The following is a 57,671-nucleotide window of genomic DNA, read 5'->3' on the forward strand; positions in this document are numbered from 1 at the left end:
CCGTGTTTTATTTCAACGATTTGCTGTGATAATCAGCATTAATGCTACTTTTCGTACTGTAATGCAGAGAAATCCTGAGCAAAACCGCTTACCTGCTGCCAATCCGTATATTCAACTTCTTTACTGGTATCTGTTTCTCCGCCGGTCATGCGCATAATAAGCTGAATCATGACTCTATCTATCCAACAATAGCGAGGATAACGCAGAGCTCCCGCAAATACCGTGCATAACGTGGGTTGCCACGGCGTGCTGAGTAAGAACTTGCGAACATAGGCATTCGTTTGTGGGGAACGTTTTTCTGGCTTACGCGCTGTCAGATTCACTGCAAAGAATGCACTCGGCATCTGATTTAGCTGTTCAACGTGTTTATTGACGAATTTACTCAATACCGAATTGAAGTGGCCATAACGCACAGAGGCACCAATCATGACTTGTTGGTATTGGCTTAAATCGATTTGCCCCACCTGCGATAGATCCTGTATTTTGCAGGTGGCCACCGCCGATAATTGTTTAGCTATATAAGAAGCAATGGCTTGCGTTTGGCCATCTCGGCTGGAGTAAAGAATAAGGGCTTTCATTGCAATGTTCCTTATGCAGAGTTATTCACGCCAGAATGTTGGGGTGAAAAGAACCAGCAAGGTGAAAACTTCTAACCGGCCAAATAGCATTGTTATCACCAATATCCACTTGGCGGCCGGGTTCATTGAGGTGAAGTTGTCCGCGACGACACCCAAACCTGGGCCAAGGTTGTTCAGTGTCGCGGTCACCGCCGCAAAAGCAGAAAATTCATCAACACCAGTCGCGACAATCGCCAACATGCTGATAATGAATACCAGAGCGTACGCGGAGAAGAACCCCCACACGGCTTCCAGTATCCGTTCCGGCAATGCTCGCCGCCCTAGTTTGATGGTATAGACCGCGTTCGGGTGTACCAATCGTTTTAACTCGCGCGAACCTTGCAGGTAGAGCAACAGAATACGAATGACTTTCAGGCCGCCACCGGTAGAACCCGCGCAGCCGCCTATAAAAGCAGAGCATAATAAGAGTATCGGCAGGAACAACGGCCATTTGGAAATACTGTCAGTAGTGAAGCCCGCCGTCGTCGCCATTGATACTACTTGGAAAAACGCCTGATTCACCGTTTCTAAACCGGATTTATAGACATTATGGTACCAAAGCACCAAGGTACAAACGATAACCAGCGTCAATTGCACAACAATGAACATGCGGAATTCGGGGTCACGCCAATAGACTTTTAAACTGCGCCCACTCAATACCGCAAAGTGCAAACCAAAGTTACAACCAGAAATCAGTAAGAAGACAGCAATAATGGTGTTGATGGTCGGGCTGTTAAAGTAGCCGATACTGGCATCATGGGTAGAAAAACCGCCAATCGCGATTGTTGAGAAACTGTGAGAAATAGCATCAAATACTGACATCCCAGCTCCCCACAAAGAAAGCGCACAGGCAATGGTCAGCAAGACATAGATGAGCCACAGCGTTTTAGCGGTTTCAGCAATGCGAGGCCGCATTTTATTGTCTTTCAGCGGGCCGGGCATTTCCGCCCGATAGAGCTGCATTCCCCCAACGCCCAAAATAGGCAGGATTGCCACCGCCAGCACAATGATCCCCATGCCACCGAGCCATTGCAGCATTTGTCGATAGAATAGTATTGCTTTAGGCAGTGAATCCAGCCCCACCAGCGTGGTCGCTCCGGTAGTGGTCAGCCCGGAGAATGATTCAAAGAAGGCATCAGTTAGCGAAAGGTTCGGGCGCTCTGAGAATAAAAAAGGTAATGCTCCGACGCTGCCCAGCACCGTCCAGAATAGCACGACGATTAAAAAGCCCTCACGGGGTTTTAGCTCATGCTTCTGCTTTCGATTCGGTAGCCAAAGAAAGAGGCCAATCGCCAGAGCAACAAAAAAGGTTTCGCTGAAGGCACGTCCAGCGCCATCACGATAGATCAATGCCACCAGTCCGGGAATAAACATTGTTCCGGAGAATAGGATGACCAGCAGACCAACAATACGGGTTATGGCACGAAAATGCATTCCGGCACGTTCCTTAGCAATTCACTTGGATGGGGATTATTGCGAAATGGGCGCTAATTGCAACGTGCCACGGCTGAGATCACGCAATTTATCACCGACCTGACTGGCCTGCCTTGCTGGTAAAGAGAGATGAAGCGTCACGAATTCCGCATATTCACTCTGTAAAACCTGGCCGTCAACCTGCTGTAATAACATCTCTACCATCGCAAGCTGCGCATAGTCACACTGCAAAGTATATTCTAACTGTGGGACTTTATACTTTACTTCAATCTGCGTTAACGCCTGCTGTACACCGCTACCGTATGCCCTAACCAACCCACCGGTACCCAGCTTGATACCCCCATAGTAACGCACCACAACAGCGGTAACTTCACCGATATGACTGCCCATTAATTGGGCCAGAATGGGTTTGCCCGCCGTCCCGGATGGCTCACCATCATCGGAAAAACCGAGCTGTTGTGAATCTGTCGGTGCTCCGGCAACAAAAGCCCAGCAATGATGCCGGGCTGTGGGATGCTGCTGCTTTACCTGCTGAATAAAACTTTTCGCATCATTCACCCCACAGGTATGAGCCAGTAAGGTGATGAAACGACTTTTTTTAATCTCTTCGCTGCTCGTCACCGGTATCGCAGGTATCAAATAAGGCTGCATCAGGCCAGTTTCAGATCACGCGTCATATTCTCAACCCGATGATCATGAATAACGATATTGTCCTCTATACGAATACCACCATAAGGCTTCAGCGCGTCAATACGATCCCAATTGAAATGCTTACTGAACTCGCCACTACGCCACGGCGCAAGTAGAGACTCGATGAAGTAGAGACCCGGCTCAATGGTCAGCACCATACGCGGTTGCAGAATGCGGGTACAACGTAGATAAGGATATTTGGCTGGTGCAGCTAAATGGGTTCCTCTGTCGTCTTGCATAAAACCTGCACTATCATGCACTTGCAACCCAAGCGGATGACCCAAGCCGTGTGGCAGGAACGGACAGGTGATGCCTTGTTCAACCATCGCCTCTTCGCTGATACCGGTGACCAGATTATGAGTGCGCAGTAACTTCGCAATACGTTGATGCATCTGAACATGATAATCGGTGTAGCGCTCACCACTTTTAATGGTTTTGATCAGCTCAATCTGCTCAGTATTCAGGTCTTTGATCAATGCAGCAAAGTCGTTTTCACTATCTGCGGCATAGGTACGGGTCAAGTCAGCAGCATAGCCGTTATATTCAGTACCCGCATCAATCAGGAAGCTGCGTAGTTCGGCTGGAGGCTGATGCTGCAAGGTGGTGTAGTGGAGTACCGCCGAGTGTTCATTCAGCGCAACAATATTATCGTAAGGGACATCAGTATCACGATGACCGGTAGCCATCAGATAGGCCAAATTGATATCGAACTCACTCATCCCAGATTGGAATGCTTCATGCGCAGCACGATGGCCGACAACCGCAGTCTTTTGTGCTTCGCGCATACACGCCAGCTCATAATCAGTTTTATAGGAGCGGTAATAGTGAAGGTAATCCAGCACAGGCTGCGGGTTAATGTTTTCAGCACTGAAACCTAGAGCCTGCGCACGATGCTGCACATAGCCAATGTAGGCCACACGGTCACGCTGTGTCGGTAACAGTTGTGCAATATCATTAGCGTTTGCCAATGGTTGAATATCAATCGCTTGAGTCCAGAAACTGTCTGGTAGCGGCTCAACACAGTGCCAATAATCAGCGGGAGAGTAGAACCATAACTTTGGTGTATTTACACCATCTACCCATAACCAACAGTTTGGTACTTGAGTGACCGGCACCCAAGCTTTGAACTGCGCATTGGCTTTAAAAGGATAGTCACGGTCATCGAGAAAAATACGTTGTAACTCACCGGAATGAATCAGTAAAGCGTCTAACTGATGGCGTTCCAGCACATCACGGGTGCGCTGTTGTAGGGTGGATAAATGTTCGTTATATAAAGAAGCCAGCGTTTCCATCACAGTACCCTTTGCTATTAGAACTGAATTTTTTTCATCTTATCATAGTCGCTGAAAGCATGTTTCGACGACCATATATCGATCAATCAAATACGTTGCGGCCGGTGGTGAACCTCATATTCATCTACTCAAATTGCCACGAATAAATATGATAATAATCAATTAGCACTCGCTTTTGACTGTGATCTTCGCTGCAAAAAAACAATCTCTTATTTGCAATTCATTAACAAAATAATCACACTTCCTGAATATCTGGTCATACCAGATCACATGCGCTTATTCAGGAGATAGATATGCTCTACCAAAGCGAAACACTACAGCTTCACTGGTTGGAAGATGGTATTGCCGAGTTGGTGTTTGATGCGCCGGGTTCAGTTAATAAGCTGGATACCAAAACCGTAGCCAACTTGGGTGAAGCCCTTTCTGTATTAGAAAAACAAAGTGAACTCAAAGGGTTGTTACTGCGCTCCGCCAAAGCAGCCTTTATTGTCGGTGCCGATATTACCGAGTTTCTGTCCCTGTTTAATGCCCCGCCAGAAAAGCTGCATCAGTGGCTGGTTTTCGCCAATGATATTTTCAATCGACTGGAAGACCTGCCGGTTCCAACTATTGCCGCGATCAATGGTTACGCGCTAGGTGGCGGATGTGAATGTATTTTAGCAACAGATTTTCGCGTGGCCTCACCAGAGGCACGTATTGGCCTGCCAGAAACCAAACTCGGTATCATGCCGGGCTTTGGCGGTTCAGTTCGCTTACCGCGATTGTTAGGCGCTGACAGTGCGTTGGAAATTATCGCTGCGGGCAAAGATATTATTGCCAAAGAGGCGTTAAAAGTTGGGTTGGTTGATGCCATCGTAGCACCAGAGAAACTGGCCGATGCCGCTCTAGTCATGTTGAAACAGGCTATTGACGGTAAACTTGACTGGCAGGCAGCCCGTCAACCGAAACTTGACCCACTGAAACTCAATTCAACAGAAGCCGCGATGTGCTTTACCATTGCCAAAAGCATGGTCATGCAAGTGGCAGGAAAACACTATCCTGCACCGATGACGGCGGTTAAAACCATTGAAGCCGCTGCGAAACTTGGCCGCACTGAGGCATTGAAGCTGGAGACTAACAGTTTTGTGCCATTGGCAGGTTCAAATGAAGCTCGCGCATTGGTGGGAATTTTCCTCAATGACCAGTTTGTTAAAGCGCAGGCTAAAAAACTGTCCAAAGGGGTCAGCGCACCTAAGCAGGCTGCGGTGCTGGGTGCCGGAATTATGGGCGGAGGGATTGCCTATCAATCGGCGCTGAAAGGTGTGCCGATCATTATGAAGGATATTAATGACAAATCCCTGACTCTGGGAATGAATGAAGCCGCCAAATTACTGAATAAGCAGTTAGAACGAGGCAAAGTGGATGGCATGAAGATGGCTAACATTCTGGCAACCATCCGACCAACGCTTGATTACACGGGTATTGAACGCGCTCAAATCATCGTGGAAGCAGTGGTAGAAAATCCAAAAGTAAAAGCGACTGTCCTGGCTGAAGTTGAAGCACTAATCGGTGAAGATACCGTTTTAGCCTCCAACACCTCTACAATCCCGATCGGCCAACTCGCAAAATCACTTAAACGGCCAGAAAACTTCTGCGGAATGCATTTCTTCAATCCGGTACACCGGATGCCGTTGGTTGAGATTATTCGGGGCGCAAAAACCTCAGATAAGACTATAGCTTCTGTAGTGGCATACGCTACACAAATGGGTAAAACGCCGATTGTGGTGAATGATTGCCCAGGCTTCTTTGTTAACCGCGTCTTATTCCCGTATCTGGCGGGGTTTGGCATGTTGGTCAGAGACGGTGCGGACTTCCGCCAAATTGATAAAGTGATGGAAAAACAGTTTGGTTGGCCGATGGGCCCTGCTTATCTGCTGGATGTGGTGGGGATTGATACCGCACACCATGCACAAGCGGTCATGGCCATCGGTTTCCCGGAACGCATGAATAAAGATTATCGCGATGCGGTCGACGTGATGTTCGATAACCAGCGATTTGGTCAGAAAAGCGGCCAGGGCTTCTATCGTTATACGCAGGATGCAAAAGGTAAACCGCGCAAAGAGAACGACGAGCAGGTTGATACCTTACTGGCAACCGTCAGCCAACCCACACAGAAATTTAGCGACGACGATATCATTGCCCGCACCATGATCCCGATGATCAATGAAGTGGTGCGCTGCCTGGAAGAAGGCATTATTGCCAGCCCGGCTGAAGGCGATATGGCGCTGGTGTATGGCCTTGGTTTTCCGCCGTTCCACGGCGGTATCTTCCGTTATCTCGATACTATCGGCAGTACAAACTATGTCGAAATGGCCCAGCGTTATGCTCACCTTGGCGCGTTGTACCACGTCCCCGCAGGGCTGAGAGCCAAAGCTGAACATAACGAAACCTATTATCCTGTGGCAGCAGCGCTGCTTGATGTTTCTACCCGTCAACCGGCATGAGGCCTGAAAACATGGAAAATGTAGTCATTATTGATGCCGTCCGTACACCAATGGGCCGCTCCAAAGGGGGCGCATTCCGTCAGGTTCGGGCTGAAGATCTCTCCGCTCACTTAATGCGTGAAGTCTTAAGCCGTAACCCTAAGCTGAATGCCGCCGAAATCGACGATATCTATTGGGGTTGTGTGCAGCAGACTCTGGAGCAGGGCTTTAACATTGCCCGAAATGCCTCTTTACTGGCAGAAATTCCCCATAACGTGCCCGCGGTTACGGTTAACCGCCTGTGCGGTTCCTCAATGCAGGCGTTGCATGATGGTGCCAGAGCTATCATGGTGGGTGATGCGCAAATCAGTTTGATTGGTGGCGTGGAACATATGGGCCATGTGCCGATGAACCACGGCGTGGATTTCCATCCGGGCATGGGCCGAACGGTGGCTAAAGCTGCTGGAATGATGGGATTGACCGCTGAAATGTTGGCAAAAATCCACAATATCAGCCGCCAGTCGCAAGATGAATTTGCGGTGCGCTCCCATCAGCGCGCTTATGCTGCGACTCAGGCGGGCCATTTTTCCAAAGAGATTGTCGCCACCAATGGCCATGACGCTGATGGCATACTGAAACGTTTTGATTTTGATGAAGTTATTCGCCCTGAAACCAATATTGCTGGTTTGGCCGCTCTGCGCCCAGCCTTTGATCCGGTGAATGGTACTGTGACGGCAGGAACCTCATCAGCACTTTCCGATGGTGCCTCTGCGATGCTTATCATGAGCGAATCCCGCGCAAAATCATTGGGTTTAACCCCGCGAGCCAGAATTCGCTCAATGGCAGTCGTTGGTTGTGACCCATCGATTATGGGTTATGGCCCAGTACCGGCCAGCCAACTGGCATTAAAACGTGCCGGTCTTAAGCTCGAAAATATTGGTTTATTCGAATTAAACGAAGCGTTTGCCGCTCAATCACTGGCTTGCCTGAAAGGTTTGGGTTTGCTGGAGAGCATGGATGACAAAGTGAACCTGAACGGGGGAGCCATTGCACTCGGCCATCCCTTAGGCTGTTCAGGAGCGCGAATCTCAACCACGTTGCTCAATCTGATGGAGCGCCGCGACGTGCAATTCGGCCTGGCAACCATGTGCATTGGTTTAGGTCAGGGCATCGCTACTGTTTTTGAACGTGTATAACGAATCTGCAAAATATTAAGGGCCTGAATACAGGCCCTGTTACCGGAGTTTAGTTGCCGTTTTCCCGCCTGTCAGGGGCGGGCTTTTTTATCTGCCGTTTTACTTAGATAAAAGCGAAAGCATCACCATAGATATGCGCTTCCAGCGCACCGCGCTCGGCACAAAAACGCTCTCGGGCAATCTTCGCCATTTCAAAACGACCGGCAATATAGATATCCTGCTCAGCAAGCGAGCCATAATCTTGTAACACCGCACTCAATACGGTGCCGATTCGGCCACGCCAACCGTCTTCCGGTTGCTCCACCACAGGAATGACTTTTAGCTGCGGATACTGAATCGACAGCGCTTCAAGCTCGCTTAAATCGTATAAGTGTACCGCTTCACGCCCCCCCCAATAGATGGAGACTTCGCGATCGGCTTGCTCTGCCAATGCAGCCAGCAAGATAGAGCGCGCGTAGGAAAAACCCGTACCGCCTGCTATCAAAACCAATGGCCGGGTGCTGTTTTCACGGAACCACGCCTCACCATGAGGGATGTCCACATCCAGCGTTTTTTCTTTCAAAATCCTGTCCATCACCGCCATTGCGTAGAGATTTAGCTCTGAGGCTCCAATATGTAGCTCAATAAAATCTTGCTGCAACGGCGTGGAGGCCATAGAGAATGGGCGCTTATCACGCTCATCCATAACTACCATCAAATACTGCCCGGCACGGAAAGAAAAAGCAGATGCAGGGACTAATTGCACCCGGTACACCGTATCGGTAATGGCCTCTACGGAGGTTACTTTACAGCTTAAAGTTGTCATGCCTTCCCTCTGTCGGGTCATCAAATGCAAAACTAAGGACAAAGCCGACGCCGGTTAGCGTTTCGTCTCTTTGTCACTGAAAATGGCGAGTTCATCCCAAATAGCATCAATGCGGGTGCGAACGGCTTCATCCATTTTAATGGGACGCCCCCACTCACGCTGAGTCTCAGCGGGCCATTTATTGGTGGCATCCAGCCCCATTTTCGATCCTAAACCGGAAACCGGTGAGGCGAAATCCAAATAATCTATCGGGGTATTCTCAATTAATACCGTATCGCGGGATGGATCCATGCGGGTAGTAATCGCCCAAATAACGTCATTCCAATCACGAGCATTAATATCATCATCACAAACAATAACAAATTTGGTATACATAAACTGGCGTAAAAACGACCAAACGCCCATCATCACGCGTTTGGCATGGCCCGCATACTGCTTCTTGATGGTCACAACAGCCAGCCGATACGAGCACCCTTCTGGCGGCAGGTAAAAATCAACAATTTCCGGAAATTGCTTTTGCAGGATGGGCACGAACACTTCATTAAGTGCAACCCCGAGCACAGCAGGCTCATCCGGCGGGCGACCAGTATAAGTAGAATGATAAATTGCGTCTTTACGCTGTGTAATATGTGTGACGGTAAACACGGGGAAACTATCAATCTCATTGTAATAGCCTGTATGGTCACCATAAGGGCCTTCCGGTGCCATATCACCCTGCTCAATATATCCTTCCAATACAATTTCTGCACTCGCGGGAACTTCAAGTGAGTTGGAAAGACACTTCACCACTTCAGTCTTATGCCCACGCAACAAACCAGCAAAGGCATATTCAGACAGTGTATCGGGTACCGGAGTGACCGCCGCTAAAATGGTGGCAGGATCAGCTCCCAGCGCTACCGCTACCGGGAAACGTTCACCGGGGTGAGTTTCACACCATTCCTGATAATCCAGGGCACCACCACGGTGGGATAACCAGCGCATAATGAGTTTGTTTTTGCCTAACACCTGTTGGCGATAAATACCCAGGTTCTGCCGCTCTTTGTGCGGGCCTCGGGTAATAGTCAACCCCCAGGATACCAATGGAGCAGCATCCTCAGGCCAGCAATGCATGACCGGAATGCGGCTTAGATCGACATCATCACCTTGCCAGACTTGCTCCTGGCAGGGGGCCGAGCTAACGCATTTGGTCGGCATATTCAATACTTGCTTAAATTTCGGTAACTTATCGTATAAATCACGGAAACCTTTTGGAGGCTCAGGCTCTTTTAGGAAAGCCAACAATTTACCAACATCACGCAGCGCGCTGACATCTTCTTGCCCCATTCCCATAGCAACGCGTTTGGCAGTACCAAACAGATTGCACAGCACAGGCATACTGTAGCCCTTTGGATTCTCAAAAAGTAACGCAGGCCCACCGGCACGCAAGGTACGGTCGGCAATTTCTGTCATTTCCAGGTAAGGATCAATGGGTTGGCTAATACGTTTAAGCTCGCCCCTCTGTTCCAGCAACGAGAGGAAGTCGCGTAAGTCACGGTATTTCATGCTGATCATTTCGTCGGCTAAGGGATGCGCCATTATAGGCTGTCTTTATAGCAGTTGCTGTCTTTTTGTTAAAATTGACGCAGGTTCACTCTAAAAAAATATCATGCGGCTATTTATCATCAGCTTAAATCTGGTTTTTTTGCGAAAGAATGAACTAACCTTTTGTATAAAAAACTATATATACCAAATGATACATTTCGGCTCACTATATATATCCCCCTGCTTTTGATATGCTGCCGGGTAGCACTTAAAGGTATGTGAGATTATGAAACATTGGCATTTATTATATTGTAAACGCGGTCAGCTTCTGCGCGCTAAAGAGCACTTGGAACGACAAGCAGTGAACTGCTGGACACCAATTGCCACTATCGAAAAGATAGTGCGTGGAAAACGAATTAAGACGACTGAGGCTTTATTCCCAAATTATCTGTTTGTGGAATTTGATTCAGAACATATCCATACCACAACCATCAGTGCTACCCGTGGCGTAAGCCATTTCGTCCGTTTTGGTGCACAACCTGCCGTGATCCCAGCCATCGTCATTACAGATATGCAGTCTCATGCTGCGGATAAAATAATTGCCCCAGAAGTCCCTGTAACCGGCGATATCGTTACTATTACAGAGGGGGTTTTTGCCGGACTGCAGGCAATATATACAGAACCCGACGGCGAAGCGCGCTCAATGCTGCTGCTAAATATGCTAAATAGCCAGATTATGCAAAGTCTGGATAATCGTCAGTTTGAAAAACAATAATATATTAGCTGCAAGAAACTGAAGAGCAATAAACAATTAAATAGCCCGAGGTACCTGTTGCACTTAGCTCGGGGCTATTTACTTTGCTGACTTAACGCTGCATTTTATCGTCATGCAACCATTGCGCAACTTGTTTGGCGAAATAGGTTAACACCCCGTCCGCACCTGCCCGCTTAAAGCACAATAATGACTCCATCACCGTCGGTTTCTCTTGCAACCAACCATTCTGGAAAGCTGCCATGTGCATGGCATATTCCCCAGACACCTGATAGGCAAAAGTAGGAACACCAAAGGTATCTTTCACGCGGCGGATCACATCCAGATAAGGCATACCCGGCTTGACCATTACCATGTCTGCCCCTTCCTGCAAGTCCTGAGCGATTTCTTGCAACGCTTCATCACTATTGGCCGGGTCCATTTGATAGGTTTTTTTATTACCTCCTTTCAAATTGCTGCTGGAACCAATCGCATCGCGGAATGGACCGTAGTAGCAAGAGGCATATTTCGCTGAATACGCCATAATTTGCGTGTTAACCAGCCCTTGCAGTTCGAACTGATCGCGAATAGCCCCGATACGGCCATCCATCATGTCGCTAGGAGCAACAATCTCTGCCCCGGCCTCAGCATGAGATAACGCCTGGCGGACTAAAATCTCTTTAGTAATGTCATTAATGACATAACCGTCAGCATCAATGACGCCGTCTTGTCCATGCGTTGTGTAAGGGTCGAGAGCAACATCGGTCAAAATGCCTAGCTCCGGCACTGCATCTTTTAAGGCACGAACGGTTCGCTGCACCAGACCATTTGGGTTGTAAGCTTCTTCCGCATGTAATGACTTCAAGCCAGACTCAATAACCGGAAATAACGAGATAACCGGCACACCAAGTTTGGCAATGGCCTCTGCCTCTTTCACTAGCAGGTCAATTGTCATGCGTGAGACGCCCGGCATGGAAGAAACAGCTTGCTGCTGATTAACACCCTCCATGACAAAAACCGGATAAATCAGGTCGTTTACGGTCAGTTGATTTTCAGCAACCAGACGACGGCTGAAATCATGACGACGCACACGGCGCATACGGCGACCAGGAAAGGTGCCCGGAAATGCATAACTCATCTTGTTCTCCTAACTCAAACCAACCGGAAGATCCGGCGGGCGTTTTCATCACTCTTCTGCCCCAGCCATGTAGGGTCTTCTTCTCGCCAGACAGCCACCTGCTGGACAATATGGGGCAAAAAGCAGGGTTCATTGCGACGAGATGCAGGTTTAGGGTGCAAATCCCTTGGCAACAAATAGGGTGCGTCAGTTTCCAGCAACAATTGCTGGACAGGAATTCGGGGCAGCAATGCTCTCAGTTCAAGGCCACGGCGCTCATCGCAAACCCAACCGGTGATACCAATAGATAAACCTAATGCCAAGCAAGCATCTAATTCATCACCTGAACCGGTAAAACAATGCACGACAGCAGCAGGGATTTTATCTAGCCAAGGCGAAAGTAGAGTGATGAAGCGTTCGTGAGCCTCCCGGCAATGCAAAAATACCGGCAAGGAAAGCTCAGCAGCCAAGGCTAGCTGTGCAGTAAAAGCTATTTCCTGTTCTGCGGGAGTAGAGAAATTGCGGTTAAAATCCAGCCCACACTCACCAATAGCCACCACCGAGGGGTTGGCGGCTAGAGCGCGAACCTGCTGCTCAACACTGGTTTGCCAACTGCTCGCCTGATGGGGATGAACACCGGCAGTCGACCAACAGTAACCTGGATATTTAACAGCCAAGGCAAGAGCGGCCTGACTTTCTTCAGCATCAGTGCCGGTAATAAGCATACCGGTAACTCCTGCATCTCTTGCCCGATCAACCACCAACTGGTTATCTTTTGCAAACTGTGAGCTGGTTAAATTCACACCAATATCAAACATATGCGTTCCAAAACAGAAGCCGCCCTACCAGGTGGCTAAAACATCCAAGCATATACCTGCCATCGTTCAGGTTGCTGATTTGCTGACGGTTTGCAGTACTCGACCCATCAATAGATTTTGCCTCTATGAGGCTGCGGCAAACAGTGTTTAAGTCGCGCTAATCACATACTGTCGTATGCTTATTCCCTACATTTTGTAGATCTAGCAAGGTCTCTATTTATGGCACTTTCGGATAGTTGTTTGCTTCTTCATCCTCTTCCTCAATATCTGCGCGGCGCTGTTTACCGGTATAGAAACGAGCAAAGAACACCCCTATCTCAAATAGCAGATACATTGGGATAGCCAAAAGTGTTTGCGACAAGACATCAGGAGGCGTAAGAAGCATCCCGACCACAAAAGCCCCCACAAACACATAAGGACGCTTCTTCTTTAATGCCTCTGGCGTTGTTACACCCGCCCAACACAATAGGATTATCGCGATTGGCACTTCAAAAGAGATACCAAAAGCCATAAAGAGCGCCATGACGAAATCAAGATACTTGGTGATATCCGTTGCGATAAGCACGCTTTCCGGCGCGGTTTTGGCGAAAAAACCAAATGCCAGCGGGAAAACAATAAAGTAGGCAAAGGCCATTCCCAGGTAAAACAACAAACTACTGGATATCAACAACGGAACCATCAGGCGACGTTCATGTTTATACAACGCAGGGGCAATAAATGCCCAAACCTGATAGAGGATCATCGGCGCAGAGACAAACACCGAGACCATCATGGTTAACTTAATCGGAGTAAAGAAAGGTGATGCAACATCAGTTGCGATCATACTGGAGCCAGCAGGCAGCTGTTTGATTAACGGTGCTGATACCAGGTGATAAATATCATTGGCAAAAAACACCAATACCAGAAAAACCACCAAAATGGTGATTATGCAGTTCAATAACCGCTTACGCAGTTCTATCAGATGAGTGATAAGAGGTTGGGTATCATCAACAGCCATGTTTACCGATCGCCGCCAGTTGGGTGAATACGAGGTTTGTCAGCACTGAGAGACTCGGTGCCACGGGCATCAGTTGCAGCCGATTGCGGCTTGATGACAGAGATATCCACAATATGCACAGGCTCCCTTTTGGCGGTAGGAGTAGGTTTAATCAACTCACCAGCCTCAACCACAGGTTGCTCGACATGAACAGAAACTGCCTCCGCAATTGGTTGAACAGCTTCGACATAATGAGTACCGGGAACCTGTGGCGCAGCAGAAACCTGAGTGGCAGACTCGGCTGGCGTAACCCCATCATGAATCGCTTCAGGTTCAGTCACTAATGGATTATGGATAGTATGGGGGTCTTTCGAGCCAATATCTGCACTGTAAGAGCGTTTAAGTGCTTCAGCGGCTTCTTTAAGCTCATCCATTGACGCCTTTAATTCCGGCGTTAGATTTTGTAAACCTGCCTGCTCTGCTTTCTTCAAGCTGTCTTGCAATTCTTGCAGCTTTAATTCTTGCGCCAACTCATTCTGCACGGTTGCGGCAAGTGAACGCAATGTACGAATCCAGCCTGCGACAGTTCTTACCGCTACGGGCAACCGTTCCGGCCCAAGGACGACCAGACCGATCACAAGAATCAGTAGCAGTTCACTAAACCCGATGTCGAACACAGCTTATCCCTGCTCTTTGTCGTGACTCTTAGACTTAGACTCTTCAGCTTTCACGACCGGCTGCTGTACTTCAGTAATCGATTTCGCAAAATCAGCATCATTACTGGTTTTATCGACATTGGTTGGAGGCGTTTGTGTGTCATCACCAATCGCTTTTTTAAAGCCTTTGATGGATGCACCCAAATCTGACCCTAATGTCCGCAGTTTGTTAGTGCCAAACAACAGAACAACGATCACGGCAATGATTAATAACTGCCAAATGCTTATACCGCCCATTACATTCACCTCTATATAAAAGGGTTATTCCACAGAGAAGCGCATTATACGGCATACTGGCTCTATGGATACTGATCTAACTTACCGCATTATGAACTAACGCATAGCTCTTCATGAAAATTATCTCTTCCTGAAGAATTGTTACATCACACCTAAGTCATGTAATAACTCAAAACTCGGAATTACGAACAATAAATAAGTTAGCCTGTTCGCCGCCAACCGAGAAACCAAGCCAATACACCCGCGATGACAAGCCCTGTAGAGGCTTCCATAGCACCAGCCAGAAAGAAAATAGTACCACTGACTAATAGTGTAGCGCCAACGCCGAACAAATACCGTGATTGGCCTTGGCGTTGCTGCTGGCATTGCATTTGCGTTGTGAGTTTATCGACACTTTGTTGTAATAATTTGTGCTGCTGCAAACTGTCATACACAAGCTCTGGCAGCTCAGGAAATTTTTCAGCCCAGAATGGTGCTTTTTCTTTCAATGCACGAATAACCGCAGGCAACCCGACTTGGTCTCGCAGCCAGCTTTCCAGGAAAGGCTTGGCTGTCGTCCAAAGGTCAAGCTGAGGATAAAGTTGACGCCCTAAGCCTTCGACATACAACAAAGTTTTTTGCAGCAAAACTAACTGCGGCTGCACTTCCATATTAAAGCGGCGGGCAGTGTTAAAGAGATTCAATAACACATGGCCAAAGGATATTTCGGCTAGCGGCTTTTCAAAAATAGGTTCACAGACGGTACGGATAGCGAATTCAAAATCTTCAACATTGGTATCACGAGGAACCCAGCCAGAATCAACATGCAGCTCTGCAACCCGCCGATAATCCCGATTAAAGAAAGCAATAAAGTTTTCCGCAAGATAACGTTTATCGGCTTTATTCAGTGAACCGACAATACCACAATCAATACCGATATAGAGTGGATCATGGGGATGCTCATAGCTGACGAAAATATTCCCAGGGTGCATATCTGCGTGGAAAAAACTGTCACGGAAAACTTGAGTGAAGAAGACTTGAACCCCGCGTTCAGCCAGCAGCTTCATATTGGTGCCTTGATCTTCAAGAGCTGCAATGTCAGATACCGGAATACCGTAAATCCGCTCCATCACCAATACGCTTTCTCGACAATAATCGGAATAAACCTCGGGAATGTAGAGCATTGGGCTATCTTCAAAATTACGGCGCAATTGAATGGCGTTCGCCGCTTCTCGCAGTAAATTTAGCTCATCCAATAGCGTTTTTTCATATTCACGCACCACTTCCCGCGGCCGCAATCTGCGGCCATCAGGTAATAGTTTCGGCACCCATCCCGCCAGGCGATACATCAACCGCACATCAGCTTTAATAATTGGCAGAATATCAGGACGAATCACTTTGAGCACAACTTCCTGACCATTCTCTTTTAAACGCGCCGTATGTACCTGGGCAATAGAGGCGGAGGCCAAAGCCTCTTGTTCAAAATCGTCAAACCATGTTTCTAATGGCCCACCCATTGCTATCTCAATGTGTTTTCGCGCGAGTGCGCCATCAAATGGGGCAACTCTATCCTGTAATAAAGCCAGTTGATCAGCAATAGTTGGCGGAAATAGGTCACGTCGGGTTGACATCATTTGGCCAAATTTGATCCAGACAGGCCCTAACTCCTGCAAGGCGAGGCGCAAACGCTCACCCAAAGGCATATCTTTATGGCGATTGGGCAACCAGAAAAATAGATGACGACCAATACGTAAAGGTAACGTCAAACGTATATTCGGAATTAATTCATCCAGTCCGTAGCTTAAGAAAACCCGAATGATTAGATACAGGCGCCGAAGTTCTCCTGGCGTCATTGTTTTGTCTCCATAGTTGCCAATCTGGTGCTCAAAACTTCTATTGCGCGGGAAGTGGCATCAACTTCTTCGTTAAACCACACTACCTCAAGCGGGGCTGGGGCCATTTTCCATTCTTCAGTGATAGCTTCGGCCAGATAATGCTGCTGCTGGCATACCTGTTTCCTTAAAAAACGGGCACTGTTATGAATTGCCTGACCGACGGTTTCTGCTGCTATATCGCCAATATACGGCGCTAACCACTCCGCAGGCTCCCACTCGGCAAGCTCCAAGAGCGCAACGAGTTGCTGAACGACCTGGATATCACCCTCGACAATCAACTCGCCAGAACGCATCAAAGGTGAAAGCTGTTGGCGATCTCGCAGTTTTGCTAACACCGCAACATTCGTTTTAACGATACAGTCTGCTTCACCATCCCATTGGGTCAAAATATCGATCTGCCGTTCACTGAATACTAATAGCAAGGGAAAATTCATCTCATTCAATTCGATGCGTAGAACTTTCCCTACCAGACGCAACCGCGCGGCTTTCATACTGTTATCGCGAAATAGCACACTATTTAGCGACGTTTCTAATACAGCCGTTATGAGTGGTGCCAGCAGCATTGGCTTCAATAAAAAAGGTTTTAATATCAGTGATTTTAACGGCATAGCCATATTCCTGTCAGAACTTAAAGCCCCGATGTAACGCAACAATGCCACCGGTTAAATTGGAATAGGTTACGTTTTCAAACCCGGCATCCATCATCATGCCCTTCAGTGTTTCTTGGTCGGGGTGCATCCGAATAGACTCAGCTAAATAGCGGTAACTTTCAGAGTCCTGTGCCACAAGCTCACCAATCTTAGGCAAAATATGGAAGGAGTAAGCATCATAGGCTTTACTTAAAGGTTCCAGAAGTGGCTTAGAGAACTCAAGAACCAGTAAACGGCCTCCGGGCTTTAATACCCGAAACATTGAGCGCAGTGCCTTTTCTTTTTCAGTAACGTTTCTTAAACCAAATGAAATGGTAATGCAGTCAAAGTAATTTTCAGGAAAAGGTAAAGATTCGGCATTGGCCTGAACATAACTAACATTACCAACGATACCTTTGTCACGTAGCTTTCCACGCCCCATACGCAACATAGATTCGTTGATGTCCGCCAGAACCACCTCACCCTGCTCACCTACCAAACGGGAGAACTTGGCAGTCAAATCGCCTGTACCACCAGCAAGATCCAAGACCCGTTGACCGCGACGCACGCCGCTACAATCAATGGTAAAACGCTTCCAAATACGATGGACGCCGAACGACATCAGGTCATTCATCAGATCGTATTTAGCTGCTACGGAATGAAAAACTTCTGCCACCATGCCTTCTTTTTGTTCTTTGGCTACGGTGCGGAAACCAAAATGAGTGGTTTCCTTCTCCTGATCTACCATTTTCTATGCCTGCTTTTCAGTCAATCTTTCGAGGAAGTGTACCAGAACTCCGATGAAAGCCCCACCTCACCTGGTATTAAGCAAACTGCTTAATCGCAGCTTTCCCAACATCATGCAGAAGAGGAACGTGCAACTAACTCTGATACTTCAGCGGTGCAGGATCATCTGATTCTGCATCATCGGATAGAGTCAAATCACCCTCTGGTTGATGCTCCGCACTGGCTTTTTCTGCCAGCAAAGGGCTGATAGGCCGTTTTACCTCGACCCCCAAAGTGCGAAAACCTTCTACTTGCCCAATCAGGTTACCACGGCCTTGCGACAGTTTGTTCATTGCCTGACGATAACTTAGTTGTGCTTTATCGAGGCTTTGCCCCAATGACTCCATATCGTCAACAAATAAGCGCAGTTTGTCATAAAGTTTTGCTGCTTTATCAGCGATTCGCTGTGCATTCTGGCTTTGATGTTCGTATCGCCATAAATTGGTAATAGTGCGTAGAGCCACCAGCAATGTTGTCGGGCTAACCAACATAATATTGTGTTGTAGCGCTTCACTTATCAATTCCGGTTGGCGATCAATTGCCACCAAAAAGGCAGGCTCAACAGGAATAAACATCAATACGTAATCGAGAGAACGTAAACCGGGAAGCTGCTGATAATCTTTGCGACCTAGCATTTTTATATGACTGCGCAACGAGGATAAATGCTCATTCAATGCCATTTCCCGCGCTACATCATCCTCGCTATTGAAATAGCGTTCGTAAGCCACTAGCGACATTTTAGCGTCAATAACAACATCTTTACCCTGCGGTAAACGCACAATGACATCTGGCTGCATACGGCTATTGCTATCGATTTTGACGCTAACCTGGGTTTGATACTCATAACCCTCACGTAAGCCTGACGCTTCAAGTACCTTCGCTAAAACGACCTCACCCCAGTTTCCCTGGGTTTTGTTATCCCCTTTGAGGGCTTTGGTCAGGTTAAGTGCTTCCCGCGCCATTTGAGCATTAAGTTGTTGCAGGCTGCGAATTTCGTGGGTCAACGTATGCCGTTCACGGGCTTCTTGCCCAAAACTATCCTGAACCTGCTTGCGAAAACCATCTAGTTGTTCCCGTAAAGGTAACAACAGACGATCCAGACTCTGCTTATTTTGTTCATCTGCCCGGCGACCAGTTTGTTCAAAAATGCGGTTCGCCAGATTTTCAAATTGAGCGGTCAGACGCTGTTCACTGTTAAGCAACAGACGCTGTTTTTCCTCTGCGGCCAGTCGCGTTTCTTCCAAGCGAATAGTCACTTCGCGCAATTCAGCCTCTTGAGCACTATTCACTTCCCGTTGCGCACGTAATTCCTGATTAAGCTGGTCGCATTCATTGCGCCAATGCGCTAGCTGTTGGAGTTTCTCGGCATTTCCCGCTAGCTGGCTGTGCAAATTGCGCTGCTCTAATTCATTTTGCCGTAATTGCTGTTCATTGCGCTGCTGAACTGCCTGTAACTCTGCGACATTCTGTTGAGCCTGCTGCATAGCCTGCTCCAGTAAACGCCGCTCGATATCTTGTTGTGCTCTAGCCCGCTGTTGATACAGACTGGCAATTAGCCAACCTATAAGCCCACCAACCAGGCAGCCTCCAAGGCCATAAAATAAACTGATATCCACGGTTATCTCCCCATTAACCTACTGCCAGTCAAGGTAAGGGGATACTGTATGGATGTCCAGAGTGTTTTTCCGTTACATGCCACATTGCGAAGCTGTTCGCATAAATAATACGCAGTTCAAAATTCACTCACTTTCCTATCGGAAAATAGGTTAAAACAGGCATCTGTTGGCAACCAGCGTGGCGCTCATGTGTTTAATCCATCCAGTGAGAAAGCCATTGAATACCAAATGCCCCCGGAGCCAAAATACCAAATGCCCAAATTAAGGCGGAGGTGATATTAGCTAGTTGGAAATAACGCTTAGGCATTGCACAAATGCCGGCAACTAAAGGGACAACCGCACGTAAAGGGCCAAAGAAACGACCAATAAATGCGCCAAAGAACCCCCAGCGCTCAAAGAAAGCATGTCCGCGCACGAGTAATTGCGGGTTGCGAGAAAGTGGCCATAGGGTACCGACACGATCTTTGTAGTGGACACCAATCCAGTAAGAGAGCCAATCACCAAAGAAAGCGCCAGCGGCAGCAGCGCCCCAGATTGGCCAGAAAGGAATACCACTTTCGCCAATTAATGCTCCCAGACCAAGCAAAATTACCGTTGCGGGCAATAACAGTGAAAGAAAGGCGAGTGATTCGCCAAAAGCCAGAAAAAACACAATTGGCATGGCCCACACTTCATGGTTGCGCACAAAATCGGTAATGGTAGTAATGACGTCATTCAAAGTCACACGCGTTTTCCTGTTTTTGATAAAAGTGGCTACCAGCATACTCAATGTGTCGCGGTCTTGGCTCAACAAAAAATAAACGGCCAGAAGATTCTGGCCGTTTGAAAGGGTTAATGCTCTGAATTTGGAATGTCAGAGATATCAGGCGTTGGCAGTGACTGCCTTATTGCCTGCCATCTCGGCTGATCTGCGAATCCACAGCTCACGCCATTTCTTCAGTGCTGATATCAGGATAATGACACCCAGTGTCATCATGATGATAGAGATGATGCCATTAAACAGGTTGTAACCTTTCGCTGCTGAATTGAAGTACACATGGGTGATCATCCAGTAACCAGCATAGTTTACGGTGACAAACAGGTAAGCCAATGGAATCACGCAAGTCAGCATGTAAATCCGTTTGGTTGCCAGACGCAGAATAATAGTGGCACCGATAATCAAACCAACAGAAGCCATTAGCTGATTTGATACACCGAACAGCGCCCAGACTGAGTTGATATCACCGGAGTTAAGGAGGTAACCCCACAGAGCACAAGCAATAACACTACATGCTAATGTACCCGGTAACCAATCAGTACGTTTTAGTGGAGCCCAGATATCGCCCAGGAAATCTTGCAGCAGGTAGCGAGCAACACGAGTACCCGAGTCAACTGCTGTCAGGATAAACACCGCTTCAAACATCACGACAAACTGGAAGAAGTAGGCGGCCATGCTGCTAAACCACGGAACACGAATGAAAATATCTGTCATACCGACGGCAAGAGTCACGGCACCACCGGTACGTCCATACAAGTCCAAACCAATTTCTTCGCTCAGTTTTGGCAGATTAACCACATCCATACCGAGTGCGCTCCAGGCTTCGGCAGATGAGTTAATAGCAAAGTAGTCAGCAGGATGTAGCGAGGTTGCAGCGATCAGAGCCATAACCCCAACCATACATTCGGCCAGCATCGCACCAAAACCAACGGGTAAGATATCACTCCATTTATCGATCTGTTTTGGTGTAGTACCTGAACCAATAAAGGCGTGGAAACCAGAAATAGCGCCACAAGCAATAGTAATAGAAATAAACGGCCAAACGGGGCCAGCCAGAACCGGGCCACCGCCGTGGATAAACTGTGTTACTGCTGGGAATTGAATTTCAGGGTTAATAAATACAACGCCAACAATCAGTGCACCGAATACGCCAATTTTCATAAAGCTGGAGAGATAACCGCGAGGGGTCAATAACATCCAGACAGGTAGAGCCGTAGCGAAGAAAGCATACATTGGAAGAATGATACTGACGGTATCGGCTTTCAACATGAGCCATTCGCCAAGCCAGGTGTGTTCGATATATGGGCCGACAAACACGCACACCATAATAGCGGCGATACCGACATAAGAAGCCCCTTTCATGCTGCCGGTCATGCGCTCCCATAAACCAACACAAATCGCGATAGGGATTGTCATGAACACCGCGAAAGTACCCCAAGGGTTACGTTCCAGCGCATGTACTACAACCATTGATAACCCGGCCATAGTAATCGTAATGATAAATAGCATTGCCAGACCGGTACACCAGCCCGCGACTGGCCCGAGTTCTGATTTAGCCACTTCAGATAGAGATTTACCCTGATGTTTCATCGAAGCGAACAGAACAACGGTATCGTGAACGGCACCGCCGATAACACAACCAATCAATAACCACAGGAAGCCGGGTAAATAACCATACTGGGCCGCCAACACAGGGCCAACCAAGGGGCCAGCCGCAGCAATGGCTGCAAAGTGGCTACCAAAGTTCACCCATTTTTTAGTTGGAACGTAATCTTTACCATCTTCAAAGGTGTGGGAAGGTGTTACTTCACTGTCATCGACGCGCAGAACCTTACGAACAAAAAAGATACCGTATAAACGGTAGCAGATCGTAAGGATACAGGCGGAGGCGATAACAAAGGTAATCGCATGTTGCATGAGCATTCTCTCCAGGGAATTTGTCAGGCGTTAACATACGCCTGCTCCCTAAGAGAAATATCAGCGAACTGGTTAAGTGGTAGTTTGCATCATTAAGCGGTTAAAAAGAGCCACTTAGTGGTGGCTCAATACAGAAGAAATGAGAAGATTACTCTCTTGGGAAATAATTATTCCAGGAAATATGACTGCAACTTTTCGCGCTCAATGCTGCCAAGACCAAATTCCTGCTGTAGCCATTGCTCGCGGCTACCATAGCGCTCTTGAATACTGCGCAGTGCGGTTTGGATGAATTCTTCACGGGCCGATAAAACAAATGCAAACTGCCCTAGCGCCTGGGCGTTTAATTTTAGTGCCAGTTCCGCCAGCATATGTTCACGGAAAGGTGCCAGTGTTGTTTCAGTCAACAGGTAATCTTCCAATACCGTCGATTCATCAGCGCCTAAAGCAAACAACACCAAAGCCGAACCCACTCCAGTACGGTCTTTCCCGACGGCACAATGCTGTACCACGCCAGCAGCGGCATGCTCTGGTGAAGCACTATTTTGTAGCAAACTGACTAACTGTTTATAAGCTTGATTATTAAATGGCAGGCGACGGTACAGCTCTAACATGAATGCTCTGGCATCAAATGTTGCTAACGTCTCGTTAGTCAGTTTTTCCAGATTGGCGTTAACTTCACTGCTGAGGGGGTTGGCTGGAATATTGTGATAACTGGCACCTTGCCACACAATATCGGGCTTAGCCTGAACTTCATCCGCATCGCGGTAATCAAGGATTTGAGCGACAGAGCCGCTGCTAAGAACAGCACAATCTTTGGTGCTCAAACGGTCAAGTGATCCTGAACGAAACAATAACCCGCGCTTAATACGCCGGCCATCTGCAACGACGTTACCACCGAGATCACGAAAGTTAATACCACCATCCAGTGGCAATAGGGAAGGATGAGATAGAGCAGGTGTCGTCATATTTTCCTCTTATTATTGCTCGTTATAAGAGTGATGACCTTACCAGATAAAGCGCTGAAATAAAAAACGAGCCAGTAAACTGACCCGCTTATTTGGTATTCATTGATTCGCTTATTGCGGGTTACTTACCCATCAGCCGTATGTATTACAGCAGGTGGCGAGCCGCTTCAACGACAATTTTTACTGCATGGCTTTCAGTTGCTTTCATGGTTTCTTCGTTCGGGATCTCTTGTTGAGTGCGGTTAACAATCACCCCTGCGACCATACCGGCACGCAATCCTTGGCTGGCACACATTGTCAGCAGAGTGGCAGATTCCATTTCATAATTCATCACGCCCATAGATTGCCATTCTTCCATAGAACCTTTAAAACGGCTAACTACGCGGCCAGAGTAGGTATCGTAACGTTCCTGCCCTGGATAGAAAGTATCTGAAGACGCGGTAACGCCAATATGAGTCGTCGCACCGACTGACTTAGCCGCGTTAACTAATGCCGTGGTGCAATCAAAATCAGCCACCGCCGGGAATTCCATTGGTGCAAAGTGCAAGCTGGCACCGTCTAAACGCACCGCTGCGGTGGTGACCAAAACATCACCGACATTAATATGTGGCTGAATAGCGCCAGTAGTACCAATACGCAGAAACGTCCGCACACCAAGTTGTGCCAACTCTTCAACTGCAATAGAAGTTGACGGGCCACCGATACCGGTTGAGCAGACAATCACAGCTTTGCCATCGAGTTCGGCACGCCATGAGGTAAATTCACGATGTGAAGCCAGATGCACTGGGTTATCCATCAATTTAGCGATTTTCTCAACACGCTGTGGATCACCCGGAACGATCGCCAGAGTCGCCCCTTGCAGATCATTTTTAGTCAGGCCCAAGTGAAAAACGTCGGATTTAGCCATGTGTGAGACTCCTCTGTCATGAGAGATGTTATGTCCGTCATACTTCGAGCTGCATGTGCGCTGGCTACTTTTAACCCTACCGAATCAATTACTTATGTAAATTCATCGGGATTAATGAGCCTCAAAGAGACTCATCCTACGGGCTAGCATAAATGCGGTTCAAATCGGTTTTCACCGAGTTGTCATTCACTTACCGCCTTCCTGCAACTCGAATTATTTAGGAATATAGGGAGGTATAAAGGAATACTTTACTCAAAATCATCACATAATTTCGTGACGACAATCACTTTGATAAAAGAAATGATAAATACAAATACATTAAAAATGTGACTTAAATCACAATCCAAGGCTATATAGCCTGAACTTCATACAAACACCGCCCACCACAGTAGTGATTTATATATGAATATCAATAGTAGGACTCATTGAGCAATGTTGGATGAATATCCTCTTATCAGCAACTGACTTATCTACCGTACTCATGCCGCAATAAAATGCTTAATTACTGTAAACCTCATCTCATTAATCCCAAAGATTACCTATAGTTAAAGTCGTCAACAGTAAATATCAAGGGCAATGGATAGCTCAACCCAATACGATTTACCGAGTCATACTTTCCTCATTTCATAAGGAGACCACCGTGAAAACTGATCAATCTATGACTCTCAGGCAGGCGACAAGCGGATTCACACCCGCAGTAGATCCTCTGGCCTCGACGATACGTCATACCGACCAACAAGGTATTCACTGCATAGAAACCACCATCCCTTCTCAAGGCGATGAGTTGCCGGCTTACATTGCCAAGCCAGCGCAACACTCGGGGCCATATCCGGTGGTGATTGTGGTGCAAGAAATCTTTGGTGTGCATGAGCACATTCAAGATATCTGCCGCAGATTGGCAAAGCAGGGTTATCTGGCCATTGCTCCTGAGCTGTTTTTCCGCCAAGGGGACGCCAAAGAATACCATGATATCAACGCATTAGTGAGAAACTTAGTCAGTAAAGTACCTAACCGACAGGTGATGGTCGATCTTGATCATACGGCTCACTGGGCATTCCTTCACGGTGGCGACCCCAGCAAATTAGCCATCACGGGATTTTGCTGGGGTGGGCGCATTGCATGGTTATATGCCGCCCATAATCCGCAACTGAAAGCCGCAGTGGCCTGGTATGGTAAATTGGTCGGGGAGAAAACCTTGCTACTGCCAAAATATCCGGTTGATGTTGCCGCCGACCTTAACGCCCCGGTGCTGGGGCTGTATGGCGGTAAAGACGGTAGTATCACGCAGGAGCATATCGATACCATGCGTCAGGCATTACGAGCAGCAAATGCTGATGCCGAAATCATTGTTTATCCAGATGCAGGGCACGCATTTAATGCTGATTACCGCCCAAGCTACCATGAAGAATCGGCTCTTGATGGCTGGCAGCGCATGTTTGACTGGTTTGCACAGCACGGAGTTGCCGCTAATCCTGTTACCGAAGATGATAAATAACCGCCATAAAAAAGGGCGCAAAATATGCGCCCAAAGTCTCACAACACAGAGTAAACCGTTATTAATCAGACTTGTTCTTCACGCAGACGTTGTGCTGCCAGCACCATGTTTGCCAGCGCTTGACGGGTTTCCGGCCAACCCCGGGTTTTCAGGCCACAGTCGGGGTTAACCCACAGACGTTCCGCCGGGATACGCTGGGCCGCTTTGCGCAGTAAAGCTTCAATCCATTCCACACTTGGCACATTCGGCGAGTGAATATCATAAACACCGGGACCAATTTCATTCGGATACGCGAAATCTTCAAATGATTCCAACAGTTCCATATCTGAGCGGGAGGTTTCGATGGTAATTACATCAGCATCCAGCGCAGCAATAGAATCCATGATGTCATTGAATTCGCAATAACACATATGGGTGTGAATCTGAGTATCGTTTTGCGCAACCGCAGCATTCAATTTAAAAGCATCAACCGCCCACTGTAGATAAGCTTGCCAGTCAGCACGGCGCAAAGGCAGGCCTTCACGCAGCGCGGGTTCATCAATCTGGATGATACCGATACCGGCTTTTTCCAGGTCTTCCACTTCATCACGCAGTGCCAACGCAATTTGCTTCGCGATGGTTTCGCGGCTGACATCCTCGCGTGGGAATGACCAACACAGAATGGTCACCGGCCCGGTCAACATGCCTTTTACCGGTTTATCGGTCAGTGATTGAGCATATTTCGCCCATTCAACGGTAATGGCTTCAGGGCGGCTGATATCACCAATAATGACCGGCGGCTTAACGCAACGTGAACCGTAGCTCTGTACCCAACCATTTTGTGTAAAGACAAAACCGTCCAGATGCTCGCCGAAATATTCCACCATGTCATTACGTTCAGCTTCACCATGAACCAACACATCCAGCCCCAAACGTTCCTGTTCAGCAATCGCTTGTTTGATGTGTTCGCTAATACCGGTGCGGTATTTTTTACCATCCAGGCGGCCTTGCTTGAAGTCCAAACGCAAGCCACGGATCTCGGTGGTTTGTGGGAATGAGCCGATGGTCGTGGTCGGCCAGGCGGGTAAATTAAAGCGCTTACGCTGCGCTTCGGCACGGCCTTCATAAGGCAGTTGGCGTTCAATATCTTGCGCAGTAATTGCCGCCAGACGCTGTTCTACTTGTGGATTATGCACACGGCTGGAAGCGCGACGAGCGCGGATTGGGGCGCTGTAAACCGCCAATTCAGCCAGTTTAGCGTCACTGGGGGCATTCAATGCCTGAGTCAGTAGCGCCAGTTCGGCACATTTTTGCAGGGCGAAAGCAAACCAGCTCTTCACTTCGGCATCAAGACGCGTTTCTTCACTTAAATCAATCGGGCTGTGCAATAAGGAACAAGAACTCCCCAGCCACAGCGGGCGGCTATTCACCAGCGGTTGCAAGCGTTCAAACCAGTGACTCAGATCGGCACGCCATACGTTACGACCATTGATAACGCCCAGTGATAGCAACCACGCTTGCGGCAATTTTGCATTCAGCTCAGCAATATCATCCTGACCGGCAACCACATCAACATGCAGCCCTTGCACTGGCAGAGCGCGAATGGTGTCGAGGTTATGAGCGATACTGTCGAAATAGGTGGTCAGCAACAATTTAACCTGACCTTGCAGCGCTTGATAAGCCGGTTGATAAGCATCCAGCCACGCTTGTGGCAATTCCAGCACCAATGCCGGTTCGTCAATTTGCACCCACTCGATACCGCGTTTGGCCAATTCGCCCAACACTTGCTGGTACACCGGCAGAATGTCTTTCAATAATGACAAGCGATCAAACTGCTCACCTTTCACTTTACCCAGCCACAGATAGGTTACCGGGCCAAGCAGTACCGGCTTGATTTTGTGACCTAATGCCAGTGCTTCATCCACTTCATCCAGCAGCTGAGTCCAGCCCAGTTTGAACTGCTGGCCTTGTTGGAACTCTGGCACCATGTAGTGATAATTGGTATTAAACCATTTGGTCATTTCTGCCGCTGCCGCCGGTTTACCGGTGGGTGCGCGGCCACGGCCAATGCGGAACAAGGTATCCAAATCAATCGAACCATCAGCATTCTGATGGCGCTCCGGGACATTACCCAGCAGCAAACTGGTGGTCAGGACATGGTCATACCAGGCGAAATCACCGACTGGCACTAAATCAACGCCAGCTTGCTGTTGCTGTTGCCAATGGCGGGCGCGCAATTCACGACCCACATTGAGCAATTCTTCTTGCGTGGAGTTGCCTGCCCAGTAACTTTCTTGTGCTTTTTTCAGTTCACGTTTCAGACCTACACGCGGAAAACCCAGTGTGTGATTTAAAATTGTCATCGTCTTATTTCCCATTTAGCCGTCCAGATGTTTACACATCCATAATCAGCAGGTACTGTATTAATCACAAGCGCAATTTGTTCACTGTCACTGTGAAGGACTCTCATGATCGAACTAAAACACTTACGCACCCTGCAAGCTCTGCGTAATACCGGCTCACTGGCGGCGGCGGCAACACAACTTCATCAGACTCAATCGGCGTTGTCCCATCAATTCAGTGATCTGGAACAGCGCCTGGGTTTTCGTCTGTTTGTGCGTAAAAGCCAGCCATTACGTTTCACAACGCAAGGTGAGATCCTGTTGCAATTAGCGGAACAAGTGCTGCCGCAAATCAAGCAAGCGCTGCAAACCTGTAACGAACCACACCAAACCGCGCTGCGTATCGCCATCGAATGCCATAGTTGTATTCAGTGGCTGACACCCGCGCTGGATAATTTCCACAAAAGCTGGCCACAAGTGGCGATGGACTTCAAATCAGGCGTGACTTTCGATCCACAACCCGCCTTGCAGCAAGGGGAGTTGGATCTGGTGCTGACGTCCGATATCTTGCCGCGCAGTGGCCTGCATTATTCGCCGATGTTTGATTTTGAGGTGCGTTTGGTATTGGCACCTGACCATCCATTAGCCAATAAAGCGCGTATCGAACCGGAAGATTTAGCGCAAGAAGTGTTAATGATTTACCCGGTGCAGCGTCAACGATTGGATATCTGGCGGCATTTTCTGCAACCGGCGGGGATCAATCCCGCATTGAAAAATGTTGATAACACCTTGCTGCTGATCCAAATGGTCTCAGCACGAATGGGGATCGCCGCCCTGCCACACTGGGTAGTTGAGAGCTTCGAGCGTCAGGGGCTGGTGGTGACGAAAACACTGGGAAATGGTTTGTGGAGCCGGTTATACGCTGCCGTCCGAGACGGGGAACAGCGCCAACCGGTCACTGAAGCTTTTATTCGTTCCGCCCGGCAACACGCTTGTGAGAGTCTGCCGTTTGTAAAGAATGCGGAGCGACCCAACGCCGGTGTACCCATAGCGAAGCCATTATCACCATTGCCCCAATGATAAAGCTGGGCCAATGGGGCTTTTCTTGCCAAATGGCCAGATTCACCAGTAACCCAGCCGGAACATGCACGTTATTCATGATACCCAGGGTGCCGGCATCAACTTGTGTCGCACCATAGTTCCACATGAAGTAGCCCAAGGCCGAAGCCCCGACACCGAGCCAAACCAGCACCCCCCACTGCAACGGCGTGGTGGGCAGTTTTTGTGGATTGCCGAAAGCAAACCAGGCAATGACAGCAACAATCAAAGCACCAACATAGAACCATGAAAAGGCCACATGCTGCGGGATAGGATGGACTTCCATCAGCCGTTTGTAGCCCACCTGCCCGATGGCAAAACAGATATTGGCCGCCTGAACCAATATCAATCCCCACCAAAAATGTTCGCTTAAATGGTCATAACGAATGATTGCCGCCCCAGCCACAGCCAGCAAGGCACTGAGGGCATAGCCCCACCGCAAGCGCTGACGGCGCAGCAAATCATAGATTAATGTGACATACAGCGGCGTCATCACGGTGAACAGCAGAAACTCCGGCACACTCAGGTAGAGATAGGCGCGGAAGACAAACAAGTACATGATCCCTAACTGAATTGCACCCACCACCATATACAATAAAATCACCCGCCAGTGGATATTGCGCCAACGCAGGAATGGCAAAAAGACCAGTGCAGCCAGCCCGACACGCATCAGCACAGAGAACCAGCTGTCCACCTGTCCGGCCAGATATTCGCCAATCAGGCTAAAAGAGAACGCCCATAAGATGGTGGTAATGACCAGTAACAACACAATAGTTGGCTCAATAAGATGACAATGCGCCATTGTAGCGGAAGCGGAATATAATTTTCATGCGGAGTAGGTTTACATCTGAGCAAAAATAAACCAAATGAGTCCTGTCCGCAGGTAGGGGCATGATTCGCTGGTGAAAACTTATCTTCTGCGGTTAAGGCATTCCGACGCCAATAATGGTCAGAATCAGTGGGATTGTCACCGCCGCGAGCACCGTGGACATCACTAAACTGGCGGCGGCGGGGCCGGTCAGCACATTAAATTGACGTGACATCAGATAAACATTTACGCCCGTTGCCATTGACCCGAGCAATACCACAACTTGCGTTTCCAGCACCGGTAAATTCATTGCCCATGCCAGCGCCCATATAACCATCGGCTGCACAATTAGCTTCAAAAAACAGATGGCACTGCTGATTTGCCAGCCCTCGCTTACGCGGTATTCCGCCAGGCCCATGCCCAGCACAATCAATGACAGCGGCGGAGCCACCTGCCCTAACATCGTGACCGGTTGGTCGATAAATTGCGGCAATTGCAAACCGGTCAGGCTAAATAATGTGCCGGATATAATCCCGATAATCAGTGGGTTAGTCAGCACACTACGGGCGGTTTTCGCAAACCCGGCTAACGTTGGTGAGCCATTGCGCGCCCACTCCACGGATATAGTGACTAATGTCCACAAGATCAATCCGTTAAACACCAATACCAACGCCACAGCCGGGATAGACTTTTCCCCCAGCATGATGGTAGCGATGGGCAGCCCCAACATCACGTTATTAGAGAAAATGCCGCCGAGGGCAAAAACGGAACCGGACACGCCATCCAGATGAAATATCCGGCTGGCAACAATCCGCCCGATAACAAAAACCACCAGACAACTGCCAAAAAAGGCAATCAGCAAGCGAGCATCCACCGCCGGGCGCTCAGAGAAATCACACATCATACGAAACAGCATGGCAGGTAACGCGAGGGAGAAGACAAAACGGGTCAGGCCATCGGTGATGGTAGAGGGCCATTTACCCAATCGTACCAAACAGTAACCCAGCGCGAGCAGAACAAACAGCGGTGAAGACAAGACAATCTGGTGCCAGAGCGAAACAACAAAGGCGGGCATGGTTCACTTCCTGTCAAGCCGGGCCTGGTCAGCCCGTAAATGTAAGAATGGCTGACCTATTCTGTTTCCTGTTCTGTTTATATCAAAGTCATTGGCGTTACAGGTAGGCAGCAAACGAGCACATCCCGATGAGCATACACAAGTATGTGATTCGGGTGAGTGAGCGCAGCTAACGCCCCTGTAGCTTCAAGGACGAGGATATATCAAATCTATACGGTCAGTACAGACACAGTCAACGCCCCAATTTAACAATTCCTGCGCCCGCGCGGGTTGGTTGACGGTATAAACCAAAATACGCAGCCCGGCGGCTTTGAGTAACGCCACCCGCTCGGCGGTCAGTTGTTTGTGGTTGATATGCAAAGAGACGCAATCCAACTCGCGGATCATTGCCAGCCAGTTATCATCCCATTTATCCAGTAATAAACCGCGCGGCAGCTCAGGTGCTGCCTGCTGCGCAGCGGCTAATGCATCAAACGAAAAAGAGGACAATAACGGTGGAATCACCTGACCTTGCCACAACAGACGGGCAGCTAAAGCAATGGCCCGACCGGTGGGAGTTTCAGCCCCGGTGGTCGGTTTAATCTCAATATTAGCGGCCATACCATGCTGGATACAGCGGGCCGCCACCTCAGAGAGCAATGGCAGGCGCTCACCACGAAATGCGGTGCTATACCAGTCACCGGCATCCAACTGGATCAGCTTCTCCCAGGGTAAATCTCCGGCCACACCCCAGCCGTTGCTGGTGCGCTCCAGTGTGTCGTCATGCAGGAGAAATATCTGGCCGTCTTGCGATAACTTGGCATCAAACTCAATCATGGTGTGGCCGTGACGCACGCCGACATCAATCGCCGCCAAGGTATTTTCTGGCGCTAACGAACCGCCACCGCGATGAGCAACAATAGTTGGGTAAGGCCAGTTTTTACTCATGATTCCATCCGTAGTCCGCTTTCTGAATCAAAAAAGTGCAGCGCCGCAGGCGGCAGATATAAATATAACGTACTGCCCGCCGCGGGCATCTCTTCATGGGATAAGCGAGCGATCACACTCTGCCCGCCCCACTGCCCATGCGCCAAATTATCTGCGCCCAATAATTCGAGCGTTAATAAAGCCATCGGCACACCCTGCGCTGAGGTTTTTTGCTGAGATACCCTTTGCTGAATATGCTCCGGACGGATACCCAGGGTCAAGCGCCGATCTGCCCATTGTGGCCGTGGCACCTCCAGCGGCAGAGTCATACCATCGGCTAAAATAAAGGCGTGCCCGTCCGAACTGACCGTTCCGGCTAGCAGGTTCATCGCCGGTGAGCCAATAAAACTGGCAACAAATAGGGTCGCAGGGTGTTGATATACTTCACTTGGCGTACCAATTTGCTCCGCCACACCTTTGTTCATCACAATCACCCGCTGGGCCAGCGTCATGGCTTCAACCTGATCATGAGTGACATACAAACTGGTGGTTTTTAATCGCCGATGTAACTGTTGCAGCTCAAGGCGCATCTGCACTCGCAGCTTGGCATCCAGATTGGACAACGGCTCGTCAAATAGAAACACCGCCGGTTCGCGCACAATCGCGCGCCCCATTGCGACTCGCTGGCGCTGACCGCCGGATAACTCGCGCGGTTTGCGTTTGAGCAGTGGCTCTAGTTCTAAAATACGAGCGGCTTCATCCACGCGTTGGCGAATCTGCTCTTTGCCAAAACCACGGATTTTCAAGCCATAAGCCATATTGTCAAACACGCTCATATGGGGATATAGCGCATAGTTCTGAAACACCATGGCGATGCCACGATCTTTGGGTTCCAGATCCGTCACCCGCTGATTATCAATATAAATATCTCCGCTGGTGGTGCGTTCCAGCCCGGCCACCATCCGCAGCAGTGTCGATTTACCGCAACCCGACGGGCCGACCATCACGATGAATTCACCATCAGCGACATCTAAATCAATCTGCTTTATCACCGGCGTCACGCCGTCATAAGATTTGGTTACTGCCTGAAGCTTTAAACATGCCATATCAGATTACTTCTCACTGTCTACCAGGCCGCGTACAAACCAACGCTGCATCAGAAGGACCACCGCGACCGGTGGAATTAAAGTCAAAATCATTGCTGCCATCACCTGATTCCACTGAGTTGGAGCGCCTGAACTGGAAATCATGCTTCTGATTCCCGCTACCGCCGTACCCATAGAAGCATCGCTGGTAATCAGGATTGGCCAGAGATATTGGTTCCAACCATAGATAAAAGTGATAACAAACAGCGCTGCCAAATTGGTTTTCGATAGCGGCAAAACGATATCCCAGAAAAAGCGCATAGCGCCCGCCCCATCAATGCGCGCCGCTTCCAATAGCTCATCTGGCAAGGTCATAAAGAACTGGCGGAATAAGAAGGTTGCGGTAGCGGATGCCATCAGCGGCAGAGTCAGACCGGTGTAGCTATCTAGCATATTCAGGTTGGCGATCACCTGAATCGTCGGGAAAATTCGCACTTCAACCGGCAGCATTAAGGTGAGGAAAATTAGCCAGAAGAACAGGTTACGTAGCGGGAAACGGAAATAGACGATGGCATAGGCAGACAGCATCGATACCGTAATTTTGCCGACGGTAATCGCCAATGCCATCACAAAGCTATTAAACAGCATCAAGCCAAAAGGTGCGCTGTTATTCCCCACACCAGCATGCCAAATATGGCTGATGTTCTGCCATAAATGCGGGCCAGGAATCAGCGTCATTGGCACCAGGAACACCTGAGTGTCATCCTGAGACGCCGCGACAAAAGCCACGTACAGCGGGAACAGAATCAACAGCACGCCGATAATCAGCATGACGTGGCAAAAGATATCCAGCCCACGGCGATTCTCAATCATTGGTAACGCACCTTACGCTCAACAAAGCGGAACTGGATAACCGTCAGGCCAATCACCAGCAACATCAGAACAACCGACTGAGCAGCTGAACTGGATAAATCCAACCCGGCAAAACCTTCGCGGTAAATTTTATAAATCAGGGTGGTGGTCGCCTGCATCGGGCCACCGCCTGTTGCGGCATCAATTACCGGGAAAGTATCGAAGAAGGCATAAACCAGATTCACCACCAGCAGAAAGAAGCTCACCGGTGAAATCAGCGGCAAGACCAAATTGAAGAAGCGGCGCACTGGCCCGGCTCCGTCAATGGCTGCGGCTTCAACTAATGAACGCGGAATAGATTGCAGTGCAGCAAGGAAAAATAAGAAGTTATAACTGATTTGCTTCCACACCGACGCCAATACCACCAGAAACATCGCCTGCCCACTATTTTGGGCGTGATTCCAGTTGTAGCCGAGTGAGGCCAGAAAATGAGTGATCAACCCCAGACCGGGATTGAACAAAAAGATCCACAACACTGCCGCCACGGCAGGGGCTACGGCATAAGGTAGAATCATTAAAGTTTGATAGATACGGCTGCCGCGCAGCACATAATCCACCATCGCCGCCAGAAATAGCGACACCACTAAGCCAATTCCCGCCACCAGAGAGCTAAAAATCAGTGTGGTATAAAATGAAGCTAAATAATATTCATCGTGAAACAGCGCAATAAAGTTACTCAGCCCAACAAATTCGCTGGAAAGGCCGAATGGATCGAGCATTTGTACCGAATACCACAGTGCTTCACCGGCAGGCCACAAGAAGAAAACGGCGGTAATAGCCAGTTGCGGTAATACCAGCAGGTAAGGTAACCAACTACAGGAAAAACCAGGACGGGAAGATGACATAAAATTAACCGTTTATCGGACAAGATGCTAATGGCAACACAGAGTCATTGGCCTGACGAATACGGCCAGTTTGGGTGCCAAAACATCTCACCCAAACTGGCAAGTAAAGTAGCCAAATAATATTACTTGTTGGTTTGCTCGAAACGACGCAGCAACACATCGCCTCGTGATACGGCGGTATCTAATGCTTGCTGTGGCGTTTTCTTGCCCGTCCAAACACCTTCCAGTTCTTCGTCTACCACCGTGCGAATCTGTGGCATATTGCCCAGACGTAAGCCCTTGGTGTAAGGCAATGGCGGCTTGTTCAGCATTTGGCGAGTAGCAACATCAGCACCTGGATTCTTGTCATAGAAGCCCTGTTGCTTGGTTAGCTCATAAGCGGCGGTGGTGATAGGCAAGTAGCCTGTTTTCTGGTGCCATTCAGCAGCAATTTCCGGCTGGGTCAGGAATTGTAGGAATTCAGCTACGCCCTTATAAGTATCTTTGTCTTTCCCATCCATCACCCACAGGCTGGCTCCGCCAATAATGGCGTTTTGTGGGGCATTTTTGGCATCCGCGTCATAAGGCATCATACCCACGCCGTAATTAAATTTGGCGTAATGGCGGATATCAGCAAGAGAGCCGGAAGAGGCAGTGGTAATGGCACAATCACCGTTATAGAACTTAGCTGTTGATTCATCTTTACGTCCAAAATAGGTGAAATCACCTTTTTTGGTCATATCAGACAGCAATTGAATATGCTTAACCTGCAAAGGCTTATTGAATTCCAACACCGCATCGGTGCCATCGAAACCATTATTACAGCTGGCAATGGGCTGACCATGCCAGGCACTGAAGTTTTCAATTTGAATCCATCCCTGCCACCCGCTGGCGTAACCACAACTTGAGCCAGCAGCGCGCAATTTTGCTGTATCCGCAGCCAGTTCCTGCCACGTTTTTGGTGGTTGATCCGGGTTCAAACCTGCTTTTTTGAAAGCATCTTTGTTGTAATACAACACCGGCGTGGAGCTGTTAAATGGCTGAGATAATAAGTGACCGGTTTTGGCATCAGTGTAATAACCCGCAACCGTCGGGACGAAAATCGATTCATCAAAATTAATATTGGCGTCTTTAAATACCTGGAAACCGGCTTAATCGCCTTGCTCGCCATCATTGTGGCGGTGCCAACTTCATAAACCTGCAAAATAGCTGGCGCTTTCCCTGAACGGAAAGCAGCAATACCCGCCGCCAGACTTTGTTCGTAGTTACCTTTATAGACCGGCACAATTTTATAATCGCTATGCGACTGGTTAAAGCGATCAGCTAACGAGTTAACTTCTACGCCTAACTCCCCTTCCATTGAATGCCAGAAAGGAATTTCGGTTACCGCCATCGCATTGGCACTGAATGCCAAGGTCAGTGCGACACATATCGACGTTTTACCAATAGCATTGTTAAACATATCTGGCCCCTGAATAAATCTGTATGGCCCATCTCAATGAATTTCTGTGGATGAGCGAAATAAATCAGTTTTTGTTCGGAAGCAAACATGACAGTTTTTCATTACAGAAATATAACCCCGACATGACAGAAGCATGACAAAGGTATGAATGAACGATGAAAATAAAGAGTCGATCATGATGCATAAAGTGATTAAATAACACCAACAACTAATTTAATTACATTATTCACCTTAAAAATAAACTAAAAATAGAAACAACGACAACTAAAATTTAAACATAAAAAACAAACACACCTAAACCTATAATTTAATATCATGAATTGATATTATTAATAATATATATAAATATAAGAAATCAAGTATAATAAAATAGGACAAACTCTTGCTTGAAACAATGACAATTAAAATGTTAGTGTTCCTCCCAGCTTATGAGGAGGTATATTAACGTGACAATTTAACACCCTCGTTATCATTTTCAATATATGCTCATAAGCAGAGGAAGCCACTAACTCCCCCTCCATTCGGATAGGGTTTATATATAACGGACCATTGGGTATTTATCATGAAAAAGACACTACTTTCTATCGTTACTATGGCTATATTAGCTAGCAGCAGTGTTTATGCTGCATCTGTAAACAAAGATATTGATGTTGAAGTTGAAGTTTTATCCTCAGTAAAAATGACAATGACCAGTCCTACTGGTGTGGAAATTAAGCAATTGAAGTTGGATTATGATACAACATTGGGTGATGGCAATTACAATATTTCTCAGCCAATAGAAATATCCTCAATTAATGGATATAATAAAGTTAAACTTAGACTTGCGGAGGAGTTTAAGTTAGAAGAAAGCAGTGGCACGGGTAAAGAATTTACAGCAGTTGGAGTTATGGTGGGCGGTTTAGCTATAGATCATACCACTGACCAAACGATTAACTTAGCCAATGGAAAAGCAAACCAAGTACTAACAGTGGCTGGTAAAGCAAGCGTTGATGCCTTAGATGGTGAAGTATACACTGGTACGGTTAAACTTGTTATGGAACCATCAGCCTAATAAGAACATTATAATTTCCTTATAGTTAATACATACAGTCAGGGGTTTCCCTTGGCTGTATGTCAATTCCAGTAAAAAATAAAGCCCAATAGTGTTAATCAAACCATCAATATAAAATATATTTATAAGAACGCACATATTGCCATTATTAATAATGGAATGGAATGGAATCCCATGACAAATAACGTAATAACTAACAAAGTCACTTTATTTATTTGCTTATTTTCCATACTTAACTCGGCTGGGGCCGAGGATATTACTATTGAACATTTAGTCCCAGCTGGTTTCTCCGCAGCAGACGAAAGTAATGCACGGCAATTATTGGGTATATTAGACGGAAAACCTTACCCAGTCCGCTGTTCTTCTCTGAAGAACAACAGCAGTTAAGTTTCGATAAATCACTCTATCGTAATAATCAGGTTGATGAGATATCCATTGCTTTATTAGAAGAAATCTTACCTCAAATACCTTATTTACAATGCAAAAACGGCTGTGACTACAACTTAGCAAACCATCGCGTCACCATAGACAACGTAAATCATGTTGTAACGATAACCAATAACAACAATCGGTATTTAATGCCGGTTACCACTTGGGGGTTGGTACACAACCAATCCTTTGACCTGCGACTGACCGCCAAAAATTATCGTGCCGTTTCAGCGCGTGGGCAAGGATACCTTGGCCTCCCATTTCAATCTTTTGCCTTTACCCATTGGTTTTATAACACTACTCGCACAAAAAATAATTACTCATTTGCAAATCAATCACGATACCAGCAACAAACCCAGATGGGCATCGGTAGCTGGTACCTGCAAAAGAATTTTCAGGCTCACTATTTACGGGCTGGCCGACAAAACAATCTCGATAACAGCGCGGGTAGCATTCATACCCTAATCAATCCAGCTTTAGACCAATTCGTCACTCTGGGTAGCCAAAGCTATTTGGCTATTGATAAACCCTCCGCCGGTAGCCTGGTGCTATACGCCACAAGCGATGGCGATTTCGAAATCTATCGTGATAATCAGCTTATCCGCCGTATCCCTGCACAACTGGGACGTAACGAAATTGATTATAGCCAACTTCCTGGAGGCTATTACAACGTTGAGATTCGTTTAGTGGATCGAACCGGCAGAGTGGTCAATCAGGAAAGTCAGACCATCAGTAATATTGGTACTCAGACCAATAACGGCTGGTTCTTGACCGTGGGCAAAGGCGCAGCACCTGATAATAATCACCCTCACTTGGTGCAGTTTGGCCGCAGCATAAACATGAAAAGCCTGCAAACCAATATCACGCTACTTAAAGATACAGCCAACCATTGGGCAGCCGAAGGCAATGCCTCACATCCATTAGGGACTTCCAGTCTGAATATCACCCCAACACTGGGGCTGATGTCTGGCGAAAAAAGCAGTGGTGGGTATATGCGCTTAACCGGTGGAAATGCGGGTTTAGGGTATGCATCGGTCGCCCGTTATCAAACACCAGATGTCTCGATATACGCACCTCATGCGGGCAGCACGTCCGCCTCTTATAGCCGTCGTTTTGGTCCAACCCAACTCAGTTATCAATTCAATCAATATAAAAATGGTCGGCAACATCGTATTCAAGGCCGCTGGGACTGGCAGCAGCCGCAATATGGCCTTGCTTTATCCCTCGGCGTACAAAAAGGTGGGCAATGGAACAGCCAAAGTAATTACGGCGTATTCCTGAATACCACGCTGTCATTCCTCAAAAAAAGTGCCAGCATCAACAGTGCCTATGTTAGCCAGCAGTGGACCACCGGTGCCAGTTATCAAAAAGAGTTTAGTGATAACTATGGCACCAGTTCCATTGGAATTGATGCCAGCACCAGTGGAAAAACAAACAGTTTCGGCAGTTTTGCTCATCGCAGCGGTAGCCGTGGTGATGTGTCGGCACGGGCAGGGGTCGATAACAAGATAGCCAATGGCGGTATCAGCTATAACGGCATGTTGGCCATTAGCCCACAAGGCATAGCATTAGGCCGCAGCAGCTACAGCGGAGTTGCATTGCTGATAGAAACACCGGATCTGGCAGACACCCCTTACAGTTTCCATGCCGAGGGCCATCCAATAGGTGGCAGTGGTGTGTATGCCATACCGATTCCACGTTATCAGGATCGTTTCTTCGTCCGTACACACAGTGGCCGCAGTGATCTAGATATGAATATTCAGCTGCCGGTCAATATCGTGCGCGCTCATCCCGGCCAAGTCTTTTCCAGCCAGGCAAACATCACTTTAGATCTACTTTACAACGGTTTCCTTAAAGACTCGCAGGGGCAACCTGTTAGCGGGGTTATTGAAGAAACCGGTGACACAGTTCATCCCAATGGGCTGTTTTCCATACATTCTGGCGTCATGCTAAAGAGTATTACCGTTCAAGCACACTTAGCACGTTACCGCTGCGATATGCGCCAGCAACACGGTCACATTTACCTTTGTTATTTGGATTAATACCGACAGGATTGGTTATGAAATATGCTTATTTATTTTCCACTTTAGTATTGTTCCTGGCTCCTATAACCACAGCTTATGGGCAACTAATGGCGATCCCTACCCGCACTACAGTTGAAGCACTAGATAAACATCGGACAATTCAGGTCTATAACAGTGGTGATAAACCGCTTTATCTGGATATCACATTGCAACGTGTCGATAACCCTGGGTTGAATCCCGAACAAAAGACATTGATCAGTGATATCACTCAGCCTGAAATGATTTTTAATCCTAACCGTATTACCTTAGGGCCGAAACAAAAGCGTGACATCAGGTTATTACCCTTGAAAGCGCCAGCTCAGGAAACACTTTATCGTTTGTATATCAATCCAGTAGTCGACATCAAGGCAGTCAAAAATAAAGAGAATGATAAGAAAATTCATGCGCCAGTGACCATCAGTATTGGTTATGGAGTACTCATTCATCATGTTCCATCTCTGGCTGTGCAAACTCGTCACTGGCAGCATCAATGCTCACCTAATGGCACTATTACACTCAATTCCACCGGTACCGTGCACAGTAAATTCGATCAACTAAAGTCCGGTGATAATCCAACACTGACAGACAGCCTGAATCTATACCCTGGTACACCTGTCACGCTGTCAACTAAACAACTTAGCGGTAGGGCGGATAATGAAACGTTTACTGTTGATTGTGGCTAGCGTCCTGTCACTCAGTACCTTTGGTGCCATAGATATTCAGCCACATGTGCTGGAAATACAGCAGGACAGTGCAGTGGTAACTGTGACCAACCACGGTTCAGATCCTGAGTACATCTCTGTACAGCTCTATCGGCTCAATAATCCCGGTGAACCGCCTGAGCGGGAGTCACTAACGTCAGTGGGCGAACAATCACAACCCGCGCTGTTTGCCGCCCCAGCAAAACTGACATTAGGCCCGAAACAGAGCGGAAAGATATTCCTTAAAACACTCCGCACACCAGATAAAGAACAGGTATATCGATTAGCCGTCATACCGGTAAATAGCCGCAGTATCAGCGGGAATGGCGTCGTCCTGGGCGTGCAACTCAGTTATATGGGGTTAGTCAGGCACTTGCCAGCCTTACAACAGTACCAATGGATACACCGCTGTATTGCAGGAAAGGTAGAGTTACACAATACCGGTAATACCCGCCTACAGTGGTATCAACTAAAAACTCAGGGGCAGGTTATCGAAGACTTTAATCTTTATCCCGATCAGCAGCGTCAACTGGGCGTGAGCCATATTCAGGGCATGGTCGAGGATAAAGTGTTCAACTTGCGTTGCCCTACCGGTTAAGAATAAGGAAGGTTATGAACACAATAAAAATTGCACTGATATTACTCTTACTCCCTTTGCAGGTCAGAGCAGATCCTATTCCTCTAGGGGATATCGATGTTACGCTAGACGTTACTGCACAGCCCAGAATAGAGGTTGAAAAACCGCAAGGTGGCTGGTACGGCAGTATTAAACTCAAAAACACCCCGGAAAATCATTCTATTTATCAGGCCGAAGTCCCGATAACCGTAAAGCTACGCCGACAAGAAAGTTACCGTATCTCCGTGAAAAAACCGCTAATACTCGCCCGTCACTCAGGTGTTATGTATACCTCAGCTCAGGAGTTCTCTCCTGCTGAAATAAGCTGGGGAACGGATCGTACCAATATGCGCCAGCTATCGGCAGAACCGGAAACATTCAGCGTAGCTAAAGATACATCAAGCCAGATCAGTACAGACTATTTACTGCGGATTTCTGCGCAGGCCCCCAGCGGGTTGGATATAACCGGTAAATATCATGGCCAGCTAACATTATTGTTTGAAACAAATAGCTGAGACGACTAACTGACAGTCATGGAGAGACAATAAAGTGAATGTTAAAACAAAAATATATTTTATGGGGTTATTGTTATTAATAATACAACCAATAGCTATGGCCAATACTTATTTTTATCCCTACATCAAGAGTTACTCTAATTGTTCCATAACAATATTAGATGATGAAGATAATAGTGTAGAGGTTTCTTTTCGCGCCCATCTGGTTGATGACCTATTTTCTGATAAAAGCTCACATATTGAACCGTGGGAACAGCTAATTAACTCTTCCAATGGCGAGTCAATTACATTAAGTCCGGATCACGCTATACTCTCACTTCATTTTTATAAAGCCGATGGTTCACCCGAACTTAACATTACACTTAATGCTATTAGTGAGCTTTCTCTCAATGGCGTTAGCCATAATAATAGTGGTAATAATATTCAAGAAATCACTTTCAATAGCGGTGCCAACGCATTAAAAAATACATACTATGATGTGTCATTCAAAGTTTCCTCTAATACTCTTCCACCTATCAGAATAGGTGCAACTGTGGGTGGTGTGCTCAATATTGATCAACAACAGCACTCTTTGCTTTCATCAAAAGGTGTTTCTTTTGGCTCGACGGGTAAACAATGTGAAAATTTTGAGCCTCAGACTGCGGCTGCTCCAGAGGCCATCAAAGTTGATCCTAAATTCCGTTTATCCTCGGCTATATGGAAATTGAAGTCGGTCGATTTAGACCTATTACTCGATAACACAGAAAATGGTAGTGGTTTAAACGTTCCATTAGATAATTCAGAAGCCAACCGTTTTTGTATCCATTATCAACCTATGGGCGTAAAAAGGGTGATACATCGTATTCAAGCCAATAATCTGAACGGATTATCCAAAGATAGAAATCACTTCCAATTAAAAGACAAAGAAAAAGTAATTAATTACCAAGTCATATTGAGAACTGAATATAGTTCCTCTGACTTTTTCTTACCAGAGGATTATTACCTTACTTACTTAGACAAAGATGTAAAAAAAATGTGTTGGACACCTAAAATACAACTTTTCAGTACCGAAACGACCGATAAAGGCAGCTATAGCGACACGCTGAACTTTACTATCATGCCGCTAGCATAAAATAATAGATAAGGCCCAAATATGGGCCTTAAATTACAATCTGATTAAGAAATCGACAGCTAGCCGCCCAAATAAGCGGAACGCACCGCTTCATTCGCCAGCAAAGCAGCTCCCGTATCCTCCAAAACGATACGGCCATTCTCCAGTACATAACCGCGATCTGCCAGCTTTAACGCTTGATTTGCGTTTTGCTCAACCAGAAAGATCGTCATCCCTTCTTCTCTTAATTGTTGAATAGTATCGAATATTTGCAGAATAATAATCGGAGCCAGCCCCAGAGAAGGCTCATCCAGCAGTAATAATTTTGGCTGGCTCATCAGTGCTCGGCCTATTGCCAACATCTGTTGCTCGCCACCTGACATGGTTCCAGCCCGCTGGGTTCTACGTTCAAATAAACGTGGAAACAAGTCGTACACCCGCTCGATACGCTGTTGATATTGCTGGCGATCAGCAAAAAATCCCCCCATTGCCAGATTCTCTTCAACCGTCATGCGGGAAAACACCCTGCGCCCTTCCGGCACGATCGCTATCGCTTCACGCATGATGCGCGCAGTCTGCCAGTCAGTAATATCTTGATCACCGAAAACAATACTGCCCTCAGTCGCTCTCGGTTCACCGCACAATGTCCCGAGCAGCGTAGTTTTACCCGCACCGTTAGCGCCAATCAGTGTAACGATTTCGCCTTGCTGAATGTGCAGGCTAACCTGATGTAATGCCTGAATTTTGCCGTAATGGGCTGAAACCTTATTAAATGACAACATGTTATATTTGTGCCTCGCCCACTTTTCATTTACCCCAAATAACATTATTCGCCCAGATAAGCCCGGATCACATCCGGATTATTACGGATTTCCGCTGGTGTACCTTGTGCTAACGGCGTTCCCTGATTCACCACATAAATACGGTCAGAAATCCCCATCACCAGTTTCATATCATGTTCAATCAGCAATACTGAAACCTGATGTTGGTCACGCAGCTCCATGATTAACTGATTCAGCTCTTCTGTTTCTTTTGGGTTCAAGCCTGCGGCGGGTTCATCCAACATTAATAGTTCAGGGCGCGTCACCATACAACGCGCAATTTCCAGCCGTCGTTGCTGACCATATGCCAAATTTCCTGCCTGGCGGTTCGCCAACTCGAGTAAACCTACACGCTCCAGCCAGGTTGCCGCACGTTCCAATGCATCTGCCTCTGCACGCCGAAACCCCGGCGTTTTCAGCAAACCAGCGAATACGCCACTCTTAAGGTGCTGATGTTGAGCCACCAGCAAATTCTCGACTACCGTCATTTCACGGAACAAACGCACATGCTGAAAAGTACGAATCAACCCCATGCGGGCAATCATCTGGCCGGGTAACCCTTCCAGATGGCGATCACGTAACTTAATGGTGCCGCCGGTCGGACGATAAAAACCGGTCAAACAGTTAAAAATAGTGGTTTTACCCGCACCATTTGGGCCAATCAAGGAGACTATCTCCCCCTGATTCAAGGTCAGACCAACATTATTGACTGCCAGTAATCCGCCAAAACGCATCGACAGCCCTTCAACAGCTAACAAAGGTTGTGTGTTCATGTCTGATCCCCTTTTTTAGCTTTTATATCAGCAACTTTCAGCTTCAGTTGTGGGCGTTTCATTGGCAGCAAACCTTGTGGACGCCAGATCATCATCAATACCATCAATGCACCTAACAGCAACATACTGTAAGCATTGAGATCACGCATTAATTCGCGCGAAACCACCAGCAGCACGGCAGCCAGAATCACTGCAAACTGTGATCCCATGCCGCCTAATACGACAATCGCCAACACAAAAGCCGATTCGACAAAAGTGAAAGATTCCGGGCTAACAAAACCTTGCCGGGCAGCGAACAACGTCCCCGCAAAACCAGCAAAAGCGGCGCTGATGGTAAATGCAGTCAGCTTAATTTTAGTTGGGCTGAGGCCCAGTGAACGGCAAGCAATTTCATCTTCACGCAACGCTTCCCATGCCCGACCCAGCGGCATACGCAGCAATCGATTGATCACAAATAACGTTAGGATCACCAATAATAGCGCCACTAAATACAGGAAAATGATACGGTCACTTGGATCATAAGTCAGGCCAAAGAAATTGTGGAAAGTATCCCAACCACCGTCTTTCGCTGTACGGCTAAACTCCAAACCAAACAAAGTAGGTTTAGGAATTTGGCTAATCCCATTTGGCCCTCCGGTGATTTCGGTGTTATTGAGCAACAAAATACGCACTATTTCACCGAAGCCCAACGTCACGATCGCCAGATAATCACCGCGCAAACGTAATACCGGGAAACCCAGCAAGAAACCGGACAACGCGGCGACTATCCCCGCCAGTGGTAAACTCTCCCAGAAACCTAAACCGTAATAGTGATTCAGCAGAGCATAGGTATAAGCACCAATGGCATAAAAACCACCGTAACCCAGAACCAGCAAGCCTGATAACCCAACAACGACGTTCAACCCCAAACCCAACATGACGTAGATCAGTGTCAGCGTCGCGATATCAACTGAACCTCGGGAAACCAAAAATGGCCAGGTGACTGCGGCGATAATAATGACAGCGGCTAAGAGTTTCTGGCGCACAGTCGTACCGTCAAAGCTGGGTAATACCCATGCCGGGCCGGAGACTTTTTTAATCCCTTGCTGGATGTACGGACGAACCAGTTGAAAGCAGAAAACCACCACACAGCCCGCCCCAATCCACAGCCAACGGACCTCAGCCGCACCCTGCACAATAAGTTTGGTACCATCTAACTGCAACTGCAATCCCATCACAAATGAGGCGAGGACGAATAAAACTACGGTCGAAATAATGGCATTGACGAAGTTGAGTTGTTTCATACTTTCTCAACCTCTGGACGGCCCAAGATCCCGGTTGGCATCACCAACAGCACAACGATTAACAGAGCAAATGAAACAGCATCTTTGTATTCAGTGCTGAGGTAAGCAGAGGTCAAGGCTTCAGCGATACCCAGAATTAAGCCCCCAATCATCGCGCCCGGAATACTACCAATGCCGCCTAATACTGCGGCAGTAAAGGCTTTCATGCCTGCCATAAAGCCAATGTAAGGGTTAATAACACCATAGAATTGGCCGAGCAGCACACCTGCCACAGCCGCCATCAGCGCGCCAATCACAAAGGTTAGCGAAATAACGCGATCGGTGTTAATACCCAGCAAACTGGCCATTTTCAAATCTTCGGCACAAGCACGGCAAGCACGCCCCATACGGGAATAGCGGATAAACAGAGTCAGGGCTAACATGGCCAGGAAAGTAACAATCCAGATTGTCAGTTGCATGGTACTGATCGTCGCCGCAAAGCCATTGGTTTCAGCCAACGTCCACTGCCCGGTAACCAGACTCGGCAATGCTAAATCACGCGAACCTTGCGTCAGGCTGACATAATTTTGCAAGAAAATAGACATTCCGATCGCCGAAATCAGCGCGATCAAGCGCTTAGAGCTACGAACAGGCTTATAAGCCACCCGTTCAATACTCCAACCGTAAGCGCTCGCGATCACAATCGAGACTAAGAATGCGCAGCCGATCAGTAGCCAACTGGCATCAATCCCCACCATCATCAATGCGGCGATCACGATAAATGAGACGTAGCTGCCTATCATATACACTTCGCCGTGAGCGAAATTGATCATACCGATGATGCCGTACACCATGGTGTAACCAATGGCAATCAGCGCATAAGTGCTGCCCAACGTAACGCCGTTGAACATCTGTTGCAGGAAATACAGAAACTGCTCTGACATACTCTAACCTTTTGATTCGCTTGCCTGGCTGCCCTAGTCAACTGTATCTATTCTGCTGTGTGCAGAGAGGAAAAATCCCCCCGAAAGAGGGGATACGAGTTGGTAAAGGGGCCGGATTGCAACAAGAGCAACCCTACAACTTGATGATTCTAATATTATTGTTATTTGACTACGGAAGAAGAGCCGTCCGCGTGCCATTCAAAAATACCGAACTCAAACCCTTTAAGATCACCTTTCTCATCCCAGCTCAATGGTCCCATCACGGTTTCGACCGGTTTACCGGTTTTCAGATCCTTGACCAAATCAGCCGGTTCCTGGCTGCCACTTCGTTCCATTGCCGTCGTCAATGATTGCAGCGCAGCATAGGTGGTCCAGACAAATGGACCAGTCGGGTCCAGTTTTTTCGCTTTCAGCGCATCAACGATAGGTTGGTTAGTCGGAACCTGGTCATAACGCTTAGGTAATGTCACCAGCATACCTTCAGAGGCTGCACCCGCGATGTTAGACAGTGAAGAGTTCCCCACACCTTCTGGCCCCATAAAGCGAGCTGTCAGGCCGGCTTGTCTCGCCTGACGCAGGATTTGGCCCATCTCTGGGTAGTAACCGCCGAAATAGACGAAATCGACATTTTCTTTCTTCAGGCGAGCAACCAGTGTGGAGAAATCTTTATCCCCGGCAGTCACCCCCTGAAATAACACGGGTTCAGTGCCTTGCTGTTTCAAGCTGTCACGAACAGAACGTGCCAAGCCTTCACCGTATTGCTGCTTATCGTGTACCACAGCGATACGTTTAGGCTTGATAGTATCAAGGATATATTTAGCTGCCGTTGGGCCTTGGTCGGAGTCCAGGCCTGTGGTGCGCATAATCATTTTATAACCACGGGTGGTCAGATCAGCGTTAGTCGCCGCAGGAGTGATCATAATCACGCCTTCATCTTCATAAATATCCGAAGCTGGCTGAGTTGAAGAGGAGCACAAATGGCCGATAACGTAACGGATACCGTCGTTAATGACTTTGTTAGCAACCGCTACCGCTTGTTTCGGGTCGCAAGCATCGTCGTATTCCACGCCGACCAGTTTATCGCCCTTAATTCCACCTTTGGCGTTGATATCAGCAATAGCCTGACGCGCACCGATAAACTCCATGTCGCCATATTGAGCAACCGGGCCGGACATCGCACCCACAATGGCGATTTTTATGTCTTTCGCCAGCACAGAGTGGCTCATCGCCATTGCTATACACCCAGCCAGCAACACTTTACCTTTCGTTAATTTCATCCGCGAATTCCCCATCTGTCATTGTGAACGTGCTTGTTGTGTTTACCTGAACGTTTTATCACTAACGTAACGTTTTATTCATAAGTAAGAATGGTTTAGTCTCAAAAGAGGTGGTTTTTTCTAATAAGACTTTATTTTTCATACCATTAAACAGGAATTTTATGCTGCAAATCAACTAACACAAGCAGAAACAAGCGGTGTAAACAGCATAAAATTAGGATTAAATTGAATGGGTTTTACTCAAATGATAGTGGGTTGTGCTGGTTATGTGATCATTTACTCCGTGAAAACTCGGAAAATGCAATAGCGAAAAAACATTTTCCGCCGTAAACGTACAGAAAAACTTACACAACACTCTGACCTGTAGTCTAGTACAATAAACCACAGCCCTTTCTCCCTTATCTTTTTATGGTCTCTCTGCGATGAAACTGACTATTGAACGATTAACAATCCTTACCCATCAGGACCTTATAGATTTAGCTAAAATCTGGCCTGAACAACATTTTCCTGGACAGCTACGGGAAGCCACTTGGCAACGGTGGATTAACGAGGGTAAACCGCTCTTTGCAGCGCGTTTCAATGATCGTCTGTTGGGTGCAGTCAAAGTGGTTGTTCATGGTCAGCGAGCGGAGTTAGTGGATTTATGTGTCAGAGAAGTGACGCGTCGCCGTGGTGTCGGATTATATCTGATGGAAGAAACGCTGCGTCAGCTACCAGAAGTGAAGCACTGGTATCTGGCTCATGAGCAGGTGAGTGCGATAAATAGAGCAGAGATGGGCGCGTTTATGCGTGCTTGTGGGTTTAGCGACGTCACTCAGGGCTGGCAACGCTAGCTACGGTGGTAAAAAGCAAAAGGGCGATATCGCTATCGCCCTTTCTGTCATGTTACGTCACAGCATCTGTATTGCTGTATCAGGCCTCAATTGCCATACGTAATTTTTTCATCGCGTTCTTTTCAAGCTGGCGTACGCGTTCAGCTGATACACCGTACTGATCGGCCAGTTCCTGCAATGTTGACTTATTGTCATCATCCAGCCAGCGAGCACGGATAATATGCTGGCTACGCTCATCCAACCCCTCCATCGCATAAGACAGTTTGTCTGCGGCGTGGCTATCCCAGTTATCTTCTTCAATGCCATCGGCAAAATCAGAACTTTTATCCTGTAGATATAAAACCGGGGCCATAGAGTGACCATCGCGAGCTTCGTCATCGGGAGAGGGATCAAACGTCATATCCTGAGCGGACATGCGTGACTCCATCTCGCGAACGTCTTTACTGGTTACACCCAGTTCTTTGGCAACCAGTTCAACTTCATCCTGATTGAACCAACCAAGCCGCTGCTTAGTTTTACGCAAGTTGAAGAATAGCTTACGCTGGGCTTTAGTGGTTGCGACTTTCACAATACGCCAGTTGCGCAGCACATATTCATGAATTTCTGCTTTGATCCAGTGTACAGCAAAGGACACCAGACGAACCCCAACTTCAGGGTTAAAACGGCGAACCGCTTTCATCAAGCCAATATTACCTTCCTGAATAAGGTCAGCCTGTGGCAAACCATATCCAGAATAGTTGCGGGCAACATGAGCGACAAAGCGCAGGTGAGACAGGATAAGCTGTTTAGCCGCTCCCAGATCGCCCTGGTAATGCAGCCGTTCAGCCAGCTCACGCTCTTCCTCTGCGGTCAGCATCGGATAGGCATTGGCAGCCCGAATATAGGCTTCCAAACTGCCCTGCGGTACTAAGGCTAAAGTTTGCATTTCTTTGGTCATTCAAAACCCTCTCAGCATGTTTAGTGCAAATCTCTCAGCGCGCATATTTTAGCATCTGTTTAAACAGATTCAAGCACTGGACACCTTATCATTTCACTGTATTTTTCGACCGGCTATTGCTGTGAAAGTTCCAACGGGAACGCACTTTTTGCCAACGGAGCATAGCAATTAACGCAGCATATATCAGAGGAAAAGCAGTTGGGATTCAGCAGTAGAATCAGTACGAAATCACTATTTCCCTGCATGATATGCACACTTGCAGGGAAATAGTATAACAAACATTTTTTACTGCGGTGTAAATCGACGTAAATGTTGAACCGTTGCTAGCCAAGCGGCGATCCAGCCGATCATGGCAGAGATCAAGACCAACAGCAGGCACTCATCCCAGCTCAAACCATGTAGAGTAAAGTGCGTACCAAATACCGTTGCGACCTGCGTGACAACAGAACCAAGCTTCCACACCAACGCCTCGGAGAGTATCAGCGATAACACCGCACCACCCAATCCCAGCATCGCCCCGCCATTTAGGAATGGCCGCAGAATGAACCCATCTGTTGCACCAATTAATTTCATAACATTGATAGTATCGCGGCGGCTAAAGATGCTCAGACGTACACTGTTACCAATGACCAGGAAGACTGCGACCACCATCAGAACGCCAATCATTGCCGCGACCTGCCCTACCAGCCCGGTGAGCGCTGCCAGGCGAGCGAACCAGCTATCATCCATACGGACTTCGGCAACACCTTCAACCTTACTTACACGTTCACGCAGCGTATCGAGCGTGCCGGAACTTTGGAAATCCAACTTAGGCGTGATAATCGCGACCGCAGGCAGCGGATTCTCCTCCAACATATCCAGCGCACCACCAAAACCGGACCAGTTACGGAACTCTCCCATCGCTTCTTCGCGTGACAGATAATTCACCTTTTCAACGCCAACTTCTGCTTTCAGGGTGATAACCACATTTTCAGCCGCACTGTCATCCAAAGCTTTATCCAGATAGACCGTCAATTGCGGCGTTGGATACCATTGATCTGCTGCCTGACTCACGTTCTTCCACACGATATAGCACACACTTGGCAGCGTCAGGGAGATGGCTATCACCATCACCGTTAACAGCGTGGCTAAGGGTTGACGCATGATATCCGCGATGGCATTGACCCACGAGTAACGCCACTGCTCACGCCAGCCGCCTTTCAGCGCCTTGGTTTTTGCTTTCTGTGCGTTATTCGCCATGATGCGCTCCTAACATCCGCCCCTGACTCAGGGTCAGAGTCGGGTAGCGCCGCCGGGCAATCAACGACGTATCATGGGTAGCCATCAATACAGTGACGCCCACACGGTTAAACTCTTCAAACAGACGCAATATCCCTTCAGATAAAGCATCATCCAGATTACCGGTCGGTTCATCTGCCAGCAATACCACAGGTTTGTTTACCACTGCGCGGGCAATGCCCACTCGCTGCTGCTCACCACCCGATAGCTGGATAGGGAAATTTTTCGCCTTATCCAATAACCCAACTTTATCCAGTGCTGCCGATACCCTACGGCGAATATCTTCGGTACTGGCACCGGCGATAATCAGTGGCATCGCGACATTGTCGTATACCGTTCTGTCGAGCAGCAGATGATGATCCTGAAAGATCATCCCGATCTGGCGGCGCAGAAACGGCACTTCGCGGTTTTTTAGACGGCTAATATCGTGACCGCCAAACCAAATATGGCCAGCGCTGGGCCGCTCGATACCACAAATCAGCTTCAGCAAAGTACTTTTACCCGCACCTGAATGGCCGGTCAAAAACGCCATTTCCGCTGGGCGCAGATGAAAGTCTACCCCTTGCAGTGCCTGTCGTCCGCCCAGATAAGCTTTACTGACCTGTTCAAAGCGAATCATCCGTTTTAATCCTCTCGGGCAAAAAGAGCCTCAATAAAATCGTCAGCCTTAAATGGCCGTAAATCTTCTATGCCTTCCCCTACACCGATATAACGGATTGGGATACCGAACTGATTGGCGATAGCAAAAATCACCCCACCTTTGGCGGTGCCATCAAGTTTAGTCAGGGTAATCCCGGTCAGGCCCACCGCTTCATTAAACAACTTCGCCTGACTCACCGCATTTTGTCCGGTACTGGCATCCAACGTCAGCATAACCTCATGGGGGGCATCGCCGTCCAGTTTTTTCATTACCCGGACAATCTTCTTCAGCTCTTCCATCAGATGGGCTTTATTCTGTAAACGCCCAGCAGTATCAGCCAACAACACATCGATCCCACGAGCTTTAGCTGCCTGAATCGCATCAAAAATAAACGGAAGCTGAATCTGCACCCGTATGCTGTGCGACCACCGCAATCTTGTTGCGATCACCCCATACCTGCAACTGTTCAACCGCCGCCGCACGGAAAGTATCACCCGCAGCCAACATGACAGATTTACCTTCAGCCTGGAACTGGCGTGCCAACTTGCCGATAGTCGTCGTTTTACCTACACCATTGACGCCAACCATCAAAATGACAAAGGGATTTTTACCACTGACATCTAATGGTTTGTCTACTTTAGACAGAATTTCAGACATTTCCTCTTTGAGCTTACCATACAGTGCCTCGGCATCTTTTAGCTGCTTACGGCTGGCATGTTCGGTCAGAGAAGTAATGATTTTACGGGTAGTTTCGACACCAACGTCGGCGATCAGGAGCTGTTCTTCTAATTCTTCAAACAGATCGTCGTCGATTTTCTTACCGCTGAACAGCCCCATAAAACCAGAGCCAAGATTCTGCTTGGTTTTGATTAGACTGCGTTTTAAGCGCGCGAAGAAACCTTCTTTAGTTGGCCGCTCTTGTTCTTGAGCAACTACCGCTACGATTTCGTTTTCAAGCGCTTTTTCTGGCTCAAATTCGTCTTCAACTTCTTCAACAACAGATTCTTCGACAACCTCAACCGGTGCCTCCTCCGCGAGAGCTTGCGGTGCGGGTGTATCGATAACGATATTATTTTCTGTTAACGGTAATTCTGGCGCACTGATAGAACCTTCATCCCATTCAGTAATATTATCGTCTGCGGTCTGATGCTGCGAAAAATGATGCTGTAAATATTGTGGATTTGAAGAGATATCAACAGGTTTTTCAATGACCTGTACAGTAGGCCTGGCATCCGCCTCTGGCAACGTTTCAGCCGCAGCTTCACTGACAGCGCTGCTATCCCATTCACCCAGTGTAACGGTGCCAGGCTCTTCTACTGGTTCTGCCTCAACAAGCATATGTTCTGATGTTGTTTCAGCCTGTTTTTCACTGATGCCGCGCTCTACCGCTTGCTCAGTAACGCTTTCTTTTTCAGTCGCCAGCGGCTCTGTTGTTTGTTCTTCGCTCTGACGGCCAAGACCTAGCCAGGAAAGAAACCCACGTTTTTTTTCTTTTGCCATTTGCGACTACACTCCTCGCGGTTTAATCATGGCTTTACCCTGATGACTTCGGGTCTGCATAAATAAGATAATAGTCCGCAAGTCTAACACTTTCCCCTGAACAGCAACACGCGCACGATGCTGCTTTCTAATGTGAATTCAGTCAACAAAGGTTTAACGTTTCCCCCATACCACAGTCGTAGGTAGAATAGCGACTAACTCTTTTATTCAGCGCTGCAATATTGGCCAACTTTCAAGCAAGCAATCTATGGCAAAGCGACCTATAACAACACAATCTACAACCAAGCGATCCACGGCAAAACAGAGTTCATCACAGCCAGCAGGACAAATCCGTATCATTGGCGGCAAATGGCGTGGGCGCAAACTGCCGGTGCCTGATAGCCCAGGGCTGCGTCCTACCACTGATCGGGTAAGAGAAACACTGTTCAACTGGCTCGCGCCAATGATTCAGGGTGTGCGGTGTCTCGATTGCTTTGCCGGTAGTGGTGCCTTGGGATTGGAAGCGCTATCCCGTTACGCCAATGAAGCCGTGTTGCTCGAAGCCGATCGCAATGTTGCTAAACAACTGAGCAGTAACCTGACATTACTGCAAGCCGAGAACGGGTTGGTGGTGAATACCAATTCTTTACAATGGCTTGCCGAACCGGGGCAACCTTTCGACCTGGTATTCCTCGACCCTCCTTTCCGCAAAGGTTTGTTGGCTGAAACCATCACGTTGCTGGAGCAACATAACTGGCTAACCGACGAAGCCTGGATTTACGTTGAGGCTGAGGCAGAAAGCGCCGCTACTGATGTCCCCGCCAGTTGGCAATTACATCGTGAGAAAATTGCCGGCCAAGTAGCCTATCGTCTTTATATTCGAAATAAACAGATTCGCCAACACGCTGTTTCAGCGGAAGAACAGGAGCAACACCATGTGGATTAATCTCGGCCGGTTACTGATGTTAGGAGTATGGTTTTTCTTACTGTTGAACCTATTCCAGCCGTTCCCTAAGCCATTGAGGTACTTTATTAATGTTGCCATGATATTTATGGTTCTAATGCATGGTTTGCAATTGGTACTACTCAAGTCGACACAACCCAAAGATCAGCCGATCAGTGGCTGGCAACAACTCAAAATCTTTGTTTTTGGTGTCTTTGAATTACTGGTCTGGCAGAAGAAACAGCCACCCCTGCTTAAAAAATAATATCCGCGCCATCATGACAGGTTCTGCTATATATCGTTAACTATCATGGTAATGGGTATTTATTTAGCCACTGGATTTGGGGTAAAGGCGATATAGCGGTTGCCTTGTAACTGTAGTGTTCCCTGCGCCCCTAATTCAATCCGGTTATATTCCTGCTGCGGCAGTACCATTTTGATTCCACTGCCGTTTTTCGCTTCATTACCCCCCTTAATATCAATACCATTCTTGATACCCATACTGTTTACCGATGGGCGGAAATAAACCTCATAACGCTTTTCTTCTGCCACGATCTCCTCGCGTTGACGCGAACGGCGATTCGGAGCCAGCACCTCTTTTTTATCCGACACGTCTACTTGTAGACTACGTACAGCCGCGCGGTCGTTTTCAGTTTCCTGCTGTTTTTTCTGCCAATATTGGCGACTCGCCAATACAACAATTACTATAACGACAGCAATAAACAACAATGGGGGTTTATTCATAATAATATTACGTGGTCGCGCTATCTTGCGGGATATATTTAAGGTTTATGACCTGGCAGATAAGGGAAACTCATCACATTACTGCCCAGTTCAGAGATTCTGGCGCTGCCCTTTTCGGTGACGGCATCAATACGAATCACCGAATGGAGAGGGATATAGCTACGGTTAACGCCCGAGAACTCAGTTTTCAATTTTTCTGTGGATGGATCGACCAATAACGTTGATTGGCTATCGAAAACAAAATCTGCAATTTCGATAAATCCAAACAAGTTGCTTGGGCCGACTTCACGGACATAGAGCTGATAATTCTTACCGTTATTTATAAACTGAATACGATAAAGCAATTGTTCACTGGCCATGATGCTATATGCCTCTATCCCTTGATTTAGCGAAAGGAAATCGGCGTTAACATAGCATGTCAATCTGACAAGGCCAAGAGCTCAGCCGGTTACTCCTCGCCCTTAATCTGATTCTGCGCACTCTTACGCATTAAGCGCTACAACTTATGCAAGTCGCTTAAGTGTCGCTATCGTTCTTTGCTCTCATCCCTTACACTTAATAGACGTACACTGGTCGCGAATAGTTATTAATTGATTGCAGCTATTAATTACAGATTGCTATTAACTACAGATTATCATTATCACACAGGTGTCCTCACCGAACCCTGCTTAGAAAAAGGATAAATCATGAGCTGGCCATTCCTTGCTGTATTTTTTTCTGGTTGGTTGTTTGTCGATGCCACTTATCGCGGCCCGCGCTGGCAGCGTTGGGTATTCAAACCGGTCACTTTATTACTCTTACTTTTATTGGCCTGGCAAGCGCCGATCCTTGGCCCTGCCGGTTATCTGATTGTTCTGGGTTTGTTGGCAACATTGATAGCTGATGCTTTATTACTGCTACCCAGTGAGCGCTTACTTTATGCTCTAGGCGCATTCTTCCTATCGCATTTACTGTACACCATCAGTTTTGCCAGCCAGATGACACTTACGCTGTTCTGGCCATTGCCAGTGGTTTTGATAATAATAGGCGCACTGCTGCTAGCCACAATCTGGACGCAGTTGCAAGAGATGCGCTGGCCGGTGGTGGCCTTCGTCGGCATGACATTGCTGATGGTCTGGATGGCGGGTGAGCAGTACTTTGCCCGCAGTACTGATTTGAGCTTCTCACTGCTGACCGGTACAGTCTTGCTATTGATATCACACAGTATCTGGCTGCTGAACCGCTATCGTTTCTCCTTCCGTGCTTCAGATGCCATTGTCGCCGGATGCTATTTTGTCGGGCATTTCCTGATTGTCAGATCGCTATATTTATAACTCACCGTGATTCAATGGTTTGATCTCATTAATGTGGCTCCAAGGATGGAGCTTAAATTCTCGATTTACTCATTCACACGCTATATCCCAGCAGTTTTGCTCCTCGCTGCGCATAAACTTAATCACTGTTTAGCAATTATTCTCATTTAGGTCTTGACTCTGGAGTTGGCTCCAAGGTGTAGAGTGCCGCTATATCTGCTAAAACTCATCCAGGGGGCATCATGCATTCACATTCTGAACAAACACATTCAACCGCTAAACACAGCGATTGCGGCTGTGGCGATACTCACGCCAAACAACAAACAGGTTGCAGCAACAAACAAGCAACGACTGCCAGTAATAGCAGTACCAGCTCAGAGAGTGAGCACTCACATCAAGATGGAGGTTGCTGTAGTCAGAACCCTCCTGATGAAGGTGACGAAGAAAGTGATTTACTTACAGCAGCGATACCTTCAGGTAGTCAGCGTTTTAGCTGGCAAGTCAAAGGGATGGACTGCCCCAGTTGCGCCCGCAAGATTGAAAATGCCGTCAGTAACCTGACAGGTATTGAAAATGTAAAAGTCCTGTTTGCCACCGAAAAACTGGTGGTCGATGCATACACAGATATCCGCCCTCAAGTCCAGTACGCGGTAACGCAAGCCGGGTTCAGCCTGATGGATACCCAAGCTACATCCGCGCAAAAAATGGCCCCGCCAGTATCACGCTTTAATGAATACCTGCCGTTAGCCCTATTAGCCACGCTGATGCTTATCAGTTGGGGGATCTCGCTATTCAGCGTTGAGCTAAGTGAATTAGCATTTATCGCAACCACAATTGTCGGGCTTATCCCGATTGCGACCAAGGCCTGGAAGCTCATCCGCTCCGGCACACCTTTCGCTATTGAAACCTTAATGAGTGTTGCGGCAATCGGAGCGATGTTTATTGGGGCCACCGCTGAAGCGGCAATGGTATTGCTGCTATTTATGATCGGTGAATTGCTCGAATCCTATGCGGCAAACCGCGCACGTCGTGGTGTAACGGCACTAATGGCGCTGGTACCTGAAGAGGCATTGCTATTAAAAGATGGCGAACGGATCTCCGTACCGGTCGCCAGCTTGCGCCCCGGCGATATCATTGAAATCTCACCGGGTGGCCGTCTGCCAGCCGATGCTGAACTGGTCACACCGTTTGCCAGCTTCGATGAAAGCGCCCTAACCGGTGAGTCCATTCCTGTTGAGCGCCAGAAAGGGGAAAAAGTTGCGGCCGGGAGTTTATCAGTTGATCGCGCCACCGAAATGCGGGTGGTTTCTGAACCGGGCAATAACGCCATCGATCGTATTTTGCAACTTATTGAATTAGCAGAAGAACGGCGCGCACCTATCGAACGTTTTATTGACCGTTTCAGCCGCGTTTATACACCGGCGATTATGCTGTTGTCCTTGCTGGTGATGCTGGTGCCACCATTAGCTTTCGCCGAACCCTGGGAGACCTGGATATACCGCAGTTTGACGCTATTGCTGATTGGGTGTCCATGCGCGTTAGTTATCTCCACACCGGCGGCGATAACCTCAGCGCTGGCAGCAGCAACCCGTCAGGGAGCGCTCATCAAGGGCGGTGCGGCACTGGAACAATTGGGCCGGATTCAAACGGTTGCCTTTGATAAGACGGGTACTCTGACTGAGGGTAAACCCAAAGTGACCGATATTCTGCCCGTATCAGGTGTGAGCGAAACTCGCCTGTTAGCGCTGGCTGCAGCAGTCGAAACCGGATCACACCATCCACTGGCGATCGCTATCACGCAACGAGCACAACAAAATACCCCGATGCTGCCACTGGCCGAAGAACGGCGTGCGCTGGCCGGTGTCGGTGTTGAAGGCAAGGTAAATGGGTTAACTGTGCGTGTTAGCGCACCCA

53 protein-coding genes and 2 pseudogenes (1 of these 55 running past the window's edge) are annotated in these 57,671 nt (G+C 47.9%); 16 read left to right on the forward strand and 39 right to left on the reverse strand.

The window, feature by feature from the left end:
- Positions 1 to 44 precede the first annotated feature (44 nt).
- From hemG to pepQ, 4 genes are read right to left on the reverse strand one after another with little or no spacing between them, the layout of a single operon-like run.
- On the reverse strand, positions 45 to 578 hold the full coding sequence (gene hemG, locus YALDO0001_RS13255) for a menaquinone-dependent protoporphyrinogen IX dehydrogenase (RefSeq protein WP_004703907.1): 534 nt from the start codon (positions 576 to 578) through the stop codon (positions 45 to 47).
- A gap of 21 nt (positions 579 to 599) precedes the next feature.
- A complete protein-coding gene (trkH, locus tag YALDO0001_RS13260; RefSeq protein WP_004703908.1) occupies positions 600 to 2,051 on the reverse strand; it encodes a Trk system potassium transporter TrkH in 1,452 nt (483 codons plus the stop codon).
- A gap of 36 nt (positions 2,052 to 2,087) precedes the next feature.
- The gene (locus YALDO0001_RS13265) at positions 2,088 to 2,702 is read right to left on the reverse strand and encodes an IMPACT family protein (protein ID WP_042547154.1); all 615 of its coding nucleotides are present in this window, start codon (positions 2,700 to 2,702) and stop codon (positions 2,088 to 2,090) included.
- Positions 2,702 to 4,033 carry a Xaa-Pro dipeptidase gene (pepQ, locus tag YALDO0001_RS13270; RefSeq protein ID WP_004703909.1) on the reverse strand — a complete coding sequence of 444 codons (1,332 nt, stop codon included), beginning with the start codon at positions 4,031 to 4,033 and terminating at the stop codon, positions 2,702 to 2,704. Before pepQ ends, YALDO0001_RS13265 begins: the two co-directional genes overlap by 1 nt.
- Before the next feature lie 293 nt (positions 4,034 to 4,326).
- Between pepQ and fadB the strand changes: the two genes are divergently transcribed.
- Together fadB and fadA are read left to right on the forward strand one after the other, a co-directional pair.
- Complete coding sequence (gene fadB / locus YALDO0001_RS13275) at positions 4,327 to 6,516, forward strand: fatty acid oxidation complex subunit alpha FadB (RefSeq protein WP_004703910.1); 2,190 nt, start codon at positions 4,327 to 4,329, stop codon at positions 6,514 to 6,516.
- 11 nt (positions 6,517 to 6,527) lie between these two features.
- Entirely contained in the window at positions 6,528 to 7,691 is a 1,164-nt protein-coding gene (fadA, locus tag YALDO0001_RS13280) for an acetyl-CoA C-acyltransferase FadA (RefSeq protein ID WP_004703911.1), read from the forward strand.
- Positions 7,692 to 7,794: 103 nt separating this feature from the next.
- On the opposite strand, the gene fre is transcribed toward fadA, so the two are convergent.
- Positions 7,795 to 8,496 (reverse strand): NAD(P)H-flavin reductase, encoded by a 702-nt coding sequence (gene fre, locus YALDO0001_RS13285; protein ID WP_004703912.1) that lies wholly within the window; start codon positions 8,494 to 8,496, stop codon positions 7,795 to 7,797.
- Between the two features lie 54 nt (positions 8,497 to 8,550).
- The gene (gene ubiD, locus YALDO0001_RS13290; protein ID WP_042840061.1) at positions 8,551 to 10,047 is read right to left on the reverse strand and encodes a 4-hydroxy-3-polyprenylbenzoate decarboxylase; all 1,497 of its coding nucleotides are present in this window, start codon (positions 10,045 to 10,047) and stop codon (positions 8,551 to 8,553) included.
- Between the two features lie 256 nt (positions 10,048 to 10,303).
- Between ubiD and rfaH the strand changes: the two genes are divergently transcribed.
- The gene (gene rfaH / locus YALDO0001_RS13295) at positions 10,304 to 10,792 is read left to right on the forward strand and encodes a transcription/translation regulatory transformer protein RfaH (RefSeq protein ID WP_004703914.1); all 489 of its coding nucleotides are present in this window, start codon (positions 10,304 to 10,306) and stop codon (positions 10,790 to 10,792) included.
- A gap of 91 nt (positions 10,793 to 10,883) precedes the next feature.
- Here the strand turns inward: rfaH and hemB are convergent, their stop codons facing one another.
- The 13 genes from hemB to udp form a co-directional block, all read right to left on the reverse strand.
- A complete protein-coding gene (hemB, locus tag YALDO0001_RS13300) occupies positions 10,884 to 11,906 on the reverse strand; it encodes a porphobilinogen synthase (protein ID WP_004703915.1) in 1,023 nt (340 codons plus the stop codon).
- 14 nt (positions 11,907 to 11,920) lie between these two features.
- Positions 11,921 to 12,703 (reverse strand): 3'-5' ssDNA/RNA exonuclease TatD, encoded by a 783-nt coding sequence (gene tatD / locus YALDO0001_RS13305; protein ID WP_004703916.1) that lies wholly within the window; start codon positions 12,701 to 12,703, stop codon positions 11,921 to 11,923.
- Between the two features lie 217 nt (positions 12,704 to 12,920).
- Positions 12,921 to 13,700 carry a Sec-independent protein translocase subunit TatC gene (gene tatC, locus YALDO0001_RS13310; RefSeq protein WP_004703917.1) on the reverse strand — a complete coding sequence of 260 codons (780 nt, stop codon included), beginning with the start codon at positions 13,698 to 13,700 and terminating at the stop codon, positions 12,921 to 12,923.
- A 2-nt stretch (positions 13,701 to 13,702) separates the two neighbouring features.
- Positions 13,703 to 14,356 carry a Sec-independent protein translocase protein TatB gene (gene tatB, locus YALDO0001_RS13315; RefSeq protein ID WP_042840042.1) on the reverse strand — a complete coding sequence of 218 codons (654 nt, stop codon included), beginning with the start codon at positions 14,354 to 14,356 and terminating at the stop codon, positions 13,703 to 13,705.
- A gap of 3 nt (positions 14,357 to 14,359) precedes the next feature.
- Positions 14,360 to 14,632: a Sec-independent protein translocase subunit TatA gene (gene tatA, locus YALDO0001_RS13320; protein ID WP_004703919.1), complete on the reverse strand. Its 273-nt coding sequence runs from the start codon at positions 14,630 to 14,632 to the stop codon at positions 14,360 to 14,362.
- A 200-nt stretch (positions 14,633 to 14,832) separates the two neighbouring features.
- Entirely contained in the window at positions 14,833 to 16,464 is a 1,632-nt protein-coding gene (gene ubiB / locus YALDO0001_RS13325) for a ubiquinone biosynthesis regulatory protein kinase UbiB (RefSeq protein ID WP_042840044.1), read from the reverse strand.
- Complete coding sequence (gene ubiJ, locus YALDO0001_RS13330; protein ID WP_042840045.1) at positions 16,461 to 17,114, reverse strand: ubiquinone biosynthesis protein UbiJ; 654 nt, start codon at positions 17,112 to 17,114, stop codon at positions 16,461 to 16,463. The genes ubiB and ubiJ overlap by 4 nt, the downstream gene beginning before the upstream one ends.
- A 13-nt stretch (positions 17,115 to 17,127) precedes the next feature.
- Positions 17,128 to 17,883 carry a bifunctional demethylmenaquinone methyltransferase/2-methoxy-6-polyprenyl-1,4-benzoquinol methylase UbiE gene (gene ubiE, locus YALDO0001_RS13335; protein ID WP_004703922.1) on the reverse strand — a complete coding sequence of 252 codons (756 nt, stop codon included), beginning with the start codon at positions 17,881 to 17,883 and terminating at the stop codon, positions 17,128 to 17,130.
- Positions 17,884 to 18,016: 133 nt separating this feature from the next.
- A complete protein-coding gene (gene rmuC, locus YALDO0001_RS13340; RefSeq protein WP_004703923.1) occupies positions 18,017 to 19,537 on the reverse strand; it encodes a DNA recombination protein RmuC in 1,521 nt (506 codons plus the stop codon).
- 193 nt (positions 19,538 to 19,730) lie between these two features.
- The gene (locus tag YALDO0001_RS13345) at positions 19,731 to 20,261 is read right to left on the reverse strand and encodes a DedA family protein (RefSeq protein WP_042547166.1); all 531 of its coding nucleotides are present in this window, start codon (positions 20,259 to 20,261) and stop codon (positions 19,731 to 19,733) included.
- A 138-nt stretch (positions 20,262 to 20,399) separates the two neighbouring features.
- Positions 20,400 to 22,211 (reverse strand): carbon starvation CstA family protein, encoded by a 1,812-nt coding sequence (locus YALDO0001_RS13350; RefSeq protein WP_004703925.1) that lies wholly within the window; start codon positions 22,209 to 22,211, stop codon positions 20,400 to 20,402.
- Between the two features lie 167 nt (positions 22,212 to 22,378).
- Positions 22,379 to 23,176 carry a tyrosine-protein phosphatase gene (locus YALDO0001_RS13355; protein ID WP_042840047.1) on the reverse strand — a complete coding sequence of 266 codons (798 nt, stop codon included), beginning with the start codon at positions 23,174 to 23,176 and terminating at the stop codon, positions 22,379 to 22,381.
- 145 nt (positions 23,177 to 23,321) lie between these two features.
- Positions 23,322 to 24,083 (reverse strand): uridine phosphorylase, encoded by a 762-nt coding sequence (udp, locus tag YALDO0001_RS13360; RefSeq protein WP_004703927.1) that lies wholly within the window; start codon positions 24,081 to 24,083, stop codon positions 23,322 to 23,324.
- Positions 24,084 to 24,723: 640 nt separating this feature from the next.
- Between udp and YALDO0001_RS13365 the strand changes: the two genes are divergently transcribed.
- On the forward strand, positions 24,724 to 25,578 hold the full coding sequence (locus YALDO0001_RS13365) for a dienelactone hydrolase family protein (RefSeq protein WP_042840049.1): 855 nt from the start codon (positions 24,724 to 24,726) through the stop codon (positions 25,576 to 25,578).
- A 65-nt stretch (positions 25,579 to 25,643) separates the two neighbouring features.
- Here the strand turns inward: YALDO0001_RS13365 and metE are convergent, their stop codons facing one another.
- On the reverse strand, positions 25,644 to 27,920 hold the full coding sequence (metE, locus tag YALDO0001_RS13370; RefSeq protein WP_082168007.1) for a 5-methyltetrahydropteroyltriglutamate--homocysteine S-methyltransferase: 2,277 nt from the start codon (positions 27,918 to 27,920) through the stop codon (positions 25,644 to 25,646).
- Positions 27,921 to 28,025: 105 nt separating this feature from the next.
- Here metE and metR point away from each other — a divergent pair, with 105 nt between their 5' ends.
- Positions 28,026 to 28,979: an HTH-type transcriptional regulator MetR gene (gene metR, locus YALDO0001_RS13375; RefSeq protein WP_004703930.1), complete on the forward strand. Its 954-nt coding sequence runs from the start codon at positions 28,026 to 28,028 to the stop codon at positions 28,977 to 28,979.
- Here the strand turns inward: metR and YALDO0001_RS13380 are convergent.
- From YALDO0001_RS13380 to ugpB, 7 genes and pseudogenes are all read right to left on the reverse strand, one after another.
- Positions 28,867 to 29,766 carry a carboxylate/amino acid/amine transporter gene (locus tag YALDO0001_RS13380; RefSeq protein ID WP_042840062.1) on the reverse strand — a complete coding sequence of 300 codons (900 nt, stop codon included), beginning with the start codon at positions 29,764 to 29,766 and terminating at the stop codon, positions 28,867 to 28,869. The two genes, metR and YALDO0001_RS13380, sit on opposite strands and share 113 nt — an antisense overlap.
- A 154-nt stretch (positions 29,767 to 29,920) precedes the next feature.
- Positions 29,921 to 30,880, reverse strand: coding sequence for an AEC family transporter (locus YALDO0001_RS13385; RefSeq protein ID WP_004703931.1), 960 nt, complete (start codon positions 30,878 to 30,880; stop codon positions 29,921 to 29,923).
- Between the two features lie 186 nt (positions 30,881 to 31,066).
- Positions 31,067 to 31,807 (reverse strand): glycerophosphodiester phosphodiesterase, encoded by a 741-nt coding sequence (gene ugpQ, locus YALDO0001_RS13390; protein ID WP_042840050.1) that lies wholly within the window; start codon positions 31,805 to 31,807, stop codon positions 31,067 to 31,069.
- The gene (locus YALDO0001_RS13395) at positions 31,804 to 32,892 is read right to left on the reverse strand and encodes a sn-glycerol-3-phosphate import ATP-binding protein UgpC (RefSeq protein WP_004703933.1); all 1,089 of its coding nucleotides are present in this window, start codon (positions 32,890 to 32,892) and stop codon (positions 31,804 to 31,806) included. Before YALDO0001_RS13395 ends, ugpQ begins: the two co-directional genes overlap by 4 nt.
- Positions 32,893 to 32,898: 6 nt before the next feature.
- The gene (ugpE, locus tag YALDO0001_RS13400; RefSeq protein ID WP_042840051.1) at positions 32,899 to 33,744 is read right to left on the reverse strand and encodes a sn-glycerol-3-phosphate ABC transporter permease UgpE; all 846 of its coding nucleotides are present in this window, start codon (positions 33,742 to 33,744) and stop codon (positions 32,899 to 32,901) included.
- The gene (gene ugpA, locus YALDO0001_RS13405) at positions 33,741 to 34,628 is read right to left on the reverse strand and encodes a sn-glycerol-3-phosphate ABC transporter permease UgpA (protein ID WP_004703935.1); all 888 of its coding nucleotides are present in this window, start codon (positions 34,626 to 34,628) and stop codon (positions 33,741 to 33,743) included. Before ugpA ends, ugpE begins: the two co-directional genes overlap by 4 nt.
- Before the next feature lie 122 nt (positions 34,629 to 34,750).
- Positions 34,751 to 36,069 (reverse strand): annotated as a pseudogene (gene ugpB / locus YALDO0001_RS13410) (sn-glycerol-3-phosphate ABC transporter substrate-binding protein UgpB).
- A gap of 562 nt (positions 36,070 to 36,631) precedes the next feature.
- Between ugpB and YALDO0001_RS13415 the strand changes: the two are divergent.
- The 6 genes and pseudogenes from YALDO0001_RS13415 (at position 36,632) to YALDO0001_RS13440 (ending at position 42,555) form a co-directional block, all read left to right on the forward strand.
- Positions 36,632 to 37,120, forward strand: coding sequence for a CS1 type fimbrial major subunit (locus YALDO0001_RS13415; RefSeq protein ID WP_042840053.1), 489 nt, complete (start codon positions 36,632 to 36,634; stop codon positions 37,118 to 37,120).
- 159 nt (positions 37,121 to 37,279) lie between these two features.
- A pseudogene (locus YALDO0001_RS13420) lies at positions 37,280 to 39,591 on the forward strand (TcfC E-set like domain-containing protein).
- Between the two features lie 17 nt (positions 39,592 to 39,608).
- Positions 39,609 to 40,295 (forward strand): fimbrial biogenesis chaperone, encoded by a 687-nt coding sequence (locus YALDO0001_RS13425; protein WP_004703941.1) that lies wholly within the window; start codon positions 39,609 to 39,611, stop codon positions 40,293 to 40,295.
- Positions 40,267 to 40,911, forward strand: coding sequence for a fimbrial biogenesis chaperone (locus tag YALDO0001_RS13430; protein ID WP_042840054.1), 645 nt, complete (start codon positions 40,267 to 40,269; stop codon positions 40,909 to 40,911). The genes YALDO0001_RS13425 and YALDO0001_RS13430 overlap by 29 nt, the downstream gene beginning before the upstream one ends.
- A 14-nt stretch (positions 40,912 to 40,925) precedes the next feature.
- Positions 40,926 to 41,444: a hypothetical protein gene (locus tag YALDO0001_RS13435; RefSeq protein ID WP_004703943.1), complete on the forward strand. Its 519-nt coding sequence runs from the start codon at positions 40,926 to 40,928 to the stop codon at positions 41,442 to 41,444.
- 34 nt (positions 41,445 to 41,478) lie between these two features.
- Positions 41,479 to 42,555, forward strand: a complete 1,077-nt coding sequence (locus YALDO0001_RS13440) for a hypothetical protein (protein ID WP_004703944.1) — start codon at positions 41,479 to 41,481, stop codon at positions 42,553 to 42,555.
- 59 nt (positions 42,556 to 42,614) lie between these two features.
- Here the strand turns inward: YALDO0001_RS13440 and livF are convergent, their stop codons facing one another.
- The 5 genes from livF to YALDO0001_RS13465 all read right to left on the reverse strand — a co-directional run bounded on the left by livF (position 42,615) and on the right by YALDO0001_RS13465 (position 47,611).
- On the reverse strand, positions 42,615 to 43,316 hold the full coding sequence (livF, locus tag YALDO0001_RS13445; protein WP_004703945.1) for a high-affinity branched-chain amino acid ABC transporter ATP-binding protein LivF: 702 nt from the start codon (positions 43,314 to 43,316) through the stop codon (positions 42,615 to 42,617).
- Between the two features lie 44 nt (positions 43,317 to 43,360).
- On the reverse strand, positions 43,361 to 44,128 hold the full coding sequence (gene livG, locus YALDO0001_RS13450) for a high-affinity branched-chain amino acid ABC transporter ATP-binding protein LivG (RefSeq protein WP_042840056.1): 768 nt from the start codon (positions 44,126 to 44,128) through the stop codon (positions 43,361 to 43,363).
- Entirely contained in the window at positions 44,125 to 45,411 is a 1,287-nt protein-coding gene (locus tag YALDO0001_RS13455; RefSeq protein WP_042840057.1) for a high-affinity branched-chain amino acid ABC transporter permease LivM, read from the reverse strand. Before YALDO0001_RS13455 ends, livG begins: the two co-directional genes overlap by 4 nt.
- Positions 45,408 to 46,334, reverse strand: coding sequence for a high-affinity branched-chain amino acid ABC transporter permease LivH (livH, locus tag YALDO0001_RS13460; RefSeq protein ID WP_004703948.1), 927 nt, complete (start codon positions 46,332 to 46,334; stop codon positions 45,408 to 45,410). The genes YALDO0001_RS13455 and livH overlap by 4 nt, the downstream gene beginning before the upstream one ends.
- Positions 46,335 to 46,495: 161 nt before the next feature.
- The gene (locus YALDO0001_RS13465; protein WP_004703949.1) at positions 46,496 to 47,611 is read right to left on the reverse strand and encodes a branched-chain amino acid ABC transporter substrate-binding protein; all 1,116 of its coding nucleotides are present in this window, start codon (positions 47,609 to 47,611) and stop codon (positions 46,496 to 46,498) included.
- Between the two features lie 422 nt (positions 47,612 to 48,033).
- Here YALDO0001_RS13465 and panM point away from each other — a divergent pair, with 422 nt between their 5' ends.
- Positions 48,034 to 48,444, forward strand: a complete 411-nt coding sequence (panM, locus tag YALDO0001_RS13470; RefSeq protein ID WP_004703951.1) for an aspartate 1-decarboxylase autocleavage activator PanM — start codon at positions 48,034 to 48,036, stop codon at positions 48,442 to 48,444.
- 79 nt (positions 48,445 to 48,523) lie between these two features.
- On the opposite strand, the gene rpoH is transcribed toward panM, so the two are convergent.
- The 5 genes from rpoH to YALDO0001_RS13490 all read right to left on the reverse strand — a co-directional run bounded on the left by rpoH (position 48,524) and on the right by YALDO0001_RS13490 (position 52,799).
- Complete coding sequence (gene rpoH / locus YALDO0001_RS13475; RefSeq protein WP_004703952.1) at positions 48,524 to 49,381, reverse strand: RNA polymerase sigma factor RpoH; 858 nt, start codon at positions 49,379 to 49,381, stop codon at positions 48,524 to 48,526.
- 285 nt (positions 49,382 to 49,666) lie between these two features.
- Positions 49,667 to 50,620 (reverse strand): permease-like cell division protein FtsX, encoded by a 954-nt coding sequence (ftsX, locus tag YALDO0001_RS13480; protein ID WP_042840058.1) that lies wholly within the window; start codon positions 50,618 to 50,620, stop codon positions 49,667 to 49,669.
- Positions 50,610 to 51,278: a cell division ATP-binding protein FtsE gene (gene ftsE / locus YALDO0001_RS13485; RefSeq protein ID WP_004703954.1), complete on the reverse strand. Its 669-nt coding sequence runs from the start codon at positions 51,276 to 51,278 to the stop codon at positions 50,610 to 50,612. The genes ftsX and ftsE overlap by 11 nt, the downstream gene beginning before the upstream one ends.
- Before the next feature lie 5 nt (positions 51,279 to 51,283).
- Complete coding sequence (locus YALDO0001_RS22545) at positions 51,284 to 51,709, reverse strand: hypothetical protein (protein WP_435372771.1); 426 nt, start codon at positions 51,707 to 51,709, stop codon at positions 51,284 to 51,286.
- Positions 51,681 to 52,799 carry a signal recognition particle receptor subunit alpha gene (locus YALDO0001_RS13490; RefSeq protein WP_004703956.1) on the reverse strand — a complete coding sequence of 373 codons (1,119 nt, stop codon included), beginning with the start codon at positions 52,797 to 52,799 and terminating at the stop codon, positions 51,681 to 51,683. The genes YALDO0001_RS22545 and YALDO0001_RS13490 overlap by 29 nt, the downstream gene beginning before the upstream one ends.
- Positions 52,800 to 53,046: 247 nt before the next feature.
- On the opposite strand from YALDO0001_RS13490, the gene rsmD reads away from it, so the two are divergent.
- A complete protein-coding gene (gene rsmD / locus YALDO0001_RS13495) occupies positions 53,047 to 53,724 on the forward strand; it encodes a 16S rRNA (guanine(966)-N(2))-methyltransferase (RefSeq protein ID WP_004703957.1) in 678 nt (225 codons plus the stop codon).
- Positions 53,714 to 53,986, forward strand: a complete 273-nt coding sequence (locus tag YALDO0001_RS13500; protein WP_042547191.1) for a DUF1145 family protein — start codon at positions 53,714 to 53,716, stop codon at positions 53,984 to 53,986. Before rsmD ends, YALDO0001_RS13500 begins: the two co-directional genes overlap by 11 nt.
- 59 nt (positions 53,987 to 54,045) lie before the next feature.
- Here the strand turns inward: YALDO0001_RS13500 and YALDO0001_RS13505 are convergent, their stop codons facing one another.
- Complete coding sequence (locus YALDO0001_RS13505) at positions 54,046 to 54,465, reverse strand: DUF2500 family protein (protein WP_004703959.1); 420 nt, start codon at positions 54,463 to 54,465, stop codon at positions 54,046 to 54,048.
- Positions 54,466 to 54,503: 38 nt separating this feature from the next.
- The gene (locus YALDO0001_RS13510; protein ID WP_004703960.1) at positions 54,504 to 54,824 is read right to left on the reverse strand and encodes a DUF1820 family protein; all 321 of its coding nucleotides are present in this window, start codon (positions 54,822 to 54,824) and stop codon (positions 54,504 to 54,506) included.
- 327 nt (positions 54,825 to 55,151) lie between these two features.
- On the opposite strand from YALDO0001_RS13510, the gene YALDO0001_RS13515 reads away from it, so the two are divergent.
- Together YALDO0001_RS13515 and YALDO0001_RS13520 are read left to right on the forward strand one after the other, a co-directional pair.
- The gene (locus YALDO0001_RS13515; protein WP_004703961.1) at positions 55,152 to 55,778 is read left to right on the forward strand and encodes a lysoplasmalogenase; all 627 of its coding nucleotides are present in this window, start codon (positions 55,152 to 55,154) and stop codon (positions 55,776 to 55,778) included.
- A 221-nt stretch (positions 55,779 to 55,999) separates the two neighbouring features.
- Positions 56,000 to 57,671, forward strand: the 5' portion of a protein-coding gene (locus tag YALDO0001_RS13520) for a zinc/cadmium/mercury/lead-transporting ATPase (protein ID WP_004703962.1). 656 nt of this gene lie beyond the right edge of the window; only the first 1,672 of its 2,328 coding nucleotides appear in the window; the start codon lies at positions 56,000 to 56,002; the stop codon falls past the right edge of the window.

The organism is Yersinia aldovae ATCC 35236 (assembly GCF_000173735.1).
GTDB lineage: Bacteria > Pseudomonadota > Gammaproteobacteria > Enterobacterales > Enterobacteriaceae > Yersinia > Yersinia aldovae.

What these genes read in the sequence shown, in the direction of transcription:
- hemG (WP_004703907.1), bottom strand. Translation starts at nt 578, where the DNA reads ATGAAAGCCCTTATTCTTTACTCCAGCCGAGATGGCCAAACGCAAGCC.
- trkH (WP_004703908.1), bottom strand. Translation starts at nt 2,051, where the DNA reads ATGCATTTTCGTGCCATAACCCGTATTGTTGGTCTGCTGGTCATCCTA.
- YALDO0001_RS13265 (WP_042547154.1), bottom strand. Translation starts at nt 2,702, where the DNA reads ATGCAGCCTTATTTGATACCTGCGATACCGGTGACGAGCAGCGAAGAG.
- pepQ (WP_004703909.1), bottom strand. Translation starts at nt 4,033, where the DNA reads ATGGAAACGCTGGCTTCTTTATATAACGAACATTTATCCACCCTACAA.
- fadB (WP_004703910.1), top strand. Translation starts at nt 4,327, where the DNA reads ATGCTCTACCAAAGCGAAACACTACAGCTTCACTGGTTGGAAGATGGT.
- fadA (WP_004703911.1), top strand. Translation starts at nt 6,528, where the DNA reads ATGGAAAATGTAGTCATTATTGATGCCGTCCGTACACCAATGGGCCGC.
- fre (WP_004703912.1), bottom strand. Translation starts at nt 8,496, where the DNA reads ATGACAACTTTAAGCTGTAAAGTAACCTCCGTAGAGGCCATTACCGAT.
- ubiD (WP_042840061.1), bottom strand. Translation starts at nt 10,047, where the DNA reads ATGATCAGCATGAAATACCGTGACTTACGCGACTTCCTCTCGTTGCTG.
- rfaH (WP_004703914.1), top strand. Translation starts at nt 10,304, where the DNA reads ATGAAACATTGGCATTTATTATATTGTAAACGCGGTCAGCTTCTGCGC.
- hemB (WP_004703915.1), bottom strand. Translation starts at nt 11,906, where the DNA reads ATGAGTTATGCATTTCCGGGCACCTTTCCTGGTCGCCGTATGCGCCGT.
- tatD (WP_004703916.1), bottom strand. Translation starts at nt 12,703, where the DNA reads ATGTTTGATATTGGTGTGAATTTAACCAGCTCACAGTTTGCAAAAGAT.
- tatC (WP_004703917.1), bottom strand. Translation starts at nt 13,700, where the DNA reads ATGGCTGTTGATGATACCCAACCTCTTATCACTCATCTGATAGAACTG.
- tatA (WP_004703919.1), bottom strand. Translation starts at nt 14,632, where the DNA reads ATGGGCGGTATAAGCATTTGGCAGTTATTAATCATTGCCGTGATCGTT.
- ubiB (WP_042840044.1), bottom strand. Translation starts at nt 16,464, where the DNA reads ATGACGCCAGGAGAACTTCGGCGCCTGTATCTAATCATTCGGGTTTTC.
- ubiJ (WP_042840045.1), bottom strand. Translation starts at nt 17,114, where the DNA reads ATGCCGTTAAAATCACTGATATTAAAACCTTTTTTATTGAAGCCAATG.
- ubiE (WP_004703922.1), bottom strand. Translation starts at nt 17,883, where the DNA reads ATGGTAGATCAGGAGAAGGAAACCACTCATTTTGGTTTCCGCACCGTA.
- YALDO0001_RS13350 (WP_004703925.1), bottom strand. Translation starts at nt 22,211, where the DNA reads ATGCAACATGCGATTACCTTTGTTATCGCCTCCGCCTGTATCCTTACG.
- YALDO0001_RS13355 (WP_042840047.1), bottom strand. Translation starts at nt 23,176, where the DNA reads ATGACGACACCTGCTCTATCTCATCCTTCCCTATTGCCACTGGATGGT.
- udp (WP_004703927.1), bottom strand. Translation starts at nt 24,083, where the DNA reads ATGGCTAAATCCGACGTTTTTCACTTGGGCCTGACTAAAAATGATCTG.
- metE (WP_082168007.1), bottom strand. Translation starts at nt 27,920, where the DNA reads ATGACAATTTTAAATCACACACTGGGTTTTCCGCGTGTAGGTCTGAAA.
- metR (WP_004703930.1), top strand. Translation starts at nt 28,026, where the DNA reads ATGATCGAACTAAAACACTTACGCACCCTGCAAGCTCTGCGTAATACC.
- YALDO0001_RS13385 (WP_004703931.1), bottom strand. Translation starts at nt 30,880, where the DNA reads ATGCCCGCCTTTGTTGTTTCGCTCTGGCACCAGATTGTCTTGTCTTCA.
- ugpQ (WP_042840050.1), bottom strand. Translation starts at nt 31,807, where the DNA reads ATGAGTAAAAACTGGCCTTACCCAACTATTGTTGCTCATCGCGGTGGC.
- YALDO0001_RS13395 (WP_004703933.1), bottom strand. Translation starts at nt 32,892, where the DNA reads ATGGCATGTTTAAAGCTTCAGGCAGTAACCAAATCTTATGACGGCGTG.
- ugpE (WP_042840051.1), bottom strand. Translation starts at nt 33,744, where the DNA reads ATGATTGAGAATCGCCGTGGGCTGGATATCTTTTGCCACGTCATGCTG.
- ugpA (WP_004703935.1), bottom strand. Translation starts at nt 34,628, where the DNA reads ATGTCATCTTCCCGTCCTGGTTTTTCCTGTAGTTGGTTACCTTACCTG.
- YALDO0001_RS13415 (WP_042840053.1), top strand. Translation starts at nt 36,632, where the DNA reads ATGAAAAAGACACTACTTTCTATCGTTACTATGGCTATATTAGCTAGC.
- YALDO0001_RS13425 (WP_004703941.1), top strand. Translation starts at nt 39,609, where the DNA reads ATGAAATATGCTTATTTATTTTCCACTTTAGTATTGTTCCTGGCTCCT.
- YALDO0001_RS13430 (WP_042840054.1), top strand. Translation starts at nt 40,267, where the DNA reads ATGAAACGTTTACTGTTGATTGTGGCTAGCGTCCTGTCACTCAGTACC.
- YALDO0001_RS13435 (WP_004703943.1), top strand. Translation starts at nt 40,926, where the DNA reads ATGAACACAATAAAAATTGCACTGATATTACTCTTACTCCCTTTGCAG.
- livF (WP_004703945.1), bottom strand. Translation starts at nt 43,316, where the DNA reads ATGTTGTCATTTAATAAGGTTTCAGCCCATTACGGCAAAATTCAGGCA.
- livG (WP_042840056.1), bottom strand. Translation starts at nt 44,128, where the DNA reads ATGAACACACAACCTTTGTTAGCTGTTGAAGGGCTGTCGATGCGTTTT.
- YALDO0001_RS13455 (WP_042840057.1), bottom strand. Translation starts at nt 45,411, where the DNA reads ATGAAACAACTCAACTTCGTCAATGCCATTATTTCGACCGTAGTTTTA.
- livH (WP_004703948.1), bottom strand. Translation starts at nt 46,334, where the DNA reads ATGTCAGAGCAGTTTCTGTATTTCCTGCAACAGATGTTCAACGGCGTT.
- YALDO0001_RS13465 (WP_004703949.1), bottom strand. Translation starts at nt 47,611, where the DNA reads ATGAAATTAACGAAAGGTAAAGTGTTGCTGGCTGGGTGTATAGCAATG.
- panM (WP_004703951.1), top strand. Translation starts at nt 48,034, where the DNA reads ATGAAACTGACTATTGAACGATTAACAATCCTTACCCATCAGGACCTT.
- rpoH (WP_004703952.1), bottom strand. Translation starts at nt 49,381, where the DNA reads ATGACCAAAGAAATGCAAACTTTAGCCTTAGTACCGCAGGGCAGTTTG.
- ftsX (WP_042840058.1), bottom strand. Translation starts at nt 50,620, where the DNA reads ATGGCGAATAACGCACAGAAAGCAAAAACCAAGGCGCTGAAAGGCGGC.
- ftsE (WP_004703954.1), bottom strand. Translation starts at nt 51,278, where the DNA reads ATGATTCGCTTTGAACAGGTCAGTAAAGCTTATCTGGGCGGACGACAG.
- YALDO0001_RS13490 (WP_004703956.1), bottom strand. Translation starts at nt 52,799, where the DNA reads ATGGCAAAAGAAAAAAAACGTGGGTTTCTTTCCTGGCTAGGTCTTGGC.
- rsmD (WP_004703957.1), top strand. Translation starts at nt 53,047, where the DNA reads ATGGCAAAGCGACCTATAACAACACAATCTACAACCAAGCGATCCACG.
- YALDO0001_RS13500 (WP_042547191.1), top strand. Translation starts at nt 53,714, where the DNA reads ATGTGGATTAATCTCGGCCGGTTACTGATGTTAGGAGTATGGTTTTTC.
- YALDO0001_RS13505 (WP_004703959.1), bottom strand. Translation starts at nt 54,465, where the DNA reads ATGAATAAACCCCCATTGTTGTTTATTGCTGTCGTTATAGTAATTGTT.
- YALDO0001_RS13510 (WP_004703960.1), bottom strand. Translation starts at nt 54,824, where the DNA reads ATGGCCAGTGAACAATTGCTTTATCGTATTCAGTTTATAAATAACGGT.
- YALDO0001_RS13515 (WP_004703961.1), top strand. Translation starts at nt 55,152, where the DNA reads ATGAGCTGGCCATTCCTTGCTGTATTTTTTTCTGGTTGGTTGTTTGTC.